This is a genomic window from Pseudoalteromonas sp. OANN1 (genome assembly GCF_024124685.1).
GTDB classification, from domain to species: Bacteria; Pseudomonadota; Gammaproteobacteria; order Enterobacterales; family Alteromonadaceae; genus Pseudoalteromonas; species Pseudoalteromonas piscicida.
Genome location: NZ_JAMXSE010000011.1, coordinates 57672 through 115342 on the forward strand (window position 1 = coordinate 57672; position 57671 = coordinate 115342).

Here is a 57671-nt window from a genome sequence, read left to right on the forward strand (position 1 = left end):
GGGGTGCTCCAGCAATTTACGACCGCAAAGATCGGTGCAATCAGTCAAAGCTTTATCAACAGCATGTCTGCCAACGAACGACTAGCAACGATAGAAAATTGGAAACGCTTAAACATCGTCGAACAGGGAAAGCAGGGGCAAATTGTTGCTCTGATTAATAATCGTAACGACCGTGTAGCGCGCTCGCAAGTATTTGCGAACATTCTGGCCAATGATCTGCATTTTGATGCCATTGTGGTGATCGGCACCAATATCGATGGCTTCTTTAAGTACTTTATGGTTGCACTGGAAAACCTCTTACACAGTATTTTCAGCAATAACGATCACAACGCACTGTGCGATTTACTCACGCGTTTTGGGCTCACATTATCGCAGGATACACTAGTCGCATCATTAAATACTACAGCAAACAAGCTGCCTGAGTCTGCGTTTTCAAGTCTCGACTCGCTGCAATCGCAACTTAATAGCGAAGACGAAACATATCAGCCCACTCTAAAGCGTTTTGAGGCGTGGACGATTGCCCAGTCGCTTTTGGAAGTTGAAGACCTGAGCACCAGGCTTTCGCAAACAGCAGCGCTTGCAGAGCAACTTGCCGCCCTCAAATGTACGTTAGTGCATGATAGTGACATCAAGCCTGATGCCTTAAACCAAATCATTGCCAAACAAGCACTGCCAAATGAACACCAAATTATCGTCGGCATGCAAAATATCAAAGGTGCGGGACTGGGCTATGTGTACATGTGGCAAAAGTGGCAGTTGTTTCATCAGCATTGCGAGCGCCTAAGCCGCCGCAGCGTGACACAAACTGAGTTTAGAAATGGCTTAAGTAGAATTTTACAGCAAGAGGAGCTCAGCGCGATTGAATGCCAATACTTAGCTGACAAGCTCGACTTGTTCAAAATGTTGCCCAATGCCCAAAGCGAATTTAGCCAAGCCGAATTAACGCAAATAAAGCGCAAACTCGAGCAACAAACGCAACGCTTAGAAAGTAAAGATAATACTCGGGCTCGCTCGCCGCTAACACGCTTTTTGAATAAATTGGTCGAGTCATTTTTAGACGCCGGCGCGGCGGTAAAAAGGAAAAAAATCGCAGTTCAGGTATACAAAGATATCGCCGACTTTAGGATCACAATAGAAAAGGCAACCCTTATTTTAAGTGAATTAAATCGCTCGCAAAAGCCTGGATGGTTGAAATTACAAAATGGTAAGCGCCGCAAAAAATAGCTCGGCGCTTGTTACCCGACCACTAAAACGTAGATAAGTTTAATGATCAGCGTCACCATTAATAAAGGCAGTACATATTTGGCATACTTTTGCATTTTATCTAGCCCTAAACGCTGCTGATACTTTTCCAACAGCGGTATCAAGACGACCAACGCGATGACTAAACTCACTAATAATATAACTACGTTCATCTTAGCTCCTCTTTCTAAACAGGTATCTTACAACCAGTATTCACTTCAAGCAAAATTCCAGCTATGCTCATAAACACATCTGACCAGTAGAATAACAATGATGAAAACTGCTATCACCGAATTATTTGGCATCGAAAAACCCATTATATTACCCGGCATGAGCTGGATTTCTGTCCCTGAGCTTGTTGCGGCAGTGAGCAATGCTGGTGGCTTAGGTATTTTAGCCACGGGCCCGCTCAGTCAAAACGAGACACGTCAAGCAATACGAAAAATTCGTGCACTCACCGATAAGCCTTTTGGTATTGGTGTGACGTTAATGATGCCAGGCGCCAAAGAAAATGCCAAAGTCGCATTAGAAGAGCAAGTGCCTGTTATCAATTTTTCTTTAGGAAAAGGCGATTGGCTAGTACAAGCAGCTAAAGCCTACGGCGGAAAAGTCATTGCTACTGTGGTGACGCAAAAGCATGCATTAGCAGCACAAAAATCTGGCGTTGATGCGCTATTAGTTACAGGTCATGAGGCCGCAGCCCATGGTGGTGAAGTAACTTCACTGTGTTTAGTGCCGAGTATAGTCGATATTGTCGATATACCTGTGATTGCCGCAGGGGGATTTGCCGATGGTCGAGGACTTATCGCCGCGCTAGCACTTGGCGCAGAGGGCGTTGCGATGGGCTCTCGTTTTGCAACATCTAGAGAAAGCCCTTTGCATCAACATGTCAAAGATACTGTAGTAGAAAAAGACGTTGAACAGACGATTTACTCCAAAAACTTCGATGGTCTTTATGCTCGAGTAATGAAAACCCCCATGGCTGAAAAGGCAACGCGCCGCCCGATGAACTTTTTCATGGCCACCATAAAATCATTCAAAGCCGCCAAAATGGTCGACATGCCCTTATGGAAGCTACTACTAGGACTGTTATCTCAATTCGATAAAATTAAGATGCTGTCGCTCTTTGGTGCCGCCACCGAAAAACTTGAAGCCGCCACAATCCACGGAAATTTAGACCATGGCGTGCAGTTTATTGGTCAATCTCAAGGCTTAATTCGAGAAATAGAATCCGTACAAACCTTAATGGATAACATGATGGCTCAAGCCACTGAGGTGCATTCACGTATCGGCAACAACACAGCCGAGTAACGGATGTTTGGTATTGATGCGGTAAAAGCGGTATTATCTTGCCTAATATCGCTCTGGCCCTAGTTGCGCCACTAAAGTACTGACCATAAACTCTGATTTTATAAGTGACTTTCAATGCCTAAACATTATCTTTTCTACATTGAGCAGCCATATAGCTTTGCCATTCTGAGACCCCTCCAAAACGCTATCCGCGCTAACGGTGACGTGGTGAAATGGTTTTTAAAAGGTAAAGATGTAAACTCAAGTTCACTTGCACCAGACGAAGCGGAGTTACTGAGCGTAGAGGACGTAAAAGCGTTTAATCCCAGAGCAGTATTTGTACCTGGAAACGTTGTTCCTGACTTTTTCCCAGGTGCCAAAGTGCAAGTATTCCACGGATTAGAATATAAAAAGAAAGGTCACTTTGGGATCCGCGGTTTCTTCGATTTGTATTGTACTCACGGCCCAATTACCACCGCGCCATTTAACCAACTCGCACAAAAACATGGTTATTTCTCGGTAATTGAAACTGGCTGGCCAAAACTCGACCCTTATTTTGATTACACCAAGCAAGAGAATGAAAAGCCAGTCATACTGTATGCTCCTACTTTTTCACCCAATCTCACATCGCTTGAAGCATTACATGCACAAATCAAACAGCTCGCAGAGTCAGGAAAATACAAAGTCCAACTTAAGTTTCATCCTAAGACGAAACAGCAGTGGCAACAGATGTACATGGAACTTGAAACTATCAGCGATTTTGAAATCGCTGGGAATGACAATCTCATTCCACTTATTCAGCAAGCAGATGTGGTGATTTCTGATACCTCTAGCGCCGTTGATGAGTCGCTACTAATTGGTAAACCGGTTATCACATTTAATAATCACCAGCCTCAAGATGCCTTAATCAATATTACCGACGCAGGCAAATTATCTGAAGCGGTTGAACAAGCACTTAATCTGTCTGAGGCACAAAGTGAACGTATTGAGCAATATATTCAGCAAGTGCACCCTTACCGCGATGGTAAAAGCGCCGAGCGCATACTCGCAGCAACAGAGACCGTAATTGCTGCTGGATTAAAGCGTAAACCACTTAATTTATTGAGGCGCTATAAAATACGCAAAGCACTGAATTACATGAAGATAAGGTGAAAGCCGGTAACTTTTCGGAAATAAAAAGCTCACTAAAATGTGAGCTTGTTCATGTTAATTTATCACTAATCTTAACAATCGCACTGCCAGTATTGGTTACCCGTTTCCGTCAAAGGCGGACGACACGGAATACGGCTATTTGCACCACCAGCGATGTTTGGTGTTTGCTCTTGAGGCAGGTTTTGTTTTTTATCTAATTGTTTTAATGCTGTTTTTTTAAATTTTAATTTCATCTTCTTATCCTTGAGTTAATCTTAATTTATAAATCATGTTGTTTAAGGTTGATAGTCCAACAAGTCGATCTCTATCCCATCAGGCCAACCTAAAACACTGCTCGACTATACTAACAACGGCACTGACCGTAATCCGTACCAGTCAACGTTTCCGTTAAACGGCATGGGATTCTAGTATTTGGCTCAGCACCGCCTGCTACTTGAGGGGTTTGCTGTAAAGGTAGGTTTTGGTTTTTATCTAGTTGCTTCAACGCTGATTTTTTTAATTTTAATTTCATTATCATTTCCTTGAAATAGTCGTTTAGTGATAAGAATTTATCACTAATTCTTAAGCTGCCATGAAAAAATTAAAAATTCAACATTATTAACAATAAAGTTAACTTTAAAATTCACCCCTTCATTAGAACAACAATTAACCATATGTTAAATAATGCTTTTTAACCACAAACCCCAAAAAACGCACCATTAAAAACAAACAAAAAATCAACAAACATGCAATCTACTGAGATAAGCTTACCTCAACTAGGCATCTTGTTGCTTATCCATAAAATCAGCCATACGCGCGAGCAACTCGGTTTCTGTGAGATCTTCTTTATGCGTGCCAATCGTCCAGACATGACCAAATGGGTCTCGTAGCGTTCCAGCCCTATCACCATAAAACTGATCACAAACGGGCGTAACTTGCTGTGCCCCCAATTCAATTGCCCCCGCAAACACAGTGTCCACATCGTCAACATACAACATCAAGCTAACGGGCGTACCACCAAGCTCATTGGGATCTTTAAAGTGCATATCAGGGCACATATCTGAAAGCATCACATAAGAGTTACCAATCAGCAGCTCCGCATGTGCTATTCCGCCATCTGGCATAGGTAACTGAAGTTTTACGCTAGCGCCAAAAGCAGCTCGGTAAAACTCGATGGCTTTTGCTGCACCAGCCACAATGAGGTAAGGCGTGAGTGAATGATAACCGGAAGGAATTGAAGAAGTCGCCATGATATGGATCCTATAAAGTCCGTTAAATTCCCTCTAAACCTAGCCGATTATTTGAAATATGCGAATTAAAATTGCGATGCTCATGTTATTGCAGCGATGAGATTTACTCATTACTCGAGTGTTGATTAACGAATTATTTACCTATATGCTAATTTGGTTTTGTTCATAAAACACACAACAACATGTAAGGGATCAGTATGAAACCAACTTCTATATTACGATTGGCTTGGACGAGCGGTGCTCTCATCCTCGCAGGCCAAGCAAACGCCTACGACTGTAGTAATTTAACCCTGTGGTCTGAACAACAAGTATACAGACAAGGGGATATTACAGAGTCCCAAAACCAAGCATATGAAGCTAAGTGGTACAGTCAAAACGACAATCCAGCAGGCCACTCCGGTCCTTATGATGTCTGGCGGTCACTTGGAGCTTGTGCAACGGGGTCAGGTCAAACGCCGAGTGTCGTACTCACCAGCCCAAATAATGGTGCTGTGCTGGGCGAAAATGACAGCGCTGTTTTTTCCGCTGATGCCAATGATGCCGATGGTGACCTAGCTTATGTCGAATTCTTAGTAAATGGCCAAGTTATCGCAACGGATACTAGCGCGCCATTTCAAACCACTTGGAGCGCAGTACTTGGCGAATACGATATCAGTGCAATTGCCACCGATTTACAAGGGCTAACCGGAAGTTCGCAATCAGCACGGATCACAGTAAAACCGGGCGGGGGAAATTTACCACCGAACGTATCCATTGTAGCACCAGCCAACGGCCAGCAATTCTATCAAGGCGATATGGTAGGGATCAGCATCACCGCTGAAGATAGCGACGGTACTATTGCGGGAGTAGAAATTAGCCTGAACAACCAGCTTGTCGCGAACCTAACAACCTCTCCTTTTGAGTTCCAATTCCAAGCGGAACAAGTTGGCGTAAACCAACTAAATGTAAAAGCGATAGACAATCAAGGCTTGGTGAGTGAGGCAAACCTTGCCATCGACGTGTTAACAAAAGTGGGAGGTGGCTGCCAAGGCCTTAGAGCATACAGCGCTGGACAAAATTACCAGACTGGTGAACTCGTCGCGCATAATAATCATAAATATCGCTGTGACATCGCAGGTTGGTGTAGCTCAAACGCGCAGTGGGCATACGAGCCAGGTACAGGCCAGTATTGGACCGATGCTTGGAGCGACTTAGGGATCTGCGCAATCGCGCCAACCGTAACGTTCGAAAGCCCGTCCAATAATGGTACTGTTTTGGTCAATGCGCCCACCACTATCTCTGTCAGTGCTCAAGATACTGACGGCAGTATTGCTACACTGTCACTCTATGCTGACAACACACTCCTCGCCACAGCCAATCAAGGAACACTTAGCCACAGCTGGACACCGACAACCCTCAATCCGGTAAGCTTAAACGCCATTGCCGTCGATAATGAAAGTAATCAAAGCGAGCAAACAATCACAGTGAATGTGACTGATAAACCGATTGCCGTTGATTTACTCGCCCCCACTAGCGGCAGCCAAATTACCTTGGGTAATTCCACTCAATTGATTGCACAAGCATCCTCTTTTGTTGGACAAATCACACAAGTACAATTTTATGCTGATGGCGTATTACTCAATACAGACGCAACGCCACCCTACGAATATAGTTATGCACCGGCCTCAATCGGCACAAAAACACTTTATGCCACGGCCACCAACGACAATAATGAACAGGTGTCCAGTAGCGGCGTGACAGTTCAAGTCATCGACAAACCCATCGGTAAAAAGCACAAACTGATTGGCTATTGGCATAACTTTGTCAATCCAGCTGGTTGCCCTATTCCACTTGATCAGATGTCTACTGCTTGGGACATCATCGATATTGCCTTTGCTGAAAATGATAGAAACTCGAATGGCACAGTGCACTTCACACCATTTGAAAAAGACATTCGCTCTAACTGCCCGCCTATCGACCCAGTAAAATTCAAATCCGACATGCAGGCACTACAAGCGCAAGGTAAAGTTTTTGTGCTAAGCCTTGGTGGTGCAGAAGGCACAATTACCCTCAATACGGATGCCGATGAAGCGGCATTTGTCAGCAGCCTCACCGGTATTATTCAACAATGGGGATTTGACGGGCTCGATATAGATTTAGAGAGTGGCTCGAACCTTGTGCATGGCTCTCAGATCCAAGCTCGGCTGCCAAGAGCATTAAAACAAATAGAACAAAATATTGGTGGCAATATGGTACTTACCATGGCCCCTGAGCATCCCTACGTACATGGTGGCATGATTGCCTATTCAGGTATTTGGGGCGCTTATATTCCACTTATAAATGAGCTACGCGACACATTAGATTTACTGCACGTACAGCTATACAACAATGGCGGCCTACCTAACCCATACGAACCAGGAAGTGCTCCTGAGGGCTCAGTGAACATGATGGTTGCTCATGCAAAAATGCTGATTGAAGGATTTGATCTTGCTGATGGCACCCGCTTTGCGCCACTTAGGGATGACCAAGTAGCCATTGGTCTACCTTCTGGCCCACAGTCGGCAAATTCAGGCCAAGCGCCCATCGGCAATATCATCAATGCCTTAGATTGTTTAACCAAAGGTACAGGATGTGGCACTATTCAACCCAACAGGGCTTATCCGAACTTTGGTGGCGTGATGACATGGTCGATTAACTGGGATAAGTACGATGGTTATAACTTCTCTCAACCCATTGGCGATAAATTAACGCAGATGAATCGAGGAAATTAAAGTTACATTGGCCTGGGCTTGGTATTTACGTCAAACGTTATGCTGAGCTCAGGTTGATGAATCAATAAAATACAAAGAATAAAGGCAGGTACTGCCCAGCTCCTGCTTACTTGATTGCTAACAATTTTCAGTCGTGTAGTTATCGCATCGAGCGCTTGTACAAAGTGCAGTGGTGATTAAATCACACTCTTTAGTCGTGGTTTCACAACCAATCGTGCCAGGCCTCGTTGTATAACCGCCTGCCACATTAGGCGTCGCTGCATAATCAAGTGATTGGCTGTTTTTAGATAAAGACTTTAATTTTTTAACCGTTAATTTCATTGGTAATCCTTTTTTGTTTTATTGATAAATTCAGGAACTAGCTCATAATAATTTAGTCCTGAACTTAAGTTGTATCACCTGAACAAAAAACACTCAACCCAATTAAAGCAACTATTCAATCATTCGCGTGTTATCACTGTATTTTTGCCAGAACCACACTGAATAACCCTATAACTTAGACTATGTAGCAATCAGCCAACGACACAAACAAACAAGGCTGATAAATGGTCAACAGCTTTTTGCTTGGAAATAAACTATTTCTCCCCTACTATTAGAGCGTTACACGCAAATTCATAATGAATCCCAAGGTCGATATGAAATCTTTTCCATCGCTTTATTTAACAAATCTATTCTTAGTCGGTGGGACAGGCCTGCTGACTACTTACTTAGCGCTTTATTTAGGCCAGCACGGCGTCAGCACGTTTTGGATCGGCTTGCTTACCTCGTTTTATTACTTGGGTTTGTTGCTCGGTGCCAAATTAGGCTACCACCTGATCAAATCAGTTGGGCATATTCGCGCGTTTGCGGCAAGCACAGCTGCAGTGACGGCCTGCGTAGCAATACATGGGGTGAGTGACAATATCTATCTTTGGCTTGGACTACGACTTGTGGTGGGTCTTGGCATGATGTGTAACTTTATGGTGCTCGAAAGCTGGCTGAATGAACAAGCAGCACCAGAGCAGCGAGGGCGGGTATTTTCTTTTTACATGCTCACTTCCTACCTCGGTATGGTAACTGGGCAGTTTGCGCTTTCTAACTTCCCCGAGCTTGGCTATGCGCCGCTATTTTTAATTGTTGTTGCTTTATCCTTTGGAATTATCCCTATTTCAACGACGAGGCGGATCCACCCTAAGCCACTTAAACCTATTCAAGTCAGTCTGTTTACCTACTTCAAAAAAGTGCCTCAATCTCTTACGGCGGTCTGTTTTGCCGGAGTGATTAATGGCAGCTTTTATGGCCTTGCCCCGACTTTTGCCAGCCAATCAGGATTTAATGCCGAAGAAATTGCTATGTATATGTCGGTAACAATTTTTGCAGGTTTGCTTGCACAGTGGCCAATGGGCATTATCTCTGACCGAGTTCGCAGAAGTATCTTACTGCGCAGTAACGCTGTTTTTATTGGGTTGATTTCTCTTTGTATATTTTTACTGCCACTGAGCCCAAGCTACAGTCTTTGGCTGACTTTTGGCTTTGGGTTATTTGCATTTACCATGTACCCACTTTCTTCGGCACTAGCAAACTCCCGTGTTGATGATGAAGACCGTGTTGGTGTTTCTTCCGCATTGCTGGTGGCGTTTGGGGGAGGTGCCTGCGTTGGCTCGGCCGCTATTGCACAGATCATGTCCCATTTTGGTCATCAAGCCTTATACGCTTCGTTAAGCGCACTAACCGTTGTTATGTTTTTACTCCTCCACTTTATCAACGCCAGACAAAAAGCTGAGCAGCCAGAGCCTAGCGACTATGTGGCTGCGACTTCTGATATTACCAGCTCACCGCTCGCAGCCACCATGGACCCGCGTATCGAAGAAAAAACAGCACACGAACAGCTACTTGTCGTTGACGAAGATGCGCCTCGCGATAACGACGATGAACTCGACGACAATGATCAAAATAGTGAGCCAACCGAGGAGCTGGACGAAACGACTAACAAACCTCAGCCATAGTCTGACTGATAAACGCTCGTAACCAACGAAGTGCAGGATATTGATGCTGCACTTCGTGCCACACCATAGCGACATCAAAAGCACAGTCAGGTATCGGATTTTCAACGAGGGTAAAATCAGCTCCGAGTTTTGACGCTTGACGAGCTGGAATAAGTGCAACCAATTCGGTATTTCTCACCAGTTCCGGCACCAATAAAAATGAGGGTACTGACGTCATCACCTGCCTCGATACACCATATTGCTGCAAGATTGAATCAACGAATGTCGAGGTGCTATTTCCTTCAAAAGACACCACAATATGCTCAAGCTTCACATAATCTGCGATTGTCATTTCTGGCGTTAGCTGTGGATGATGTTTTCTGCCAATCAAGACATACTTTTCTTGATATAAGGTTTTAAATCTTAACGAATCAGGCCCACATTCCGGCGACATTAATGCCAAATCGAGTTCTGACTGTTGTAGCTGGGCTGCAAGCGTTGCTATTTTTAAGTGGCAAAGCACGACCTTGATATTGGGCGCAGCGATTTTTAAACGCCGTATTACCTCTGTCATCACCACTAACTGTAAATAGTCGGTACATGCCACTTTAAAGGTTAAATTGGCCGTTTCTGGGAAAAAGTCTTGATGCTCGACTAACACGTTACTTACTAGCTTCATCACAGCGCGAAGTTCCGGCAGCAAAGCAAGCGCTTTAGCAGTTGGTAGCATGCCTTTATGAATTGGGACTAATAACTGATCATCAAATAGTCCGCGCAGCCGACTTAGCTGAGTGCTTACTGCAGGCTGGCTGAGGTTCAACCTATCTGACGCTTTGGTCACATTGCACTCTTCCAGTAACACCACCAAAGTCTGAAGCAGGTTTAAGTCCACCTTTTTGCTATCCATTTAATTTATACCTAGGGTAAAAATATTCAATTTCATTTATAGCAAGATTACAGAGATAGTAACAACTCCTTTTCGTTACAGAGCACTTATCATGACCAAATCCGCACTAGTGGTATCGGCACATCCAGAGCCGACTTCCTTAACCCAGACACTCGCCAAAACAAGTGTCGAAACCTTAACGCGCATGGGTTTGCAAGTTCAAACTTCAGATCTATACCAAATGAAATGGAAGGCTGTGGTTGATGAGACCGACTTCCCGCAAGATGACTCACAAGCACCACTTGCGATTATTGCAGCGTCTGGCAAAGCATATCACTCAAACACCCTAACCGAAGACGTTATTCAAGAGCAGCAAAAATTGCTGGCTGCCGATTTGGTTATTTTTCATTTTCCACTTTGGTGGTACAGCGTGCCTGCCATACTTAAAGGCTGGTTCGATAGAGTCTATGCCTATGGCTTTGCTTACGGTTATCAAAACAAAGGGAACCAATTGCGCTACGGCGAGGGAGTTTTACAGGGAAAGCGAGCGTTAATTTGTGTAACCACAGGTGGTGGATATGAGGATTACTCTACTTTAGGGATAAACGGCACAATGGACGAATTACTATTTCCGATCACGCACGGGACTTTGTTTTTCCCAGGTATGGACGTTCTACAAAACCATGTTATTTTCGACGCAAAAGGCGAACCGAATCAACGTATAGCTGATGAAATTGTCAATTGGTCAGAGCGCTTAACACAGGTATTTAGTGAACAGCCAATCCCCTACCGAAAACAAAATAGTGGCGATTACATCAACGGCCAAGTGCTAAAAGCCGAAGTCGCTATGGGAAAATCGGGTATTGCTGCACATATTGCTTAATCAAGGCCTTATCAGCTATGTTTATAGGATGTCGCTGATGATTGATGAGTATTGTGATTTGCAAAACACTTGGATTGCCTTTTGTGGCGTTATGCTGCTCACGGCTTGTACCATAGCCAATAGCTGTGAGCTTGCTGTACTTGATGGTAATGTCGTGCTCAGTTCCTCAAAGATACAGCCTAAATGTCGTTTTAAACAAGATCAAACCGGCCAGTTGTCTGCTGCGGCTAAGTTCACCTCCGTGCTAACTCATCAAACGCCAAACTCTAAAATTAAGCAACTATCACAGGAGCAAGCTCAGCAATCATGCAACATCGGCGCTACACAAGGCAGTTTGACTTGTACATTTAATGGCAAAAGCGAAAACTTCACGCTGACTAACACCATTAAACAGGGGAAAATCGCATCAACAAACTGGCAAAATGATGAATATGTTTATCTTGGCTGGATGACCAATACTGAGGTATTAATGGGCTATATTGCGTTTAGCGCACTTAACAAGCATACCGTTCCCTTTTTCGTTCCCGCCTCCCAGTTTTGCCAATATGGTCTAAGCTCGCATATTATCGACCTTGGTAAGGGTGACTTATTGTGCCAAAACCACGAGGGGCTTTGGTCTCATAGCCGTTTACTGCCTCTACCGCAGCCCTGCCAACAACCACAACAAATGATCCAAGATAAAGGTGGCATTTGGGCGCTAGAGTTTATCGAAAGTAGCTATCAATGGCGGATCTGCAGATACAACGATAACGCAGGTAGCCTGTTAGCTGCATACGAATACAGCATAGACTTAAAAGCAACGCTGGCTCGGTATGACTTACAGCCCAGTGATTACACCCAACTTACTTTTTTATCCAATGGCGATACTAACGCTATCGCGAATGCGGTGGAAATAGATAACGTCTTTCCGGTCAGTGATATTACGCCAGAGCTTGACCCACAGACGATAGAGCTACCTATTCAGCAGCTACAATACAAACTGACTAAGCTAGATTAATCGCCACTTACTCTTGTGCTTCACGTAGCACTTGCGTTTGGCTATTTTGCTTTCTAAATTGGTTTGGTGTGGTTCCCGTAGCGATTTTAAATGCTCTAGTAAATGGTCCAACCGACGCAAAACCACTTTCCAGGCCAACGACAAGTACTGGCCAATGCTGTTTAGCGGGGTCTTGTAACAGCACTTTGGCATGCTCAACCCTCAACTCATTGACCAATTGGCTGAAATTTCGCGCTTGCAGGTTTTGTCGTATCACTCGGCTTATTTTGTATTCAGGTTCATTAAATTGCTGAGCCAAGTCAGCGACTTTTAACCCTTCTTTGAGAAAGCCTTTTTGCTTGATAAGAAAGTGTTCCACCTGTCGCTGGAGCGCAATATCATCCTCGGTTTGTGTTGGCTCATTTGATTCAACGCACCTAACGGATGTAATTGTATGTTGAGATGAAAATCGCCAATACAGTAACACTTGCGCCGTCAATATAATGAGGATGGCTGCGCTTGTCACTGCCCATTCTTGAACCTCACGATTGTCAGCAAAGCGATTTTCGATTAGTTTAGTGCCTGCGACGCAAATAAAATAAGCAGATATAAATAGCACCCTTTGTGCTTTTTCTTGCCCTTGAGACTGTGAGAATCCTCGGCACCCTTCCCAAAATGCCAGCATGAGCACACTAGATGACAACAACAAGGTAAGCTCATACGCCGCAATGTTAAGCCACTCAACAAATCCGCGAGCGTTCATGTGTAATTGACTATCGATAAACAAATAACCTTGTCGCCATATGACCAAGGCAGCAATAGCAATTGCAAACACAACATGCCTTTTTAAAATGGCCTGTTTTTCTCTAAATAGTGCCCTAGCAAGCAACCAAAACCCATTACAGGTCACACAAGCGCCCATGCCAATTAAATACTGATATCCATTTAAGGAGTCCTGAGTCAGCTTTTTGGTCGTGGCCAATGCTATCGAGCCGCACACTAAAGCAAAGAGTAAATGTGCTGCTTTTTTCTCTTTTACAAAAAGCTGAGCAACAACCAAAGTGCAACATAGGCTAAGTAAAAGTAGGTAATAGTTTTCAATAGTCATGGTGATTGAAGGAATATTGGTAGACACAGAAACTCTAACAGCCACACCAATAGCATTCAAATTAACTTTGTAAGCAAACTTAACACCATCATTTTTTAAATTCGGCCTACTTTCTTTGCTTTGATTTTCAAAATCAAAGCGACGAGATAGCAAAATCTTGTCATTTTATATATCAAGTTCATTGATTTATAAGGATAAGTATTTTGTCTTCCCTCAATCTAACCAAAACAACTGGGCTTTTCTTTAGTCCCTTTAGCGTATTGAATGGTGCCGTAAAGAGCTGGATATGTATCGCACTGCTCGGGCAATGGATGTTTGCTGTTTATATCTTAGGCCTATATGCCATCCCGCTTATCGTGGGACTCACAGAGCAAAGTGCAGCGGTTTCACCGGCGAGTGGACACACAAAAGATGCCAAGGTGTTTTTTAGCCATGTTTTACCCGCTGTGATTTTGGCCACCAGCGGTTTATTACAGCTTATTCCTGCGGTGCGAAAACGCTTTCACCGCTACAACGGACGCGTATTTTTTATTCTCGGTATTTCGGGCGCACTCACAGGATTATATCTCACTTGGGTAACCGGTCTTAGGCTAAGCGATGTTGGTGCCATTGGGATAACACTCAACGGTATATTAATTCCCATTGCGATATTTTTTGCTTGGCACGCTGCCATACAAAAAAATATCGCCGCACATCAACGTTATGCCGCACATAGTTTTTTCTTGGTTAATGGGGTGTGGACATTTCGTCTTTATTTGTTTGGTTGGTACATGGTCAACCAAGGCTTCAATGGCAATACCGCAACCTTAGATGGCCCTGTCGATATATTTATTTCGTTTGCCTGCTATCTGCTACCAATGGCACTCGCAGAACTCTACTTTTGGGCAAAACGCCAAACCAAAGCCAGCGCACCGGTGTGGATAATCGCGGTGATGATGAGCTTAGGTTTTGTGATCACCGCGATTGGCGTTTGCGCGGCCGCTGTCATGATGTGGTGGCCACGCATTTCAGCCGTCTTTTTTAGTTAAATTACAGTTTAATCAGCTAGGAGTAGAAACATGCTTTCAGTCACAGCGAACAAAATCAACAAAGGCCTAATTACATCGGCAATCTTACTCGTGATATTAACGCTGATGTGGCAACATTTAAACGGCGGCATAGTCAGTCACCACTTACTTCACAGAGCAGATTTTCCGGCAGTATCTAACGCATGGGGCATTATCATAATTCCCGTATTAGCTTGGCTTACTGCACTGCGGCTCCATGAAGCAATTGGCACAGAGGGCATTAAAAAAACAGCACCCGTGGTTATTCCTACTGAGTTTTTGGTCGCATTCTTTATGATGTTACTCTTTAGCTTGTTGCAATCAGCCCTTTGGGAGTTCGGTTATCAAAGCCTCACCATGTATACAGCCTTAGGACTTTTGATAGCTGGATTATTTTATCCAATCTACCGCGCAGAATGCATATTGGGACACGTGGTCGGTGCTAGTTTTACCTTTGGTTATGCTATTCCACTGATCGGCATTTTAGTGATGGCAATCGTTTCAGTGTTTTCTCTTTTTTGCTTAAAACCTATCTTTTCTAAATTACTTAAGAAGACACAAACACCAATGAGAATGGAGTAATAGTGACCTTGCAAAGCTCAAGACAACACAAATAATTCCTAGGCGCTGCTATATAACCCGTTCCTTGTCGTTTTGACTCGTGTTAAATTAGCGATGATTTTTAAGCAGGGAACGAGCGGTTATGCAAACTAGGTTAGTTACTCACATTGTTATCGTGGCTATTTTTACATTGCTGTCAGTTGGTAGCGCAGTTGCTAATAACTCAGCAGATCCGAACTCGACACTGCAGCTTTCGTCCGCTTATTTTTCGCAAAAAAGAACGGTTCATATCGTCCTGCCACCAAGCTATGAGCAAGGCAATACAAGCTATCCAGTGTTATATCTGACTGATGGCCAGAGCAATCTTGAACATACCGCTTCGGCGGCTCGCTTCTTGGCACAACAACATAAAATACCTGAACTTATCATTGTTGCCATCGAAACCAACGAACACCGCACTCGAGAGCTGACCCCGTCTTATCACAAAGGCAGCCTTGCGGTACTGGGACATTTTGCAGGTCCAACACGACAGCAAAATCCGGGCGGTGCAGAAATGCTACTGCAATTTATCGACAAAGAACTCATCCCTTACGTAGACAAGCATTATCGCACATCAAGCTATCGCGCGTTAGCAGGACACTCATTCGGTGGGCTGTTTGCAACCTATGCGCTACTTGAAAAACCCGATTTATTTAATGGTGTGATGTTGGCAAGTCCAAGCCTTTGGTGGGATAAAGAGCGATTATTAAATGACTTACTGGCAAAAGCGTTAATCAACAAGTGTATCTACATCAGCATGGCAGACGAAAGCGCAATCATAACGCAGCCATTTCAACGTCTTAATGATGCTTGGCGAAAGCCAAATGGCATTGACTTCAAAGCGCAGCACTTTAGCGGCGAAACCCATATGAGTGTCGTCTACCCAAGCTATTATCATGGTCTGCAGCACCTCTTTAACCATTATCAGCCATCCTTGAAGGTAGCGGCCGCGGGTGTCACTCAGCTGGAAAATCATGTCGCCATCGCTAAGTCACTATATGGACTCAAGACTTACCCCTATAGTGCGCTGACTTCGCTCGGGTATGCCGCCCTATTCGAACGTAACTTCACTGCGGCCATCAACCTGTTTAGCTTTGTGAGCCAGCACAACTCAGAGTCTCTCAATGCACTGCAGCAATTGGCGATGGCTTATCAGCAAAAAGGAGATAAGCCATCGCTATTAAAGACCTACCAAGCCATGCTTAAGCTTGAAGGGCTAAGTGAAAGCGAACAAAAACATTTGCTCTCTGAAATCAAAGCATTGCAACACTTACATTAACTGATTTTTTCTAAAGTGATGATATTCACTCAACGCAAGTGGCACAGAAACCACTGGGTTTTGTGAATGCCCCGCGCCCTCGCTAATGCTGTGTCCCCAACGCACATTGACAGGCGCATGTTGTTCAAGTGCATCTAATAAACCGTGAAATGCCCCCGTAATGATGTCATTCTCAGCACCGCCGATGGAGAGGTAAATATACTTAGGTTTGCCTTGAACATTGGCTAGGCTTTTTGCGAATTCTTTTACGACAACCGAGTCGTCGTACCACGCAGCAGGACTAAAAGCAAAATAGCCATCAAAAAGCGCTGGTTTAGTCACCATGGTATAAAGTACAAAACTTCCACCAGCAGAGAACCCGCTTAATACACGGTTGTCGTTAATTGAGTAGTTAGCTTCTAAATAGGGTAACAGCTCGCTTTCAACAAATTGCAAAAAACGATCTGCACGACCAAAAATGGCAGGATCATTGTCACTCTCTGGACGGGCCTCAATCGCAACATCTTGTCGAGCATAAGGCGGCACTAAGTCGCGGTTGCGGGTCTCAGTCCAAAATTGATTGGGAATAGACACTAAAATTGCATCTTCTACCCTACCTTGTTCAGCAAGGCTGCTTAGTACCTCATCCCACCGCGCGAGATTAAAGTTGCCGTCGGTGCGAATAATGAGTGGATAACTATGTGCCTTGTCATATTCTTTTGGGAGGCGAATAAAGACCTTTCGATCTTCATTAAGCACTTGTGAAGACAACACTACATCAACATAATCTGAAGTGTAATGAGACTGATACTGGGTAAACTTCCAACCAACAGCTACGCTGGCGATTAAACCTAAGAAAGAAAATAGATATCGCTTCATAAAACTTCCTGTCATTGTTTTTATTATTTCGTACTTTTGAGTACTGTTTACTTCATCCTACTGTATATTTTTTAGAAACTAAATCGCAACTGCTATTATATCAGGAAGATAAGCATAACATCATGAAAACACTAAAGTTTATGCCAAATCTAAATGTAAGATTATGTTTTAAAAAATAAATTTTCGCTGTAATGAGGTGTAATGGATAAAATCAGAATCTACCCTACCCTTACGCTGCGCAACAAATTTGCAACCAATTAAGTTCATTTTTTTTACTCGCGCAAATCATGTATCTGCATCAGCAGTACAGCCAGATACTTCTTACACCATTTGAACAATATCTTGTCGCTGTTGTGAGATTTTCCGATTAGATAATGCAAATGGTATCTTTTGAGATGGAGTTCACGATGATGAAAATCTTAGTATCTGCCATTGTTTTGGCAACCACAATGTCGAGTTTCAATTCGCTCGCTGCGCCTGAATCTTATGGCGTACTTTTTTTAGACCGCAGTAGTTCAATGAACACGTTACGCCCAGATGGACAAAGCCGATGTTCGTTCTCAAAGCAACAAGCAGTGCAAAAAGTATCAAAGTTCTTTTTAGATGCCACAATTAATGGCCAACAGCTAAATGTGAAAACGTTTGCTAGTGGCGGTCAAATTCAATCCCTAACTAACGGGTTTGTCGGTTTCAATGCGGCAATGATGGCACTCTATCAACTAGATCCAGAAGGGTGCTCAGGGTTAACTGCACTTGCACAAGCTATGTGTGATGGCGCTGATGAGTTAAGAGCAAACTACTCAACAGAAGCCGCTAATGGCGCACTGTTAAGAGTGTATGGTTCTACTGATGGCGGTGAAAATGACAGCCCAGCCTCTAGCTGTGGCGGCTCAAATTGGCAAACGAGCGTAACCTCTAAATACCTGTTTGAGCTACCACCTGTGCAATTCAATGCCACAATCTATACAGGCACAGTGCAAAATATTCTAGCTAATAAAGATAAGATGTATGTATTAGATGTTTCATCTGCATCTCAGTCGGTATCTAGTACCCCTACATTTCAGTTTCTTAAACAGCTGAGTATTGACACTGGCGGTACTTACGAGGAGATCAGCGACTCAGATGGCGGCGACCCAGGCGACTGGTAACTCACCAAATACCAAAACATATATAAAGGCCGATAAGGCCTTTTTCTATTTATCGTAGAGAAAAGACAGAATGTTGTTTTTACACATTATTTAAAATAAAAAAACAATTAAATTACACAAAGCGCAAATATCTAAGGATCTTCAACTACACTCTTCGTGGGCATTTACCCTGTGCAAGTTAAAAGGAGATTGTAATGAAGATTAATGGCAAACAACCGAATTTTCTAATCATTACCACCGATGAAGAGCGTTTTCCTCCGCCCTACGAAAATTCACAAGCAAAAGAGTATCGACTCAAGCACAGTGCGTGCATGGCAGAAATGCGCCGCTGTGGCATGGAATTTATGAACCATAATGCAGCAGCAACGGCATGCGCACCGAGTAGAACATCCATTTACACGGGACAATATCCATCCCTACACGGCGTCAGCCAAACACCTGGAATTGGCAAGTCGTCATTTGATCAAAATATGTTCTGGCTGGCTCCCAATACCGTGCCAACCATGGGCTCTTGGTTTCGCGAAGCGGGTTATCAAACCTATTATCGTGGTAAGTGGCACCTCTCCGATGAGGATATTATCGTGCCGGGGAGTCAGCAAGCGCTGTATAGTAACTCCGAAACCGGAGAGCCTTACCCAGCAAAACAAGCTCTCTATGAGCGCGCAGAGCGCCTAGATAAGTTTGGCTTTAGTCAATGGATAGGTCCTGAACCTCATGGCGCTGCAGAGAACAATTCAGGTACATCTCGAGATCCGGGATTTGCCAATCAAGTTTGTGAAACCCTTAAACAACTTGAAGAAAAGGCACAAAACGGCGACCAAACGCCATTTTTACTGGTTTCTTCATTCGTAAACCCACACGACATTGTATTAATGGGACAAAAAGATTGGTTTTCCAACTTTTATGCCGAAAAAGAAGCCGGTAACCTTCCAAGTGTTGCACCAGCCCCAAGCCAAAATGAAAGCTTAATGGACAAGCCTAGATGCCAAAAAGACTATCAACTTATGTACCCGCATATGTATCTACCACAGCCACCAGATGAAACCTATCGACAGTTTTATTACTACCTTATCGCAGAAGTGAACAAGCATATAGAACAGGTATTTAACGCTTTAAAGCAGTCATCTTTTTATGAAAATACGATTGTCGTTTTTACCTCAGATCATGGTGAGCTACTAGGTGCTCACGGCGGTCTACATCAAAAATGGTACACCGCGTATCAAGAAGTATTAAACGTGCCGTTTATTATTTCTAACCCAGTGCTTTTCAATCAACCTAAACAGCTTGATATCACCACATCACATATCGACTTACTGCCTACCCTGCTTGGTCTAGCGGATATAGATATTGAGCAAACTCGTACTCAGCTTGCTAAAGATCACAGTGAAGCACAGCCACTCGTTGGCCGAAACCTAGCCAACGTCATTTTAGGTGAAGCGTCGCCCCGAGAAGAAGCTATTTACTTTATGACCGATGACAACATCGAAGTTGGCAGTGATATGACGAATATGCTTACCGGTAAAGCCTACAATAGTATTATCCAACCGAACCATATTGAAGCTGTGGTAACACAACTACCAGATATCAGCGGTGACACGAAATGGAAGTTTGTACGTTATTTTGATAACGCTAGATTCTATGAGCAAGACCCGAACTTAGTTGATCTTGGTGGTAACGATGAGGCTACCACGCAATCGTCTGTGAGTAATGTCGTTGGCGTTGGCAACCCCGACGGAATAACAACCTCTCAGTTCATTCCCAGTGAATACGAGTGTTATAACTTGAGTGAAGATCCGACGGAAGAGAACAACCTGTTAAGCCCGTTTTGCGAAACGCCATTGGAGGCGCGGATTTTAAAAGCGCTTCAATTTACGCTACGGGAGCAGCGTAAAGCCAAACGTTTATTACCACAAAACCTCAATGAAGCACCGCAAAAGCCAGTCAACCAGCAAGTGCCGATTAGAAGGTAATCGAAAGGCTCTGCAAGTAGCCCTGAAATATACGGGCTACTTGCGATTATTTATGCTTTTTTAAACACTGCCAACAACTGACTTAGCACCGCCGCAATAATGACACCAATCACCGCCCCCAAGCCAAGCTTGGCGATAATATTCAAAAGCCAGCTTATTGCAGGGATCAGCTTTTCAATAGCGTGAACAATTTCTTCGAGTAAGTGGAACTGGTGAGCCAAAATATCAACGCCAACTAAAAGCATTGCCAGCACACCGGCGACCGACAAAAACTTCATCAGACCGTTGGCAAAATAAAGCAGCCCCTTACCCACCCCACGTTTTATCGCCGCAAGTGTAGTCTTACTTGCGTCCTTAATCATGGCTAAACCAATATCATCAAGCTTAACAATCAAGGCCACAATCCCGTAGACCCCGACTGTCAGTGCAAGCCCAATTAACGAAAGGACTATTGCTTGCTTTTCAAAAGGCTGATCAGCAATCGCACCCAGCGCAATAATGATAATTTCCGCCGACAGAACAAAGTCGGTAACAATAGCGCCCTTGATTTTGTCTTTTTCAAACTCGACCAAGTCAACACGCTCATCCTCAAGCGCTTTGACAAACTCATCGGTTTCTTGCTGTTGCTCCTGACGGTGAAAAATAGCGTGGAGAATTTTTTCGCCGCCCTCGAACAGCAAATACAGCGCCCCTAAAATTAGCATAATGGGGATCATAAACGACGCAAAGTAACTGCAAGCCAAAGCAACGGGCACCAAAATAAACTTGTTCAGCAAGGAGCCTTTAAACACCTTCCATACCACTGCAAGCTCCCGATCTGGTTTGATCCCGCCCGATAGTTGCTCTGCGTTGACGGCAAGATCGTCTCCTAACACCGGAGCGGTTTTCGTTGCGGCTAATTTTGTTAGCGCAGCGACATCATCGAGCAAGGCAAGTAAGTTTGCGGATGGCATAGCACACTCCTTTCGTTTAAGTTATTCATCAGGTGCGGTTGTCAAATTACTGTTTATGTTAACCTGAGCTTCGGATAATTAATGCCTTTCTAGCAGCCAGTTTTAGCGCTAACTGCGTTGAGTTCACTTCCAATAGCCAGCTATTGGTGCATAAATTCGCCTTGTTATCCCTAAAACGGTCTGGCTAGATAAGGGGATAATTTAATGTGATATTAAAAACAATGAGTTAGCTCATTCCTTATCCAAACCTCAGGTTATGTTAGCAACAGACCCTAATACACAATATTTTTATCATAGGCCAAACATGATATTGCAGGCATGACCGCTTCAAGACAACTTAAATGTTGCTTTAATTCTCTCGGCTCGGTAATTTTTTTATACCGGATCCAAGGGATCAAAGGCATAGTGTCGTCCAGCTCAGCTGTTAGGTAGGCCTCATACCCTTTAATCCACTCATTCAACAAACCAAATGCATACGCATAAGGTAACAATGCTTCGTACTCTGCTTTTTCGACCCCTTCAGCGAAGCAGTGCTGACTCTTAAGTTTAATGTATTGATAAAATTGCTGAGACTGCAATACCCAAGCTTTAAATTGCTTGGAGGGCCCGATAAATGAAAAGAAAGCCGCAATAAAACCCAGGTAAAAGAAGTGAAAAACCACACTGGTACCATTCACCAGCTCATCATCACCATCAACACACATCCATAATAAGAATAAATGGGTAGGAATATAAATTAACGCGCGTACAAGCCACATTTCTCGGCTCTTTTTATCTTCGCTGCGATGTTCTATAAACATCTCTACAATAAGCACCGCAATTAATAATATTGAAGTGCACAATAAAACTACAATTAAACTCCCCGCAAACACTTGCCACCCATTGCCAGCACCAACTCCAATCACAACAAAAGAAGCACTTAACCAAAGTAAAATAGGCACAATAAAAGCAAGAAAGTTTACATTATGCTGAGCTTTCCCCACTTCGGCATTATTCACATAATGACATATTATTTCTGTGAAAGACGTTCTCCCCTCGTTTCCTTTATTAATAACAAAGCGGTTTTTTATTACTCGTTTTCGCTTGCGTTTTCCACTCGAGCTTTGAACGTCTTGCTGTTGATAAAAGTAACGTTGCAGTTTACCGCTTAACCCAACCGCCTCTGGCTGGCTCGGCGCTTCAGGATTTATCTGAATTTGATCCAGCTTTTTTGGCTCAACATTACTAAATTCATCATTGTTTTTACCCCGTTCGCTAATGGTTAACTGTTTCGCCACTGCAAGCTTTAGCACCTCAGCTAACACATCTTTTGCTGTTAGCATGCGCTCGATATTTGCAGCAACCAGCTCTCTCACCAAGCAAATCGGTAAGTCTGGTGGTTGAGTTGAACAAGGATGCGCATCGGCAAGTTTTGGCAATGCGTGGAGGCGCTTACGCGTTTGCCACACAGCCAATGCAAATAACATTAAAAACGGCAAAGCAATAAATAACACTCTAAACGGATACCAAATTTTGCGGTAAAGAAAATTATCCTTAAACACACCTTTTTCAAACGCGAGGGCGATTTCTCCCTGCGCTTTATCTGCTATCTCAGATTGGCTCTCGAATAGGAGCTGATTGCGTCCATCAACCACCCCATCGCGTATCAAAAACGCATCATTTTTTAGGTGATCGACAAACAATTGGTGCTCCTTCAGCGTCGCAGTTTGAGGATAGAGAATGGAGACGGTAAGCTTTTTTATTTTAAGATTAACATTCGGAAAGAGTGCATAAGTCAATTCATCCAATGCCGGATAAAATCGCATACGGTTTTTTGATTGATATCGCACTTCAAATTGCTGAGCTTGTCCTTGCTTTGGAAGCTGCTCTTTGCTTATTACAAGCGTGACTGCACTTCTATCGTAGTTATACTTCAGTGCATAACGCACTTCTTGCTCGTCGATTTTTACTGAGTCAATGCTGATATCGCTCAGATAGTGTGTACCATCTGGATACCTCACATCCAGCTCAATTGTTTGCGCGAGCCCCTGCCAATCGAAGTTTCCCCCTTGCAATATGCCTTGCTGAGTAACTTGAAGTGCACCAGTTTTATTAATATCGAGCTTAACTTGTAGCTGAGAGAAGTGAGGATCTGCTACCGACGCATCTTTAAATCTCAAATAAGCCTGAGAAGGAACGCTCACAACCAATAAAATGATTGCCAGCAATACACCATAAAGCATGGTAAACCAACAGCGTTTAGTCATCGTTCAAATCCTTTGAATGCAAAGCGCTAAGTCTATGTAACTCAGCTCAATTTGCGCAGCAGACTAAAGCAAATAAGGTCTAATTTCAACACTAAAGTTACCGTTGAAGACGCCGCCTTTGCCGATTAGACCTTGATAATATTTGCACATCACCGGTTGAATTTTTGGTTATATACGCTCCCTTTGCTGTAACGAACAACCGTCTTAACGCATGCTAATTGACACCGAAATAGCGCAATGATCGCTGAGCATTTTCTCTTCAGACATATCCGCAAAAAAGTGTACGCTGGGGTCGAATTTCACCGTGTTTGCAAGTTTGTTGCTCAGCAATATATGGTCAATCGGCACAGGGTAACGTGGGTGACAACCTGTCAGTGTTTTAGTTGCGTTTACCAAAGGTACAGAAGCATTATTTTGATGCTTGGTTAATTGCTGCCAAAATTGATTGTCGCCATGGCTTAAACGATGATTAAAGTCGCCCAACACAATGGTGTTGCTATTTGCGTGTTTCTCCAACCAAGATTTAAGTACTGGTAACTGATCTGCCAGCAATCGACAGGCCTTTTTATCCGAAGTCGAGTAGTTATCAACAAAACAGCCGCTTTTAAGATGAACATTAAACACTGAAAGCTCACCAAACTGAGTATCTAAGGTCACAACTAGACCATGTCTTAATCCTTCAACATCCACGCTAAGTTCGCTCACGTTATCCACTTTGCTTGGGACTAGGTTATTTCTAATCGCAAACGCGGTTTTCTGCTGTGTAGACAGATTGCCACTTCCTCTACAGTCGTACGCCGTGCTATTAGCTCGACTTGAAATCAGTAATTGCCATTCACTACTTGGAAAGACCTGCTCTAATGCCTTAACCGATGCGACTTCCTGCAGCGCAATAACGTCTGCATTAAGCCCTTTTGCATAATCGCGCAGCGCGCTTATCTCCTGCTCGTCACGAGGTCTACATCCTGCACTCGATGGATATGCTAAATGCTCCATGTTCCAAGTCGCAATTTTAAGCGGAGCGACGGGTGCTTGGCCGCTTACCGCGGAGGAACCGATATTTGAAGGCTCCGACTGGCATCCCAATAGCGAGAGGCTAAAAATAGCGCTAAATGCAAATGCAGTTAATTTTGTTGTCATAATGAATCCAATCTAGGCGATAAAATCTAACGTCAGTAGCAATCGTTTTTCTCCTATTACTACCGCTGGTGAGCGATGCACTAAGCCACGGCCTTCATTACCATCCCAACGCTCACCTTTTAATAATGCCACATCCCCACAGGCAAGCTGTATTGCGTCTGCTTCCGAGGCCAGAGTCAGTTTGTTGTCATCCCTTGATACATGCTGGTTTCTAAGCCACTCACTGCCCGCGCCTGCGAGTGTTGTCACCAGTCGTACAGGTACTTTATCAACATGAAATTTCGGGCACATTGCAGTCTTGAGCATTTTTAACCGAAAACCAACGACGCGAAGTTCAAATAAGCAGCTAAACATATCTACTATTTCAATAATATGCGCCACCATCGCATCGCTAAAATTCAGCCGCTTTAACGGCTCACTAACTTCACAGGTGATATTGCTAGTCGCAATTTGTAGCGCTAATTCTAGCTCTTTTGCTGCTTCTAAGTAGCGACCAAACTCTGCTTTCAAAGCAGGAGATAATGCATGTTGCCAAATCACAATATTGATTTTGGGCTCATAAATCTTGGTTAACACGGTAGCATGTTCTGACTGCTGATGATGCACTGAGTCCACGTCAAGCAAGGGCTCTATAGGCATAAGGCTATTCATAGTAACTCCAAATAGGGTTTTATTTAGTGAAAGTTGCGACGCAGCGCATAGTTTCGAAGATGAGCGTAGGAGATGAGCATAGAGCCAAGTACTGTAAACAAGGTTTCTCCGCGTTGTTCACCTAAAATAGTTGCTAGCACCAAGAATGTGCAGCCCATTAACCCCAAGCCCACGACAAGACCTGACTTATGCCGCACATAGCCAAATCCAAGGGCCAATACGCTAATGGGTAGCACGGCTATGAGTAACCATTCGTGAAAAGCTTCATCAGAGAGCGCGAGTAACCCCGCAAAGGGAGGAAGTACAATTAATAAAAAAGGTAATATTAAACAATGGACTAAGCATAACATAGATAACCCAATTGCTGCTTTGTCTCCAAACGACTGTACTTTTGCGTTCACGCTTTCTCCTTCGTCATGCCTGCATTAATTTGATACAATATAACATAACCATAAAAAAGAGTAAAACGTTAAAAGCCATACGACAAAAAGAGTGTTCGATACAAAGCCCAACATAAAAAAGTGGCGTGTATTTAAAGCACCTAGAGAGTCAATCTCTGCTTGTCGTGATTTTTACGGTGTTGTAGCAAATAAACGCAAAGGTACTTTGGAAGGTGTTTGATCAAATAGGAATGTAATGAATTACAATTCACAGGTTTGAGATCCAGAAGAAACCTATGAATTGATGAGTAATCGCTGACTACGGAAAAAGGTTACGCGTTACACCCCATCGTTTCGCACTCTGGGTACGCAGATGGACAATGTGTTGTTCCACAAAAATAAAAGTCTGTATAACCTCGATTGTAACCACCGGCAATTTGCGCGGTGGCATTTTTAACAACTTGGCTATTGTCTTTATTGAGTACTTTCATGTTTCTTTTCTTAAGGCTCAGTTTCATTTTATTTCCTTAATGATCATTGTTTAAAGTTTCCAAAATGGAAACTAGCTAACGACTATACTGGCAGCGGAGAAACAAAAAATCAACATATAAAAACTTACGCATAACTTCCTAACCAATGCCTTGCTCAAAGGCACACTTTTAACCATGATGCCTTCGTATACGCTTAATTAAACCGGATTTATCGAATTCCAATGAGACAATGTTGGTTTTATTGTATTCAATGATTTTGTCTAGATGCGCTGGCTTTACCTTACCAGACTCCGTCATTTTGATAAAAATGACATTTGAGCCAGTCATAACCTCATTGATAGTAATACTACTGTTAATGACTTCATCTTTAAGCTTTCCGATCATATCTTGCCGGAGTTTTGATTTATCGGTATAAGTGAAATTGTATTTAACGTGTTCGTCAATAAAGCTGTCTGACAACAAAGATAAATAATTTTCAATATCCTCAATCTTACTACTCGGTTGCTGGCGCGCATTTTTAGCTTGGACAAACGCCTTACCCTTTTCAATTAATTGTTCAGGTGTAAATTCGTTCCCAGCTACACTTGAAAACGATACAGCTATCAACATTAACGCAAAGCTTAGTTTTTGCATATCTCTCTCTTTTGTATGCCTAACGCGTTAAGCTGCGGCAGCGAAGCAGTCCGGCAGCCTTGACTTATTATGTGCGATGTAAGTAATTGTTAAGCTCCTCGACTAACTCAAGTGCTTCATTTTTTGTTAGATAAGGGACCTTTATAGTTCTAGCCCAAAAGAAACTTTTACCTGTTTTTGAGCTAACTTCTGAAAAAGGCATAGCCAACAGTTTGTTATCTTTCCGGTTCGGAATAGGAGTCAAAAACTCTACATCTCGATACAAAGTTTCACTGTCTGGAGCTTTAACCTCTCCTTTTACTTTTGCTGCAGCTATTAAGCCACACCATTTGTGCGAGAAGAAAACAATATCTCCTACATGAACATGGTGAACAAACCTCTTCGCATCACCATATGCCTCAAGACGGCTATTATCCATCATCGACCAAATAGAATTCTCATCCCAACTACGATTTGTATCAAATAATACACCTTTTACATCACTTGGATTCTTGTGCTTATCATATGGAAGCGCAAAGAATTCAAAGTACTTTTCTCCAGCAAGTTCATAAACTCGATATGGTAGGAAATCAATAGATATACCATTTTTCTTCCAGTAATCGATGGAAGATACTAATGATTCATCGGCTGCACTACCGATAACTAATAGGTGTTGTTTATTATTTATTTCTTTTGGATCTAATTCATGCTCAAGACTAAAAGCCTCTCTGTGAGCTTCAACTAGCGACATTTCGCTTTTGCTATATTCTTTGAACTTTTGTTCTAACTTTTGGTAGCTCCATTGACCAGCGTCTTGCGCATATCTTAGTGCTTGATGGACGGCATCTTTCCCAACTGATGCACGCTTTAATTCAAATATAACTAATTCACCATTTTCATTAAGTGCATATATATCAGCTTCCGCTTGCCATTGTCTTTCCTGAAACACAGGCATCAATCTAGCATCTTCAAACAACACATCTAAGATGCTATTTGCAATTAAGTTTTCTAGATCTTTCTCAAGTTTTCCAAAACTAGAAAAGTCTTTGAACTCTACAGGCTCTAACTTTTCAAAAGCTTCGGCTTGTTCTTCTATTTTGTAGAGCATCTCTGCATTCCTTTGAGTACCTAATAGCTCATTAGCGTGAATTTTTGAATATCTCACTTATCAACAAGTAAAAAACAACAACATTCAAGCTAACTTTATTTATTATTTTTAGTAACCTACCAATCAAACATTGTCATTTCAACATGCAAATCGCCTGCAACAGGCTAGCTGTGAATTATCCAAGCCATTGATTGGCTCGCTAAGAACAAATCGCACCTAGCTAACGTATTAAAAGCGCTCAATTTTAAATGGCACATACGAGATATTCGAGAGTTTTTACATCTCGTTATTTATTTTGCGCTTCTAGACTTTGGCGCAACCTGTATGGTTAGTAGTATCAAAGGAAGCGATTATAAAAACTTACTAAGAGCGGCGATGGAGCAAAGCTATACCGCCATTAAACAAGTCGCGTGCAGCATGAGCTATTTCGACACCTATATGACACCAGAGTGTTAGGGCGCGGTTATTTAACTGTTTTTACTTACAATGACTCTTTGTCGATTACAACATGCTTTTTAGCACGCCATCTTTTCTTATAAAGTGATGGTAAAGCGCCGCCCCGATATGAACTGCAAGTACTGCAATCAGTAGCAATACCGCTAAACCATGCCCTTCGCGAAACACGGCGAAGTACTCGATGTGAGGCACCATCGCGGCTGGAATGGTGAATAAGTCGAGCACCACAATTGGTCGCGCAGCATAATACTGCATCAACAGGCCGCTAGTCGGTATAATTAACATCAATACGTAAAGCAGCCAGTGGCTGAGTTTGGCCAGTTTGACCTGTATTGTCGACATCCCAGATGGCAAGCTGGGTGTAGGTGACTTTATTCTAATAAGAAAGCGCAATAAAAGTAGCAAAAGTGCCAGCATACCAAATGCTTTATGTAACCCCAGTAAAGTAAGCTGCCAAGGTTCAAGCGCACGTACCATCGTAAGGCCAGCAAAAATCATAGCAAAGATAAGTAATGCCATAGACCAGTGAAGCACTCTCATCGCAAGATTAAATCGTGTTGTTTGATCAGTCATTCACTGTCTCCTCAAGTGCGCCCATCAATTGCTCCTTAGCCCTACGGCGATAGGACTCTGCATAGGCAGCAGAGCGCGCTCTTAGAATTGGATCTTCGGTTGCAATAACACCGCTAGGTAATATCAAGGGATCAAAATTGAGCGCATGGCAGTTACCCGATAGTTGCGGTTGCCAATGCGTTATGAAGATCTCTCCAGCATCTACCTTTGCGCGGTTACTGGGCCAAAGTTTGGCTGGATTATTTTCATCATCTTCTTGCTTGGCAAATATAAACTGCCAATTGAAGCGTACAGCTCCTTTCTCTAATCGAGTTGCAAATTCTTGCTGTAGCGCGTCTTTGCCAGTGTAAGGATTTTTACTTTCTTCATCTAATGGCAGCATTTTCCAGCGAATAGCCTGACGCTGCGCTTTTTCATCAACCAAATAAAATGCATTAATACTATGATAAGTCTCAAGGGCAAAGCTCGGGCTTGGCGTGTAACTCGCTTTCCATGCCAAAAAATCCGCACTCTCTGGATGCTTAGCAAAAAAGTCTTTTACTGCCTCTTTGCCCTGCTTCAGAGCAACAATTTGCTGATAAAAATCATGCGGATTTGTTACCGCCATCACTGGAGGCGTATTCATCGCAATATTCCAACGCTCAGCACCGGTTACGAAGCTCAGCGCGAAACTCCTTACCGGTGCAGTTAATTCAGCGGCGTGCGGGTTATTTCCGGCAATGGACAATCGACCAACAAATGGATGCGTACCGGCTTTAAAAACGGTTGCGTTTGAATACTGAGATAGCCGTCCATTCGATTTAAATTCTCCTGACACACAAATCCCTTTTGCGTGTGCCCGGCGAAACCCAGGGAAGTGGTTTTGCCCTTGTTGCAAATCAACAAATTGCTGGGCGGTGACTTGCTCGGTTTGCGCTTGTGTTAATGGTGAAAGTAACAACGCAACTACAAGGCTCGCAACATAAAACCCCTTTTCTAACAAGGATACAGATGTGTATTTCACAAAACGGCTCCTAAAGTTAAGCCAGTTTGCCGAATTAGTGACTTATATACAGCGCAAACTGGTCGTGAATAACTAATGCCATCAATAGACCTGCAGTACGAACGTTTCCTTTCATTTATTTTGATTGTAACCCTGATGTTTACGCTATGCTTTGTTATCTACCCGCCTATCGTTATTTAACTTGAGGCAATTTAACAACACGGCGAAATTGCTTAAGCGGAGTAAATACTGTACTCTTGCCCGCCGCCCAATACAGAGTACAAAATCATGAGCTTTAGCCACCTAGGTTTAGCCCCAGAAATAAATCAAGCCGTTGTCGAACAAGGTTACGACAAACCGACTCCGATTCAAGAGCAAGCCATTCCTGCTATTTTAGAAGGCAGAGACGTGATGGCTGCGGCGCAAACGGGAACAGGTAAAACAGCGGGCTTTACATTACCTTTGTTGCAAAAGCTGATTGCTGGTACTAAGCCTCGTGCGAACAATGTACGCGCGTTAATTCTAACGCCGACCAGAGAGCTTGCTGACCAAGTATGGCAAAGTGTTGCGCTTTACAGTAAACACCTGCCTATCAGCTCTGAAGTTGTTTACGGCGGTGTGAAGATCAATCCGCAAATGATGAAGCTGCGTAAAGGCATTGATGTTTTAGTGGCAACACCTGGGCGATTACTCGACCTTTACCAGCAGAATGCTGTCAAATTTGATGACCTTGAAGTATTGGTATTGGATGAAGCCGACCGTATGCTAGACATGGGCTTTATTCACGATATCAAGCGCATCATCAAAGTATTGCCAAGCTGCAGACAAAACTTGATGTTCTCTGCCACTTTCTCTGAAGAGATTAGAGCATTGGCAAAAGGGCTAATTCATGATCCAGTAGAGATTTCTGTGGCACCAGCAAACAGCACAGCAAAAAGCGTGACTCAATGGGTATACCCGGTAGACAAAAGTAAACGTACGAGCTTACTCAAGCATTTAGTGCAAACGCATGATTGGCAACAAGTGTTGGTATTCACCCGCACAAAACACGGTGCCAACCGCTTGGTTAAGGATCTAGAAAAAGACAAGATCAATGCCGCAGCAATCCATGGTAATAAAAGCCAAAGCGCTCGCATGAAAGCCCTTGCTGGCTTTAAAAATGGTGAAGTACGTGTACTTGTTGCTACTGATATTGTGGCAAGGGGCTTGGATATTCAAGAGCTGCCTCATGTCGTGAACTTTGACCTGCCAAATGTTTACGAAGATTATGTTCACCGTATCGGCAGAACAGGCCGTGCTGGTGCGACAGGTGAAGCTATCTCGTTTGTTACCCAAGAGACCGCAAGCGACTTATTTGGCATTGAGCGATTAATTCAACAGTTGGTGCCACGTAAAGTGGAGCCTGGGTTTGAACCGCAACTTGCCGTACCTGAGTCAAAGTTAGATACGCGCCCAATCAAACCGAAAAAACCAAAGAAACCGAAAAAGCCAAAGGCGGCAGACGCTGAACAAGCACCTTCTGCTCAGCCGAAAAACAAACCTAAGCAAAATTCAGGTCCTCGCAACAATAGGCCAAGTGGCAACGGCAAGCCTGCTGGTAACAACAATAGCAACCGCAGACGTCGCCCATCATCACCTGCAAACAAGCCAAAGAGCCAACACTCTGGAGAAAAACGTACACCACGTCAGAAGCCCACTTCTGGCAATTAATGGTGTAAGCAGGTGTAATAGCATTTGCAACACCTTCTCCTAAGCTAAAAAGGCTGTTAATCGTAACAGCCTTTTTTCGTCAAAGGAGCTAGACAATGAATATCTTGAAATTGATACTGTTCACATTGTTTGGTAGTACATTTTTAGCGCACGCTGGTACGCAATATGTGACCCAAGCTGCGAGCAATATCACAGAAACCTCCGCTCAATTAAACGGCTATTCCACCTCTACTATTGGTTTAAGTGGAGAAACGTTTGATTATGGCCCAACCACTAACTACGGCTACAGCGTACTCGCAACACCGGCTGGTGTGAATGGCCCGGTTAGCGCACAAATAGCGAACCTAGAGTGCGGCAGCGAATATCATTTCCGTTTTCGAGGAGATCCAAAGCCACCTCGCACCACCATTCAAGGGGAAGACCTAACCTTCACTACAGCCCCATGTGGCCCGACGATTTTTACTAATGTATCGTTTGAAACGGGCGGACAATATTACTTCGTTGCAGAAAACAATGGCGGTAATACAGTAAACGCCAATCGTATTGCGATTGGCCCTTGGGAACGGTTTAATCTTATCGATGTCAACGGCGGTAACCTGTTTGATGGCGACACCATTCACATTCAAACAGCCACTGGCTATTACTTTGTTGCAGAGCAAGGTGGGGGCGCTGAGTTAAATGCTAATCGAACAGTGGCTTCTATTTGGGAAACCTTCACGATTGAGCTGCCGAATAACCCTGGCGCATTGATCCAAAATGGCGATAAAGTGGCGCTTAAGTCAATCAATGGTCACTATATCCAAGCCGCAGGTAATGGTGGCGCGGGAGCCAATGTGCATCCTACCGTCATTGGCTGTAATGCCACTTATCCCTGTTCATGGGAAATGTTTAAGATTATTTTTTAACGCACTTGGCCGTGATAAAAAATTTTATCACGGCCTTACACGCGCTATCCGTTCGAGCCATGTTATAATTGCTGTTTTAGAACTACAGAGACAGCGACTTTGACTCAGCCACTTTTTTCAAGTACCTCACTTTCCAGCGCCTTACTCGATAACCTCGCGTCATTGGGGTATCACACCATGACTGACATTCAAGCACAAACCTTACCGCTTATCTTGGCGGGTAAAGATGTCATTGGCCAAGGTAAAACAGGCTCAGGTAAAACCGCCGCTTTCTCTTTAGGACTATTGCATAATTTAAATGTAAAACGCTTTCGTGTGCAGGCGCTTGTGGTATGCCCAACTCGAGAGCTTGCCGATCAGGTGGCGGTTGAAATTCGCAAGCTTGCCCGTGCTGTTCATAACATCAAAGTGTTAGCGCTGTGCGGTGGCGCGCCTATGGGTCCACAAATTGGCTCTCTTGAACACGGTGCGCACATCATTGTGGGCACGCCAGGGCGTATTGAAGAGCACCTGCGCAAAGGCCGTTTGTCGCTAGATGAAGTGAATACCTTTGTACTGGATGAAGCGGATCGCATGTTGGAGATGGGTTTTGAAGAGTCACTACAGTGCATCATAGATCACTGCCCTACAGCACGCCAAAATCTGCTATTTAGTGCAACTTACCCACCAAAAATAGAGCAGCTCGCGCAGCACATCATGAAAGATGCAACCAAAGTCACGGTTGAAGCAACCCATGACGATAGCTCAATTGAACAGTACTTTTACGAAGTCGACAATAACGACGCGAGATTGCCTGCGGTACAAAAGCTGTTAATGCAATTTCAACCAAACTCAGCGGTTATCTTCTGCAACACCAAGGCAGAATGCCAGAACGTATGCGACAGCCTATATAGCCTAGGTTTTGATGCGGCTGCACTTCACGGTGACTTAGAACAAAAAGACCGTGACCGCACATTGGTTCGTTTTGCGAATAAGAGCGTCACCATTTTATTGGCAACGGATGTCGCCGCCCGGGGTATCGACGTCGATCACGTAGATATGGTGATCAACTATCATATCGCCCATGACCCAGAAGTGCATGTTCACCGCGTTGGCAGAACCGGACGTGCAGGTAATAAAGGCGTGGCATGCTCTTTAATGAGTTATAAAGAATCGCATAAAGTAAATGCCCTCGAAGACTATTTAGGCAAGACAATTGAGCCCAATGCCCTGCCAAGCGACCAAGTGTTAAATAACAAAATTAACCGTGCGCCGATGGTAACCATTCAAATCGACGGCGGTAAGAAAGCGAAATTAAGACCGGGTGATATCTTAGGAGCACTGACCTCAAATCAAGCGTTAAAAGGTGACCAAATCGGCAAAATAAAGGTCACCGCGATGTCATCATACGTTGCGGTTGAGCGCAGTATTGCCAACGTGGCGCTTAAAACAATCTCAGAAGGGAAAATGAAAGGCCGTAACTTTAGAGCCCGCAAAGTAACAAAGTAACAGGTCACTCTCCCCTCTCTATGGTGGTCGACTTTTCCCTGACCACCATGACTTTAGATTATCCCAGCAATTACTCGCCTATTTATAACTTATTTCACACCACAGGGGTTTAAATCTACACCATGACCCCAAGGTCTTAATTAAGCAAACACTTTAAAGGAGTTTATCTATGAAGACCTTAATTATTGGTGCCAGTGGTCAAATTGGAAAAATGACGACAAAGAAAATGCTGAAACAAGGCCATGATGTCGTGGCGTTAGTGCGCAATAAAAGCAAACTAGTAGATCTTCAGTCTGAGCAACTTACTATCATTGAGCAAGACCTTGAAGGCGATTTTAGCTCAGCCTTTAACAACGTCGAGCAGGTAATATTTAGTGCAGGTTCTGGTGGAGAGACTGGTGCGGATAAAACCCTACTTATTGATTTGTGGGCCGCCATTAAAGCCATTAACTATGCTGTGAAAGCAAACGTTAAGCATTTTATTATGGTCAGCTCTATTGGCGCCGATGATCCTGATAACATTGAAAGTGGAATTAAACCGTACTTGGTAGCCAAACACATGGCCGATCAACACCTACAGAAAAGTATTGTAAACTACACCATCGTCCGACCGGGTGCGTTACAAAATGAGCCTGCAACCGGCGGGTTCTCCACTTCACGCCCTGCAAATAGAGAAGATGCCGTAATAAGTCGAGAGAATGTCGCAGACGCGCTAGCTTACCTTGCCACTCAACATCCTCAGAACCTAACATTTGAGCTATTTAACGGCAAGCAGTCAGTCGAACAAACGCTGTGCTAATAGAGTAACTATGTCTCGGGGTTTAACGCCTCGGGGCAAACTTAGGTGCTTTATTTGGCTAAGTGTTGAGAATATTTACCGCTACATCGACATAAAAAGCTTGCTTTAAAAAATGCAATTCTATATTATCCCTCTCTTGCTTTAACTTCCTCTCAAAATAAAGCAAACCTCAAGTAATGCCTCCTTGCCTTGATCCAGTAAGTCCGCATAAAAAATACAAGTAGAGCTTAATATAGTCAGGCGAAATCAAGCCAATTACGAAAATTGGTATAAGCTGTCATACCCGTCTCGGGTCGTTGCGAGGACAGTGTCTTCTGTTCGCTAAACTGTAATGAAGCTCATCTACTATCAAAAGCATCAGCTAATTTGCTGTGCATTATAAAAGTGAGTTTTATTATGTCATATACATATAACGGAACAGAGATCCGTGTTGAGCAACCAATTCGCTCAATTTCGGTGAACAAATCTAAAGTGATCTTTGCTGACGGCACAGGCCGTAAGATCACACAATTCGCCAATGGCGGCGAAGCACGTCAATTTCTGAGCTGGTTAACTTCAGCACATTAATTGAGTGGTAATATAATTGATGTAAAAAATGCCGGATAAAGTCCGGCATTTTTGTATCTTTGTTTGTTAAGCCTAGCAGTAGTAAGCTTCAACAGTCCCTTTTGACTTCAGTAGCAAAGGCTGACCACGACGGTCTAATGCCTTTGGTGATGCTACCTTAATCCAGCCTTCGCTGATGCAGTACTCTTCAACATCCGTGCGCTCTTTTCCGTTAAAACGGATGCCAATATGGTGTTCTAGCACTTCTTTAGCATAATGTGGGCTGCGAGGGTTGATTGAAAGTCTATCTGGTAGTGCTGGTTTTTCAGTTGAATCTGTCATCGTTTTTCTTCAATTATTTAAGCATGCTGTATTGTAGGTAATCCCGTGCGTGCGCTCAATAGCTGAGCGTCCTATATTCGCAATTGAATTAAAAACTGTCCCCCCTAGGCCTAGTGGGATTCTGAAGTTTAGCTAACATTATTACTTAAAAATGCCTTGGCACATTCACCCACGTATCGGCGGCCGAGATTATCTCCACTCAACCACTCTCTCCACAGAAAACTTGTTATAACACCTTTACCATAAAATACTTACAGCCATCTTTAGGGTAATGCTCTTGGATCCATTGAGTCTCGTAGCCATGCTTTTCATAAAACGGCATTGCCTGAAAATTTAAGGTATCGAGTAAGCATTTCACGCACCCTCTTTGTTTGGCTGCCGCTTCTAGGCTTTCTAGTATCTGTGAGCCGATATTTTGACCTCTAAGTGTCTCAGAAACCCACAAAGTATCTAGCAACAACCAGTTACCAAAAGTACGCGCGGCTGCACCTGCAACAACCTCTCCAGACTCATCCTTTACTTCAACCGCCAATGGAAGGCGCTCTGTGACCTCCCAATTCGCCCAGTTAAACTCGCTAATTTTACTACTTAAAAAATCGACAAATTGTTGCTCAGGATTTTCTACTACGGATATTTTCACAGCTACGCTCCGGTTGACTTCGTTGAACTACGGTAATTGTTATTTACTGTGGTATTTTGCCATTTCATAATAAAGAAAAAGTATCAAAAAAGAATCAAACATAACGCACGATAACAATAGCGAGAAGGCCAGTTGTTACTTTCAACCTGGGTTATTGAGTAAACTCTTTTTCTGTTGCATTTACCAGCTGTTGAAATGCGCGAGTACTGCCGAGGAGCTCTCGCTTTACCTTATTCCACTGTGCATTGTGGTGACCAAACCTTAATTGCCATTCGCGCTTTTCGTCCACACTTAAAGGGTGCAGCTTTGCGCCCAAGGCCATGAGCTCGCGCTCACAGTGTTTTTGCAGTTGCTCTATCTGCGCAATATGAGTATGAAATGTTTGCTTACCCGCGTCCTCGATTTCCCCTTTTAAGCGCAGCGGTAAACCATCTAACCAATGCTGATTTGCAACGGTCACCCAAGCATCGGGAACACTTTCGAGTAAAGCTATCTGCCCTATCTCGTTTTTTAGCAGATCAGGACCTGAAAACAAGCCAACAACGCTAGGGTCAATAACCTCTATATGTTCTGTTCTTGCCATTTTGGCCACTTGTGCCCAAGGCACATCAATAACATTTGCCGACGTCATACTGTAAAAATGACTCAAAACCTTAGAAGCAGGTACTCTTAGCACTACTCCTTTAAGTTTTTCAGGCAAATTAATCAAGCGGTTGAACTGCTTTGTGCTTGTTAGGGTGCGACCTCCAACGAGATGATGCATTAAGATATTCAGTTTTCCTTGTTCACTAATAGGCTTAATAACAAGTGACTGCCATTGTGGCGAACAAATTAGATTGAGAAACGCGCGATTTGAGCTCGCCCAAAATGGGATATTAAGGATATCTAGCACAGGTAACGCCCGAGACAGATTTGACACAGAGATAAGTGCGGCCTCCACATGTCCCCGAGTCACTGCCGCCATTAACTCGCGGCCACTTCCAAGCGCGCCACTATGGTGAACATCAACATAGATTTTACCGCGAGTCATAGACTCAACATTCTCCTTAAGCACTTGATGCATGTGCGGGATAAAGTCACTTTGATCCGCAGGGTATGGGGAAGCTAATCTTAAAATATGGAGGGCAGCACTGCGCTTAGCCATTTCTTGTTCTCGTTCATCTTCTGAGAATAAATTTAGTGCAAGTACTTGGCTTACCGGAAATGAAGCACTCAAACATGCCGCTAGTGAAGCTTCAAGAAATTGACGTCTACTCTTAGACATGGGAGTACAACCTAAATTCCATACCTCAATTAAAGATAGCTGAGTCGATCACTATTTCAATAAGCTTAGATGTAAACCCAAATCAAAAACACAAAAAGCTCACTTGTATTTAACAAAATTTATACTAGTCTATCTTGGATTCACCACAAGGAGTGTACTGCTAGTTTATTCATCAAAAGCGATAGCTTTACTATCATTACTTTTGTCTCGCTGGGTGTTTTCTTAAAACAAAGCAAATTTAACGCAGTAATCACGTTCATATCGATTAATAAAAGGAGATTAACGATGAACAGAAGAAATGCACTAATCTGTGTTGCCTTGGGATTTTGTGCCCACTTATCCGCCAAGACACCTCAACCAACCCTTTCGATCAACACTAACCTTGATTATGACGGCCTCATTACAACACCGAATGGAAAGGCTTATTTTGGTCAGCAATGGTTTGAAAATACCAGTGAAGTCACTTTGTACCCAAAAAATGGCAACAGCGCGCTTTGGACATTAACATTAACCTATTCTGATGGCAGACCGGCCGTTGGTAAAACCATTACTATAAATTCAACTTATAACACGCTCACCACATCAAGTTGGCGAGATAAAAATACCATGGCAAACCGCTTTCCGAGTGGTTCAAGAGCAACGGTAATTCAAAGAATAGACCAAGGGCTGTTCCGATTACGTGCTCCTTACGAAGCTTCAAGCCTAGTGACCGATGCTAATGGCCAAGTGAAAGTTACCGTAAATAACTTCCATAGCTGCGGTAATGAACAACAGCCAGGTTCTGATAAGTTAACAGCCTCAACTGGTAACTTGCAGGCTCAGCTAATTGTAAAATGCGCAGTAACAGGCTTAGTCAACATTCCAGACCGCGCAAGTGAGGGGCTTACTACAGCAGGTTTAGTTGGCCGCCACTTACACCCAGACTTGCTAAGTGCTTTACAAAATTTAGGACAAGCTTGGAAAAACGTACAAAACAAACCTATCGGGATGCCAAATTATCTCACAATAACGGGAGCAACCATGCGCTGGGGTGGAATAAATCCTCCTCATTTTACGCACAAGTTTGGTGGTACAGTAGATATTCGTCCGATAGGAACATCATCAGGCCCGGTTAGCGTTGGTGACGCACACTACCATCGCCAAGCCACACAGACTATAGTTGACGCTTTGGTACAATTAGGCGCAACTAAAATTATCTTTGCCGATAATTTGAAAGGCGTTACAGATGTTAAATCAAATCATAAGAATCACCTACATGTCAGCTTCTTAACTGAACCTTTAGAACCTTGGCTTGCTCCTAATGATAACGAGCTTGATAGTGAAGGTGAAGCTTGGCATGACTACAGCAATATCTACGATACTAGCTATTTCGTGCCTCAAGTTAAATCGTTACAGGTTACCGACTTTCATTTTGAATTAGGAAAGTAATGACGAATATCGCTTGGCTAATTTATCTCGCTATCTTTAGCATTTCGGCAAGCTTTGATTTATTAAGCTGCGAGCTCGCTATGTCTAGCGATAAAGTAGCCTTAGCACCCTCTACTGAGCGGCCAGAGTGCCGCTTTGAACAATCAGACAATAATGAGTTAAAGCCAACATCGTTGCCGCACACGCGTTTTATTCCACCAAACTATCCAGATGCTGCAATACCTCTCAATTTCGATAGGGTTCAGTCAGCCTGTAAACTTAAGAGTGACACCATCCATTGCCAGTTTGCTGACCGACAAGGCGCTTTGCCTTTAGCTACTAAATATCAACGAGGTCGGTTAAGCTATGATCAGTGGCGCGTAGACAATGATTATTTTATTGGATGGACCTCGCACGACCCAGAAAGACCTGTCGGATTTATGGTACTTTCCACCACCAAACCCGCCTATTGGTTACCTGTGGAAGATGCTTGTAAAGCAAGACTCAGCACACGAGTCGTGACGCTTAATAGCAAAGAGAATCTCTGTTTGAATCACCAGGGTACTTGGCAACGCAGTAACACACAGTCACTACCTGCGCCTTGTGAAAACCCATACACTGTTGCTACCGATAAAAATGGGGTGTGGGCTTTACAGCTAAACAATGAAAATCAAAGTTGGAATATTTGCCACTTTGATCACGCATTACAACTGGTGAAAGCATATCAATATCAACTTGATTTACCGCGTTCGCTAGCGCCATACAAGCTTGTACCTACATCTTTTTCTCAGGTTACCGCCTTATTCGGCGAATATGACAATGCACCAGCATACGCATTTGATATTAGCGCTGTTGAACCGATGTTTCTATCAGCCTTCCCGAGTTCTATAAGGCGCTTCACAGTACCTCTTGCATCAGCGAAATATCGTTTAAAAGAAATGACTCACGTTAATTCTTCGTTAGCAGCTAAGTAGTCAATATCAACTAATTCGATGATGTACCAATTACCAGAGTAGGAATAAAACTCTTTATTCCTACTCTAAGGGTCAAATTGAACTATATTGGCATGCCGATCTAAAAGCTGAGTTGATTTAGAATTGAGATTGTCATACCAAAGCCATACTGCTCAGGTCCATCCAACCGAACCTTCATTGTTTTACAACTCCCGCCAGTGCTGATCCGCTTCGTAATATAGTACCTAGTACCAAAATCACTCCCTGAAAAACTGCCGCAAGATACGCTAAGCTTAGCGTCTTTACTCGCATACCCTGAAACATCAAAAATTAGCTCCTGACCAAAATCACCATCAACCGGTATCGTCATTTCATAACCCACAATATACTTCACTAACCTATATTTACCCTCACTTCCATATTTTTCGTATCGAGTCGCATGGATTGGCTCGAAGAAGTAATTAAGCAATTCATACCTTGCTCCACCCACATAGATAGGCTCTATATTCGTTATATTGTTTTGATTTGATTGTTCGGGTAGATACAAATTATTAGGCTTGGCACAAGTTTGGAACCCTGCCAAAACCAGTAACGTTCCAAAAATAAATCTCGAAAATTTTGCTTTCATTAAATGATTCCTTTTAGTTATTAAATTTCTACTTCTTTGTTATGCCTAATACTGGCAATAGACTTTTAAATAATTTTTATATGACAGGAAAATTTGATAACAGCTAAATAGAGAACAATAGCGTTCAGCTCTAGCCCCAAAAAAAAGAACGTTCCAAACAAAGGTAAATGTTAACATTTTCATTACCTCTGTCAACTAGGAAGTAATTGGTAGTCACCAAAACTCAAAATATAAAAAATTCAATTTTCACATTCTCTGCACTTTTGCCTGCCAATTTTAAAACTCGAATCACAATAAGGTTTGGAATAACGATGAACAACGCGAACTTTCTACGTGCAATAGCACTTGTTACCGCGGTGGCAAGTTTACCAATAGCTGCACAACATAAACCTCTACCACCTCCGCCTCCAGGCCAGCCACAACCGAACTCGGCACTGGATGATGAACTCTCAGAAATTATTACTGCTCGCGGTATTACTGGCAGAGTTGCGGGTGCGCAACAACTGCCGAGGATCTCAGATCCCATTGCTCAGCTCGGCATGCAGTTATTTTTTAGCAAAGCCCTTGGGGGAGAAAAATCAGTCGCCTGTGCGAGCTGTCACGATCCAAGGCTCGGTGGTGCCGATGACCTTTCGTTGCCAATAGGTACAAACGCAGTAGAAAGTGATGTGATAGGCCCAGGTCGTCAAGCAGTTAACGATGACATCAATATTCCACGTAATTCTCCCACCATTTTTAATACCGGATTTGCCAACAACGCTTTATTTTGGGACGGCCGTGTTCAACGTGTGACTATCACTGACGACCAAGGCAATGAAAGCAGTTTTATCAGTACGCCTGATTCAGGGTTTAACCAACCAGATGTAAACGCGGCAGATTCACTAGTTGCAACCCTGTCTCGCTTTCCTGTCACCTCTAGTGAAGAAATGCGTGGAGAGGCTTTCGAAAGTGCCGAAACCAATGAACAAGTTCGCTCACACTTAGCCCAGCGTATTGGCGATTACGGTGAAGAGGCAGGAGGCTTGGCCACTAATGATTGGCTTCAAGCCTTTAGAGAAGCATTCAACTCACAAGCTGACGCGCAAACCTTAATTACCTTTGATAGTATTGCCTTTGCGCTCGGCCAGTATCAAGCGTCATTTGTGATGGTGGATACCGATTGGCATCGCTATGCCCGTGGTGACCGTGGCGCACTTAACGATCAACAAAAACGTGGTGCTAAACTCTTTTTTACTCCAGTAGCTGAAGGCGGTGCAGGATGTGTTGGGTGCCACAGTGGTGAACGTTTCACTAACGATGGTTTCTTTAACCTCGCCTTTCCACAGTATGGTATTGGTACACAAGATAATCAGGCCGATATCGGACGCGCTGCAATTGACCCCTCGCCTCGCAACCAATTTGCGTTTAGAGTCCCAAGCTTAATCAATGTTGCTCTGACTGCGCCATATGGTCACGCAGGAGCCTACGAGTCGTTAGAACAGGTGGTCAATCATTACTCAAACCCTGAGCAAACCGTCGAGCAATTTTTTCAACGTGGTGGTGCTTGTGGATTAAAGCAGTTTTCCTTAACCGCTCAGTGTGACACACTAAACCTACAAGCGAGAGAAAATAGTGAAGCGGCGTTAACGTTACTGCGCCAATCTCCCTTTGTTGCCGCCAATTTAGCGCCACAACAAAAGCAGGATCTCGTTGCGTTTTTACATGCCTTGACAGACAAGTGTGCAAAAGACCAACAGTGCGTAAGAAGATGGGTGCCAAACCGTCGCACACCAGACCCTGATAATTTACGCTTGCATGCACAACGTTAACCGGTGGAATAACAACAACCATGAAAATGACCATTCGCGTCAAACTATTGCTGATAATTTTGATAGCCAACACCACATTGGTGCTGGCTATCTATATCGCCAATAAATTAGCGTTTGAAAAGAGCTTTACGGCCTATCTTGAAAATACCTCTCGGGCACAGCTCAAAAATGTGGTAACGCAAGTTGCTGAGACTTACGCACGCCATGGTTCTTTGGACTGGGTGTATCGAGGTTCAGAGGATTGGGACAGCATAGTACGTAGCTTCTATGGTCTTTCTGAGGATGAGCGCCCACGAGACAGGCAACATTCTCGTCCACCACCAAGGCATCGTGAAAGAGGCGACGGAGGGCCAAGAAGACGTGACGGCCCCCCACCGCGTTTTGACAATAAAAAACGCCTGCTGATCAAAGACGCACAAGGCAATATTATTATGGGCACACCGAAAAGTAAGCAGACTTCGCTGTGGTTCCCAGTCTATCAAAGCGACCATTTGGCGCAGCCTAAACGCGAACAGATTATCGCCTACTTAGGTGTCGAGCAAAGTGGCTTGATACGCAATGACTTCGACCAACTGTTTGCAAAGCAACAACGTAAACAGTTCATGATCATTGCGCTTGTTGCACTGTTGGTTACTTTAGTGATTGCCGTGCCTTTTAGTAAATATATGGTCAACCCAATCGTGTTGTTGCGCCGCAATGCAAAAACACTGACACAAGGAAATTACGATGCTCGCGTCGATATCGCGAGTAAAGACGAACTCGGTTTGCTTGCCAGAGATATGAACCGTTTGGCAGACACATTAGCGCAGAACCAAATAGCTAGGCAGCAATGGATAGCGGATATTTCGCACGAGCTACGCACGCCGATTGCCGTGATCCGCGCGGAACTTGAGGGAATGATTGATGGCATTATCGCAAGCGATCCTGAACAACTTATGTCCCTTAATGAAGAGATCCAACGATTGACTCGGCTGGTGGACGATTTACATCAACTATCGCTATCAGACCGCGGTGCACTTACTTACAACATGGATAAAGAAAACCTTTACGACCTGCTCTCACGCACGTTTGCGAAAAGTAGTCACCAAATTGAAAAGCACCATCTTGCTTATTCCTTGCAATGCGACGAGCATATTACCTTAGAATGTGACGAACAGCGCCTTGGGCAGTTATTCGACAACTTGTTGCAAAACACCTTGCGTTACACAGACTCCTCAGCTGAACAACCGGGAAATCTCGATGTAAAAGTCATACAACGACAAGATAAAACGATAATTTACTGGCAGGACAGCGCACCTTCAGTACCACAAGAGCAGCTAAACAAGCTATTTGATAGGCTCTATCGAGTAGAGGAAGCGCGGAGTAGAAAAACGGGTGGCTCTGGCCTTGGTTTAGCCATTTGCCAGAGTATTGTTGCTGCCCACAACGGAAAAATCACTGCGGACTTGAGCGAACTGGGTGGTCTCGCTATTATTATTGAACTGAAAAGATAATGAGTTTCCCCCGTGCCAAACAAACATATTTTAATCGTCGAAGATGAACCAAAACTTGCCGATATTTTAAGTAAGTATTTGGCTCAAGCCGAGTATACCAGCCATTGTGTTCATGATGGCGCTTTGGCTGAAGAGGCTTTTAAACAACAGCAACCCGCCCTTATCCTACTCGACCTCATGCTGCCTAATCTTGACGGTATCGAAATTTGCAAGCGGATCAGAGCTTATTCAAACGTGCCAATTGTCATGATCACCGCCAAAGTAGAAGAAATCGACCGTCTCCTTGGTCTTGAAGTGGGTGCTGATGATTATGTGTGTAAACCCTATAGTCCAAAAGAAGTCGTCGCAAGGGTGAAGGCGATTTTAAGACGCGTGACGCTAAACGAGCGTGGCACAGTGTCAGAAACAGAGAGCAAACTTAAATTGGACGAAGAGAGCTTGTTTGTCTCCTTCCTTGACGCGAGAGCGACACTCACTTATGTCGAGTTTATGCTCTTAAAGGCGATGTACGGACACCCATGCCGAATTTATAGCCGCGACTTATTGATGGATCACATCTACGATGACAGCCACATTGTTAGCGACAGAACCATAGATAGCCATATCAAAAATATTCGTAAAAAGCTGCAAAGCATCGCGCCTAAATACGACTTTATCCACTCCATTTACGGAGCGGGATATAAGTTTGAAGCCCAGGAACGTAATGCCTAGTCCTTAGCCCATAAGGGAAGTTGGGTTATGCGTTAATCCAACTTCCCTTTAGACATATCTCACCGCTACACCCCACCCCCTTTTATTGGTAAACTCCAAAAAATAACTAATAATTATAAAAAGGAATGGGCATGAAAAGGCTTGCTTTGGCAGTCATAATCACATTAACAGGCTGCAGTAATAGTAATGTTGTAGAGCGAATAAAATCTGAGTCTTCCGTGGTAAAACATAGCTCTGTAGAAGGGTATGAAGATAGATATTCCAACATCTACAATAAGTTTAAAGATTATCCCGTGACTTGCGAAGAAAACTGCTATCCAGTCACCCAACAAATTCAATGTCAGTCCGAAATGCAAGATTGCACTTACGTTGGCAACAACCCCACTCTCTCGCTCAATACTGGTTTTGCTATCCAATGGCTCGGACATGCGAGTTTTAAAGTCAACACCAAAGATGGACAACAGTTTTTGTTTGACCCTGTCACGGCTCAATTTGACTGGCCTGTAAACTGGGCATTTCGCCTCTCAGAAGGGTTTAATCGCAATCAACCTGCACAGCTCAGTCAAACCGAGTTACAGCAAACCAATGCAGTAATGTACTCCCACATTCATTACGATCATTTTAACAAGAGCGATATCGAAGCGATTGGTACTGGACCAAATTACCTCACCCCGCTTGGATTTGCAGAGCACTTTCCTGAAGATGGATACAAAGTTTCTGAAATGGAGTGGTATTCAAGTAAACAACTTGGTGAAGTAACCGCACACTTTGTGCCTGCAAATCACTTTAGCAGCCGTATTTGGGTGCCGTTTTTATACGAAGATCATGGCGCTGCACTATGGGGTGGCTGGATATTAGAACACCAAGGTAACACCCTGTTTTTTGCAGGAGATACGGGATATTCACCGCACTTTAAAGATATTCAAGAAAAATACGGTGATATTGATGTGTGCCTACTTCCAATTGCCTCATACTACAGCGAAGAACATCCTGATTGGTATCGTAAAGTACACACCACACCAGAAGATGCACTGACTGCCGCAAAAGAGCTGGGCTGCAAGGTTATGGTGCCGTGGGGCTACGGTAATGCTAGTTGGAAAATGGGAGATAAAACCTCACATTCAGCGCTTTTCCGCTTACTGCATATGCAACAAGTGCTAAAAGCCCAAACGCCACTGTATATTTTAAATGAAGGCGATTCAGTGCACCTATAACCTTATTCTAGCGCACCAAGTCTCTAATTGATTTGGTGCGTTATAAAGCCTCCTATTTTCTAGCTTTTCTCAGTGATGGTTAATTAACCTGAGCTGCGGATAATTAATGCCTTTCTAGCAGCCAGTTTTAGCGCTAACTGTGTTGAATTCACTTCCAATAGCCAGCTATTGGTGCGTAAATTCGCCTTGCCTACAGGATGTAGGTACCTTAGCGAGAGCTGGACGCGGAAGCGGTGTTTTCCCTAAAACTCTCTGGCTAGACAAGGAGAAAACTAAGTTGTGCTTTAGCAACAATGAGTTGGAACATTCCTTATCCAAACCTCAGGTTAATTATGCTTTTTATTGGCTAAAAAGTGGTATAGATGACAACAAAAAACAATTAATAAAAACAGATACAACAAGTAGTTATAAGGCCTATTCCGGTTTTGTTCAGGTTAATGTGTTATAATTACAAAGTGTTAATCAAGGAGGCACCATACCCGAGTGAGCAGAGCCAAACTAAGTCAAGACGAAAGCTTATCTTTTAAAATCAACTATCAACTCCTTCCCAAAGAGACAAACCAACTCGACCTGTATTTTTCAATCCCAACCGATATGGGGATTAATACCAACACGTTGAACGAAGTAGACTACTTTAATGCCAATATAAAAAGCCACAGTGCATACTACTCGGAGCAGCTTCATCTCCCCTTGGTACGTAGCCGCTTTATCAGCCAAAGCAAAGGTCAAAAAACGGATTACCGCGTTAATCTAAATCTATTTTGCTACCAGATCCGCATTGCGCTAGATGCCGATGTAAAGCAGACATTGAAGCTAAAAGAGGCTGATGAGTTTTATCCAGCCGCACAATTATTGGTGGAAGAAACCGAACGCCTATTGAAGAAGCTCAGGCGTTACACGCCGCCAGATAATAAGCTTAAGCCTTACTATCAAAACGCAGATAACTACCTCAGCTGGCATACTGAGCAAGCGTTTTTGAAACTCCTCTCCAGCGGGCCGAAGTCAAGCGATTTTAGTCATGAGCGAAGCTGTATTGTTAGTTTCTGTCAACGAGAAAGCCAATACCGCGAGGAGCAGAGCTACAACTCGCAAGTCACGTTGGACGACCCAAACCGCATTACCAATAAAATGAAATTGCTTGAAAGACTCATCGAATATGGCGTTGTTTTTAACAAACAAACCATCGACTTAAGTACCAATCTAAAGCGTTTAGTTCGCGGTGTGGTTACTGGTATTATCATGGCCTTCGTGATGTTTATTGTGCTCAACGCCCGCTCTAACTTTCAAGAAGTCACCGTCGCCCTTATCGCTTTGCTTGGGGTAATTTATGGCCTTAGAGAAACATTCAAAGAAGACTTAACCCAGTGGGCATGGCGTCATATTCAACGCGGCCGGCCAAAGTGGCGCAACAAGTTTAAAAACTCAGTGACGGACGCTATCGTTTGTACACAAACGATATGGCTGGAACATATTCGTAAAAAAGACCTACCAGAAGACGTTGATAAGCTACTAAAGAAGCGTCGACAGCAAAATAAACAAGCTGCGCATCTACTGCATTTTTGCTGTAAAAACCAAGTGCATATCGACGAGTTTTTACCCGGTTACGAAGAAGTGCAACAACGTATCACCTTTAACATGAGTTCGTTTGTACGCTATCTAAAAAAAGGTGCAGGAAAGCTTTATAGCCTTGAAGGGAAAAAGGTTTCGAAAAAGTCAGTTGAACGTCGCTATCAAATCAACTTGGTAATGCGGTTTAAATCTTCTCAGGGAATCCAGTTAGAAAGATATAAGCTCACCATGAACCGCTCTGAAATCGTCGCCATAGAGCTTATGGCAAGCGATTCCGTGTATATTGAAAACAACGCTTAAGCACAGATGCAGTTTCATATAACCACCGACAAAACGGATTGGAAGCAGGTTTATCCTGCACTCCAATCCCAAATCCAGTGATGCGGCTACTCAAAAGATATTAATGTGCTTTCTTTGGTCCATAACGAACCATGTCTTTGCCGTTTTCATACACGTCTTGAGATACCCAACGACCCAACAACAATTGGTGCTTATCATCCAAAATCGCAATAAATGGTCTGCCATCGCTGTTGTTCGTTGCCAGCGCCACACCAGCCACGTTTTGTAACCCTAAGCCACCGTTATCAATTAGCAACAAAAAAGCTTCCAGCTCGTCCAAGGTTTCAATGATATCTTTATCGTTGATCATCTCTTTACTCTCACTTACTCAGTATGCCGCGTAGAATAACAGTTATATTGAAGTGATTGAACCTGACGCCACAATTACATCCTATTCAAACTATGGCTTAATGCTTCCCATACACACTGTACGGCTTTACTGCGGCCTTGTTTACCTAAACACACTAAATGAATTGGTTGGCTGTCAGGATGTGCGTATTCGGTTAAAATAGGCACCAACTGACCTTGGTTTAATTCCTGTTGAACGTAGTAAGGGTCTCCCATCACAATCCCCTGTCCAAACACCGCCAGTTGCACCATTGCACGGGCATCATCACAATACGCTACGGCATGGGGCTTGATGTTGAACACCTGACCGTTTTGATGGACAAATGGCCATTTGTCCATGGTGGTGCCTTTATTTTTAAATACCAAGCAACGATGACTCAATAAAGCATCGGGAGAGTCAGGCGTGCCGGCTACAGCCAAATACTCCGGACTGGCAAACCAAGCAAAAGATTTTTCACCGATTTTCTTAGCAAGTAATGAAGAATCAGGTAAATGCCCTATTCGGATAGCAATATCTATCTGATTATCGATTAAATCAACAATATCGTCCGTCAAGTTCAGCTCGAAGCGTATATCAGGAAACTGTTTAGAAATATCATGTAGTTTAGCCAGCAAATAACGCTCAGCCATCAAGGTCGAGCAGCTGATCTTTACCTTACCGCTTGGTGTTAAACGTTGCTGCTCACTTAACTGCTCAGTCTGGCTTAATACTTCCTGTAACTTTTCGGTACTTTTGAGTAATTGGCTGCCGCTTTGGGTCAGTGCCAATTTACGCGTACTGCGCTCTAATAAACGCACATTGAGCTGCTGCTCTAGCTGCGATATGCGCTTACTGACTGACGAGCGTGGTAACTGCACTTTATCGGCAGCGCCCTGAAAACTACCTATAGAGGCCACTAGCCTAAATAAATACAAATTTTCTAATTGCTTGTGTAATTCCATTTCATTGTTTCTCTAAGAGAACTTATCAATTCGTTTTTTATCATCTTATCAGCACGAATTGCAATCACTACAATGTCATTTATACCATCGTATAACGCATAAGGATTTACCATGTCATTACCAACCATCTTGATCACTGGCGCAACCGCTGGAATTGGATTTGCAGCTGCCAAGCATTACCTCACCCAAGGCTGGAAAGTCATTTTTACGGGAAGAAACAAAGACAAAATTGCAACGGTCGAAAACCAACTGCTAGCATGCGCAAGCCATCCCTCACAAGTGCTAGGGCTGCTCTGTGACAGCAGCGTTCCAGCCCACTTTGAAAGCTTACCAGAGGAGCTAAAAGCACAAGGTATTAAGCTTGACGCGGTGATTTTAAATGCAGGTGTATTCTATCCAAAACCTTTTGCTGACAATGAGCTAAGCGATTTAAATACGACCATGCTTATTAACTTCACAGGCCCTGCAATGCTATTACAACGCTTGTTACCTGTAATGAATAATCCATGTAGTGTTGTTTATGTATCAAGTATTGCGGTACAGCGTGCTTTTGCAGGAGCGGCAAGTTATGCCGCTAGCAAAGCCGCATTTGAGGCGCTTGCAGCGACGCTCAATTTAGAATGGAGTGACCGTGGAGTACGTATTAACCACCTGCGTCCAGGGGTGACTCATACTGAAATCCAAAATAAAGCAGGAATGAGCGAGCAACAAATAGCCGAGCTAAATGCAGGGTTGTCGTCGATTCCATTAGGGCGCATGTTACAAGCAACAGAAATGCTAGCAAGCTTAGACTTTTTAACTGGCGAAGGGTCAACAGCAATGCGCGGTGCGCACATCACTGTTGACGGTGGTTACTGCTTGTAAAAATGTGGGGTCAGTCCGCCGTTGGTTTTACCTCTCTGGGCTGATCCTGCATTTTTTGAAACAGCCAACCAATTCCCACTAGGCATAAGCCTAAACCGATAAAAGACAAGGCGCGCAGCAAGCCTTCAAGATTTGCCATATCGACCACAAAGGCTTTTAAAATAACAATGGCTAGCCCTGCAAAACCGGCGTTAATCAGCACTTTATGCTCTATCCGCTTGGCAACAAAAATCAATACGGTTGAAATCAATAGCCAAACAATTGAATAGGTATATAACTCGGGTTGTTCCATCGGCATCGACAGCACAAGGAAACCCTCATGAAATAAGGCCCGAATTTCACCGTTGATAAACAAGACCCCTAGCAAGGCTATCAGTCCGTATACCAAACGCTTAAATTGCGGTGGTATTAACTTAAACTGGAGCATGACAGCAAATACGCATGCTGGTATCAACCACTGCAAAAGTAGCCAATTAATCACACCGCCTCCAATATATTGCCTATCCAAAAACGGATTATTGGCAAACGAAATATCGGCGTGGAGCAACGCGCTTCCAAGTAATAGCAAGCTCGCGGCAAGCGGATAAAGTCTGTTGCCCTTGTCGCTGAGCTGCCCTCGCCACAGATATACAGCGCCAAGCACCAGCCAATTCAAAGCAAGCAACACGGATTCTTGGAAACCGAGATTAGTAAAATCAGGGTAGTCACCAATCAAGAGATAACTTGTTTCGGTCGTAACCAGAAGCGCCACAATATGCATTGCGACGCCCATAAACCAAGTGTTCAGGGCCTTTGAAGGGTTGTATTTGGTAGCAAACCAAATGATGCCCAGCACCAGCGGATAGACCACAAGTGTCCAATGTATAGTTAAAATCGTTTCGTGCTTGTAATCTGCAAGCCAAGGCGCAAAAGTAAGACGGGTAACAACGGCAATAAGTGCAGCCTTATACAACCAATCAGGTATACTCACTTTGTACTTCCAGCTCAAATAACTCATAGACGCTACCTGTGCCGCAATCGCTAAAGTCAACGAGCTTGCCGAGAGTAACATCGTAAAACACAAACTCAGCATGGCATTCGCCAAAATAAGGTAAGTGACCTGCTGAATATTAGTATCCGTTTTCATCGCACAATACGAAGCGAAAAGCCCGATGACCAACATTTCAATCGCCCATACAGGATACAAAATTGCTTCTGTGACTTTAGGAGAAATAGCGTAGCTTACACCGTAAAGCGCAAGTGGAGCCACGTTCAACAGCATCAAATAAGCGAGTCTTGATGGATATCGCTTAATCATCATCATACTAAATAACATCGTGATGACCACTGCTACTTGGATAAACAAATACTTACCGATGAAAGGAAAAAGTACGTCGTCGTAAGTGCCCACTTTGGGCATCAAGTAGAATGAGAGAAGTACAAAAAATAGCAAATAAAATGGCCAACTATCCAATGCACTATGTCTATAAGCCGCACACAAAACAACGCTAGCAAATAAGACATTAGCCCAAATAAGCGTATCGATTTGGGTTTTTATTATTAGCGCACATGCGATAAATAACAGTGGGAGTATAATCCCCAATTGCTCTTTTCTTGGCATTAATAGATCTTTGATAGGCAAAGGACTTATCATTGAATTCGTCAGTCGCCAACCCAGTACGTCTACCAACACATATAAGTACATAGAGATAAGCGCAAAAATCAGCAGCACCCAAAAGTCGCCGCTTCCACCAACCGCAACCGCGGTGCAAAACCATAAGAAATGACCAACAAAACTTTGCCACCACAACCATTTGCGCTTCACATAATCCGCAACCCATATCGCAGAGAGTGAAACAAAGCTGATATACAGCAGTAACGCACCGATATTATTAGAATCCGTCGATACCAAGGCAGGCACGACATACGCACCAACGATGCCAATACCTGCGAGCACTGGGCCAAATCTCAGTGCCAAAGAGGTCGCAGCCAATGAAATAATGGCGAGTAAAACAAAGGCCATATTAGCCGGTATAAAATGATAGAAATCAAAAGCAACCAATGTCATGGCAAAGCATGTGATCACGCCACCACTGGCAAGCGCTGCAGAAATGTATGGAGTATTAATTTTTAGCTTTTCTTTGTAGCGATTTACGACTTCAGCGGCAGTAACCAAACTGATTCCAAAAAGGGCCCCCAGTATCACTCGCACACTTGGGGGAAGAAGTCCGGCTTCAATAGAGTACTTAGCTAGAAAAACGCCGCCAAGAGCTAGTACTACGGCACCTATCCAAAAAAGTCCATTTCCTTTTAATAAAGAATCTAAAGTAAAGTCAAATTCAAAGGCAGGTTTACTCTTACTAGGCTTAGCTCTTGCGATAGTGACCGTACTTTCAGGCTGCTGAGGTTGTGTATGATTGGCTGTTGCCGTGGACTCGCCCAATACAGTCTGTGCTGTTAATGATGTGCTATCAGCTGTTTCGCCATTCTTTTGTCCACACTCAGAAAGCATATTCTCTGAATGTGTTTGATCTGAGCATTCACGACCTTCAAGTGTCGAGATCCGGCGACTTTGCTGCTCTATCGTATTTTGTAACTGATGTACTTTTTTGACAAGTTGCTTGAGCCTTTGTCTATCTTGTAGAGCGAAAACAGCGCCAATAAATACAAAAAGATAAAAAATAAAAGAGATAAACTCCGTTTCCATACGATTCCTTATTTGTTTGCTAGGCCCTAGCTAACCTGTATTAGAAACAGTATGAGATCAACCACACCAATAAATCAATCTCTCATCATGGGAGCCATAACTTTAGCAAGCCGCATAGAAGTATGATGACTTGAAATTTTCTAACATTGGCCAAAAATGCACATGAGCCCCGTTGCCATATTACCTCCTTGTAAATACACTAAAAAATTATATTTTAGGGACGTTGTTCTAAGGTTTTTTCTATGCGTTTTTTATCACTTTTACTCGTTGTTGCGGTTTCTGGCTGTAGCTATACTCAGCCAAACTTAAACCCAAAACAATGGCGTTTTGCGACCGATCCGCATGGCAGCCAAGCAATTCTGAACGGCCCGCTTGTTAACGAAGAGCAAGTTGCAATTCAGTTTAAACGCGTACCTCGAGTCGACAAACAAAACAACTCTTGGGTAGAACTTATTTACGACTTGCCCACAAAACAGCTCCCCTCTCAATTCAACATCGCACTGACGTATAAAAGTGATAACGCTTTAATCGTTAAGTTATCGCAACAGGAGTATGGCGGTTCAGGTGATAAAAGCTATGCTCACTACCAAACTAAATTACCTGCATCAAACACTTGGCATACAGTCAACGTATCTTTGAGTGATTTTGCCAGGCCTAATTGGACACCTGCTTGGTCAAAAGACAAAGGGGTCATACTCAAGCATGTTTCAGCACTTTACTTCGTACCAGATTTAACGGATGTGGAAGGTGGTGAAGCAAGCCTTGCAATAAAAAGTCTTCGAATTGAGTAATCCATTGGTTAGAAATGATGTACACGAGATGTGAGATATTGCAGCTTTTCGCTAGGGGATAATTTGGCCAGCGCATATAACGGTTAAATTATTAGCGCTGGCGAATCCGAGGCAATTAAGCTTTTGATAGCTAAATTACGCACCTAATGCCGTTAGCTTTTCTTTTAATTCTTCTTTATTGATTAGACCCATTTCGTGCTGCTTTTTGGTTTTACGAATTTCATCGAAATTGTCTAGTTTCAAACGCGCTTTAGCCAGCTTAGTATCAAATTCGTCTTGTGAGATAACATCAAGCTTTAGCGCTTTTTCTAGCTTCTCCTTTTCACCATCAAATTCTTTTTGGAAAACCGCTTTTTCCTGAATAACAATCTGATCTTTTAGTTGCTTCTCAATAGCAATAACTTCTGCTTCTAAATCATCTTTACGCTTAATTAATGGGTCGATACGCTCGATAGTGTCTTGCAATACAGCTTCAAGGTTTGCACCATCGTTTTTGATTAGGTTTTCAATGTATTTGCGGCCAATATCTTGGTATGCAATATTAAGTTGACCATCGATTGATGCGATATCTGATTTCAAACCAGCAAGCTTTGCATTGTCTTTTGTTGAAGACACAATATCACCGCTTAGTTTACTGGTAGATTCGCCAATACTACTACCAATAGATTGCGCTTGAGTTTTGAATTTATTTAATAGACTCATGGTTATTTTTCCTTAAATAGATTGAGATTTTCAATTTATGTAATATCTAATACGGCAGACAAACCGACAAAATATATTTCAGATTAATTAAGTAATAATTATTAAGCCCAGAGTATCTTGACTTAACTTTAAGAGACTCGTTTCTTGCGCTTCGACATGATGCGTTTAGTGCCACTCCACGCCATCCAGCAGCCGAATAACACAGCTCCCACGACCAAAGAGTAAATAGCAAAAGAGGCAACTTTAATAATAAAAATGACGAGTAAGGTGATAAATAGAACAACAAACAACAAAAGCTTTGGTGATTTAGCCAGTTGCTTGGCAATAAAAGAAGGCAAAAACGCACTTAATATGCGCTCCAATCTTTGAGCATTCATAACACTATAATCCTTGTGTTTAAGTGAGATTATTTTAAGACGGACGGTAGGTTATCAGTTTTATTTCTACCTGCCAAATTAATTATAGGTTAATTATCAAACTGAACAATCCCAACCTCCAAACCAGTTATTAAGTGTAATTTACAGCAGAAATGAAAATTAAAACCATTACTTACAAAAAGTTATCACTTAAAAAAATGTTGCACTTTGAAATTTTAATACCTTTTTTATCAACAATTGAAACTAGCCAATTGTTAGTACCCGAAACAATACTGTTTTATTTGAGTAAATTTCGATAGTGCCTTCCAGATTTAGGTCAACACTTATCCAAGATTTTGCATGGCTTCACCCAAACGCTAGATCGAAACCAACGTCTCCACTAGGGATACTTTCACACCAGCTGTTAATCATAAAATATTCTGCAGGTATCCCTGAAGCCGTAAGCCTTGGGGAGTGGTTAAACCCAAAGCGTGAGTAATACGCAGGCTCACCAATCAGCACATAAAAGAAATCTTTTAGCAAAGAATTACTGTCGAACCTGTAAGTTAGACACATCACTGCTAATAAGTAGATACAGCGACTATGTATAGGGGGGAGTATGGATATTAATCATAAATAACCTGAGCTGCGGTTGAATAAATAATGTTGAAATGTGATACAAGCTCAAATTCGTATCACACCTCACTATGGTTGCTCGTCCAACTTTTTTAATAAAAATATCGCCTCCATACATCCTTGGGTTAGATTATTCGGTCGTCAATTTTATGTAAGGCGTAAGTGCACCGACTTGATCCAAACAGCGGATTTGGGCAACAGGTTGCTTTGCTCTATCTGCAAAATTAACAACGCCACCGCGCTGACATTTTGCTTTGAAAGCTTGATAAGCCGATCCCCCATTTTTAAGCAGATCCACTCCATCTACAAACTGTATCTCCATGTCATGGTCAAATACTTTGCAGTTCTCTATCGGGTAGGTTTTGATATAGTCATCGTAATAGCTGAGGCTAATCCTGCTGCAATGAGTACGCATTAGTTCTATTATAATCTCTTTACCCCAATGTTGATGGTAAAAACTAGGGTAGTCCGTTGACACAGCCCCCTTTAGCACAGTGCCTTCAAACCAAGTCTCTATTTCGCTGAGGTTATCTTCCACTCTTTGATCGCTAAAACGTCCCAGCACCTTAGCAAGCCTATCATTACCGATTAAGCCATTTAGTACATTAAAGTAATCGCTTTGATTGTATGAGTAGGCCTTACTTTGTGCGAATAGATGTCGCCAGATATCAAAAAGTGACAACGAGGGGTTTGTAGCTTGAACCTGATAATGACTAGCAAGCGCCATTACCGCGCCACAAGAATAATAGTTTTTGTATCGTTGCAACTTCGCTGATTCGTTAAGCGCCGTTTGCGCTTTGTTCAATAAACATTGATTGGCTGACTCTTCAAATTTTTGTAACCACTGTTTAGCGTCAATAAAACCAAACTCAAGCATCGCAAAGTTAGCAAAAGCATCGGCTCCCCCTTCGTGAAGCCAAGCATGTCCATGGTCTTCAACCGCATACATTTGACCATTCCAAAAATGAGCGGATTCATGGGCAAGAAAGTGGAAGAGCTGATTAAAACGCTCACTGTCTTTGCTTTGCCAACGTTTACCATTCACACTTAACTGCACCAGTCCAGCTAACGTTCCCCCTTCATAATTGGCAAAATCGTCAGCTAAGTGTGCATAATTAAAAAATACGACAGGCTTGAAGTTAAGTGGTTGATCAAGTTTTTTGCCGTAATAGTCAAATAGTTTGGGGAAATACGTTTGTGTGTTTTGCCACACCCACTTAGGTAGCGCTGGATCTACTACCGCTATCATGTTGTCATTCTCAATGGGAGTGATCGTGCCAAAGTAAATATAAGTTCCATCTCCGGCTAAATCCCAGCTTGCCTTATGCTTGTATCGCTTGCCCGAGAAAACAATATCGGTCTTAGGGCTATAAAAATAAAACCGGGTCCCATCAAATATAGGCTCAGATTGCGCAGTTAACTTTTCACTAAGGCTAAGATGATTGGTATAAAACAAAACGCTGCCATCACTGTATTGCACATTTTGGCTGTAGTCTTTTAGGATAAAACCATAAAACGAATCAAATGTAAGCGAGAAAGACGTAAACTTTTTACCATTCGCTGCGGTGATTGATAGTACTCCATCTTCTTGCTGCCACTTTAAGTCCGGTTGAGTTATTTGGTAGTGCTGCGTGCGGTCGAAGTTACTTTGTCTTGCAAAGCTTACCCGCTCAACTGCTTTAGGCAATTTGTACTGTATCAACCATGAATCCGAGGCTTGCTGATAATGGACATGGATCTGTAGCTTATTTTCACTCTCAGATGCCAAAGTCGGCGTTGATAGCATTAGTAGCAACGAGAATAGCAAAGTAATTGTTAATGTTATTGTATTTTTCATGCAACTCGGATTGTATCTTTTCTAGGTGCAATAAAATTAACCTATTTATTGACTAAATACTAGTCGAGTACGGCTTTGCTCTACCCTGAGCTAATTTGCTCATCAAGTTGACTGTTTTTGTCCTAGCTATTGAATTTTCTTCATTCCTATACTGAAGAACATAATAATAACGACGAAAGGTTACTCAGCATGATTGCAGCAACTCAATCGCACAGAGTCAGTTCAACCAAAGGAATACCACGGCATACCTTGTCACTTCTGATAGCGACAGTATTATCAGGCCATAGTTATGCCGAAGCGGAATCCACGCTTAGCTCTGAGCAAAGCAAAAAAATTGAGCGGATCAGCGTTACCGCAACGCGGCAAACCGAAAATCTACAAGATGTCGCGCTTGCGGTGACCGCCCTCTCCGCCTCAGAGCTTGAGAAGATGAACGTACAAGATCTCGGTGACTTGGCGTCTCACGTTCCGAACCTCAACCTGCACTCAGGTGATGCTTCCAACGCGGTCATTTATATTCGCGGAATTGGCCAAATTGACTCTATCTCATTTAACGATCCCGGCGTTGGTGTGTATCTCGATGACGTATATCTTGGGCGCGTCCAAGGTGCCTTTTTAGATGTTGTCGACCCTGAGCAAATCGAGGTATTACGTGGTCCACAAGGCACCCTTTACGGTCGCAATACCATAGGTGGCGCGGTGCGTTTCAGTAGTGCCAAA

General features: G+C 43.2%; 56 protein-coding genes (2 of these 56 cut by a window edge). 28 read left to right on the plus strand and 28 right to left on the minus strand.

Annotation, left to right across the window (positions count from 1 at the left end; all coding sequences use genetic code 11):
* Positions 1 to 1224, plus strand: partial view of a poly-gamma-glutamate synthase PgsB gene (gene pgsB, locus NH462_RS11140; protein WP_253105720.1) — the final stretch only. 2844 nt of this gene lie to the left of the window's left edge; only the last 1224 of its 4068 coding nucleotides appear in the window; its start codon lies beyond the left edge, outside the window; it ends in the stop codon at positions 1222 to 1224.
* A gap of 11 nt (positions 1225 to 1235) precedes the next feature.
* On the opposite strand, the gene NH462_RS11145 is transcribed toward pgsB, so the two are convergent.
* Entirely contained in the window at positions 1236 to 1415 is a 180-nt protein-coding gene (locus NH462_RS11145; RefSeq protein ID WP_010370747.1) for a hypothetical protein, read from the minus strand.
* A 91-nt stretch (positions 1416 to 1506) separates the two neighbouring features.
* On the opposite strand from NH462_RS11145, the gene NH462_RS11150 reads away from it, so the two are divergent.
* Together NH462_RS11150 and NH462_RS11155 are read left to right on the plus strand one after the other, a co-directional pair.
* On the plus strand, positions 1507 to 2553 hold the full coding sequence (locus tag NH462_RS11150) for a nitronate monooxygenase (RefSeq protein WP_366033723.1): 1047 nt from the start codon (positions 1507 to 1509) through the stop codon (positions 2551 to 2553).
* A 114-nt stretch (positions 2554 to 2667) separates the two neighbouring features.
* A complete protein-coding gene (locus NH462_RS11155; RefSeq protein WP_010370739.1) occupies positions 2668 to 3684 on the plus strand; it encodes a CDP-glycerol--glycerophosphate glycerophosphotransferase in 1017 nt (338 codons plus the stop codon).
* 71 nt (positions 3685 to 3755) lie between these two features.
* Here NH462_RS11155 and NH462_RS11160 read toward each other — a convergent pair whose 3' ends face one another.
* The 3 genes from NH462_RS11160 to NH462_RS11170 all read right to left on the minus strand — a co-directional run bounded on the left by NH462_RS11160 (position 3756) and on the right by NH462_RS11170 (position 4913).
* Positions 3756 to 3917 carry a hypothetical protein gene (locus NH462_RS11160; protein ID WP_253105721.1) on the minus strand — a complete coding sequence of 54 codons (162 nt, stop codon included), beginning with the start codon at positions 3915 to 3917 and terminating at the stop codon, positions 3756 to 3758.
* 110 nt (positions 3918 to 4027) lie between these two features.
* A complete protein-coding gene (locus NH462_RS11165) occupies positions 4028 to 4195 on the minus strand; it encodes a hypothetical protein (protein ID WP_017217813.1) in 168 nt (55 codons plus the stop codon).
* Between the two features lie 244 nt (positions 4196 to 4439).
* The gene (locus NH462_RS11170) at positions 4440 to 4913 is read right to left on the minus strand and encodes a VOC family protein (protein WP_010370736.1); all 474 of its coding nucleotides are present in this window, start codon (positions 4911 to 4913) and stop codon (positions 4440 to 4442) included.
* Between the two features lie 197 nt (positions 4914 to 5110).
* Between NH462_RS11170 and NH462_RS11175 the strand changes: the two genes are divergently transcribed.
* Positions 5111 to 7663: an Ig-like domain-containing protein gene (locus NH462_RS11175; protein ID WP_253105722.1), complete on the plus strand. Its 2553-nt coding sequence runs from the start codon at positions 5111 to 5113 to the stop codon at positions 7661 to 7663.
* Between the two features lie 117 nt (positions 7664 to 7780).
* Here NH462_RS11175 and NH462_RS11180 read toward each other — a convergent pair whose 3' ends face one another.
* Positions 7781 to 7984 carry a hypothetical protein gene (locus NH462_RS11180; protein ID WP_010370730.1) on the minus strand — a complete coding sequence of 68 codons (204 nt, stop codon included), beginning with the start codon at positions 7982 to 7984 and terminating at the stop codon, positions 7781 to 7783.
* 314 nt (positions 7985 to 8298) lie between these two features.
* Between NH462_RS11180 and NH462_RS11185 the strand changes: the two genes are divergently transcribed.
* Entirely contained in the window at positions 8299 to 9648 is a 1350-nt protein-coding gene (locus NH462_RS11185) for an MFS transporter (RefSeq protein WP_010370728.1), read from the plus strand.
* On the opposite strand, the gene NH462_RS11190 is transcribed toward NH462_RS11185, so the two are convergent.
* Positions 9629 to 10534, minus strand: coding sequence for a LysR family transcriptional regulator (locus NH462_RS11190; protein WP_253105723.1), 906 nt, complete (start codon positions 10532 to 10534; stop codon positions 9629 to 9631). The two genes, NH462_RS11185 and NH462_RS11190, sit on opposite strands and share 20 nt — an antisense overlap.
* A gap of 91 nt (positions 10535 to 10625) precedes the next feature.
* Between NH462_RS11190 and NH462_RS11195 the strand changes: the two genes are divergently transcribed.
* Complete coding sequence (locus NH462_RS11195; RefSeq protein ID WP_253105724.1) at positions 10626 to 11396, plus strand: NAD(P)H-dependent oxidoreductase; 771 nt, start codon at positions 10626 to 10628, stop codon at positions 11394 to 11396.
* Between the two features lie 37 nt (positions 11397 to 11433).
* A complete protein-coding gene (locus NH462_RS11200) occupies positions 11434 to 12393 on the plus strand; it encodes a hypothetical protein (RefSeq protein ID WP_253105725.1) in 960 nt (319 codons plus the stop codon).
* Positions 12394 to 12400: 7 nt separating this feature from the next.
* Here the strand turns inward: NH462_RS11200 and NH462_RS11205 are convergent, their stop codons facing one another.
* On the minus strand, positions 12401 to 13507 hold the full coding sequence (locus tag NH462_RS11205; RefSeq protein ID WP_253105726.1) for an AraC family transcriptional regulator: 1107 nt from the start codon (positions 13505 to 13507) through the stop codon (positions 12401 to 12403).
* A gap of 176 nt (positions 13508 to 13683) precedes the next feature.
* Between NH462_RS11205 and NH462_RS11210 the strand changes: the two genes are divergently transcribed.
* From NH462_RS11210 to NH462_RS11220, 3 genes are all read left to right on the plus strand, one after another.
* Positions 13684 to 14508, plus strand: a complete 825-nt coding sequence (locus tag NH462_RS11210) for a DUF2306 domain-containing protein (protein ID WP_253105727.1) — start codon at positions 13684 to 13686, stop codon at positions 14506 to 14508.
* A 30-nt stretch (positions 14509 to 14538) separates the two neighbouring features.
* Positions 14539 to 15108 carry a hypothetical protein gene (locus tag NH462_RS11215; RefSeq protein ID WP_253105728.1) on the plus strand — a complete coding sequence of 190 codons (570 nt, stop codon included), beginning with the start codon at positions 14539 to 14541 and terminating at the stop codon, positions 15106 to 15108.
* Between the two features lie 121 nt (positions 15109 to 15229).
* A complete protein-coding gene (locus NH462_RS11220) occupies positions 15230 to 16405 on the plus strand; it encodes an alpha/beta hydrolase-fold protein (protein ID WP_253105729.1) in 1176 nt (391 codons plus the stop codon).
* Here NH462_RS11220 and NH462_RS11225 read toward each other — a convergent pair.
* On the minus strand, positions 16397 to 17263 hold the full coding sequence (locus tag NH462_RS11225) for an alpha/beta hydrolase-fold protein (RefSeq protein ID WP_010370711.1): 867 nt from the start codon (positions 17261 to 17263) through the stop codon (positions 16397 to 16399). The genes NH462_RS11220 and NH462_RS11225 overlap by 9 nt on opposite strands.
* A 407-nt stretch (positions 17264 to 17670) precedes the next feature.
* Between NH462_RS11225 and NH462_RS11230 the strand changes: the two genes are divergently transcribed.
* Positions 17671 to 18411, plus strand: a complete 741-nt coding sequence (locus NH462_RS11230) for a hypothetical protein (protein WP_017217829.1) — start codon at positions 17671 to 17673, stop codon at positions 18409 to 18411.
* Between the two features lie 194 nt (positions 18412 to 18605).
* The gene (locus NH462_RS11235; protein WP_253105730.1) at positions 18606 to 20381 is read left to right on the plus strand and encodes a sulfatase-like hydrolase/transferase; all 1776 of its coding nucleotides are present in this window, start codon (positions 18606 to 18608) and stop codon (positions 20379 to 20381) included.
* A 50-nt stretch (positions 20382 to 20431) separates the two neighbouring features.
* Here NH462_RS11235 and NH462_RS11240 read toward each other — a convergent pair whose 3' ends face one another.
* The 8 genes from NH462_RS11240 to NH462_RS11275 all read right to left on the minus strand — a co-directional run bounded on the left by NH462_RS11240 (position 20432) and on the right by NH462_RS11275 (position 27962).
* Positions 20432 to 21334 carry a DUF808 family protein gene (locus NH462_RS11240; RefSeq protein WP_010370701.1) on the minus strand — a complete coding sequence of 301 codons (903 nt, stop codon included), beginning with the start codon at positions 21332 to 21334 and terminating at the stop codon, positions 20432 to 20434.
* 272 nt (positions 21335 to 21606) lie between these two features.
* Positions 21607 to 23580 carry a DUF2207 domain-containing protein gene (locus NH462_RS11245; protein WP_253105731.1) on the minus strand — a complete coding sequence of 658 codons (1974 nt, stop codon included), beginning with the start codon at positions 23578 to 23580 and terminating at the stop codon, positions 21607 to 21609.
* A 204-nt stretch (positions 23581 to 23784) separates the two neighbouring features.
* A complete protein-coding gene (locus NH462_RS11250) occupies positions 23785 to 24720 on the minus strand; it encodes an endonuclease/exonuclease/phosphatase family protein (RefSeq protein WP_253105732.1) in 936 nt (311 codons plus the stop codon).
* Between the two features lie 12 nt (positions 24721 to 24732).
* Entirely contained in the window at positions 24733 to 25371 is a 639-nt protein-coding gene (locus NH462_RS11255; RefSeq protein WP_253105733.1) for a DUF1826 domain-containing protein, read from the minus strand.
* A gap of 23 nt (positions 25372 to 25394) precedes the next feature.
* Positions 25395 to 25772: a MerC domain-containing protein gene (locus NH462_RS11260; RefSeq protein ID WP_222242678.1), complete on the minus strand. Its 378-nt coding sequence runs from the start codon at positions 25770 to 25772 to the stop codon at positions 25395 to 25397.
* Between the two features lie 311 nt (positions 25773 to 26083).
* Complete coding sequence (locus tag NH462_RS11265) at positions 26084 to 26269, minus strand: hypothetical protein (protein ID WP_069020990.1); 186 nt, start codon at positions 26267 to 26269, stop codon at positions 26084 to 26086.
* A 141-nt stretch (positions 26270 to 26410) separates the two neighbouring features.
* Positions 26411 to 26875 carry a hypothetical protein gene (locus tag NH462_RS11270; RefSeq protein ID WP_010370688.1) on the minus strand — a complete coding sequence of 155 codons (465 nt, stop codon included), beginning with the start codon at positions 26873 to 26875 and terminating at the stop codon, positions 26411 to 26413.
* Between the two features lie 67 nt (positions 26876 to 26942).
* Positions 26943 to 27962 (minus strand): hypothetical protein, encoded by a 1020-nt coding sequence (locus NH462_RS11275; RefSeq protein WP_010370686.1) that lies wholly within the window; start codon positions 27960 to 27962, stop codon positions 26943 to 26945.
* A 324-nt stretch (positions 27963 to 28286) separates the two neighbouring features.
* On the opposite strand from NH462_RS11275, the gene NH462_RS22910 reads away from it, so the two are divergent.
* On the plus strand, positions 28287 to 28418 hold the full coding sequence (locus NH462_RS22910; RefSeq protein ID WP_019647404.1) for a hypothetical protein: 132 nt from the start codon (positions 28287 to 28289) through the stop codon (positions 28416 to 28418).
* Positions 28419 to 28463: 45 nt separating this feature from the next.
* On the opposite strand, the gene NH462_RS11280 is transcribed toward NH462_RS22910, so the two are convergent.
* Both NH462_RS11280 and NH462_RS11285 read right to left on the minus strand, forming a co-directional pair.
* A complete protein-coding gene (locus NH462_RS11280) occupies positions 28464 to 28991 on the minus strand; it encodes a cytochrome b (protein WP_010370685.1) in 528 nt (175 codons plus the stop codon).
* Positions 28984 to 29994 (minus strand): catalase family peroxidase, encoded by a 1011-nt coding sequence (locus NH462_RS11285; protein ID WP_253105734.1) that lies wholly within the window; start codon positions 29992 to 29994, stop codon positions 28984 to 28986. The genes NH462_RS11280 and NH462_RS11285 overlap by 8 nt, the downstream gene beginning before the upstream one ends.
* A gap of 267 nt (positions 29995 to 30261) precedes the next feature.
* On the opposite strand from NH462_RS11285, the gene NH462_RS11290 reads away from it, so the two are divergent.
* The 5 genes from NH462_RS11290 (at position 30262) to NH462_RS11310 (ending at position 35442) form a co-directional block, all read left to right on the plus strand.
* The gene (locus NH462_RS11290) at positions 30262 to 31683 is read left to right on the plus strand and encodes a DEAD/DEAH box helicase (RefSeq protein WP_010370683.1); all 1422 of its coding nucleotides are present in this window, start codon (positions 30262 to 30264) and stop codon (positions 31681 to 31683) included.
* A gap of 95 nt (positions 31684 to 31778) precedes the next feature.
* Positions 31779 to 32588 carry a peptidase S8 gene (locus NH462_RS11295; protein ID WP_222242664.1) on the plus strand — a complete coding sequence of 270 codons (810 nt, stop codon included), beginning with the start codon at positions 31779 to 31781 and terminating at the stop codon, positions 32586 to 32588.
* 99 nt (positions 32589 to 32687) lie between these two features.
* Positions 32688 to 34076 carry an ATP-dependent RNA helicase DbpA gene (gene dbpA / locus NH462_RS11300; RefSeq protein ID WP_253105735.1) on the plus strand — a complete coding sequence of 463 codons (1389 nt, stop codon included), beginning with the start codon at positions 32688 to 32690 and terminating at the stop codon, positions 34074 to 34076.
* A 169-nt stretch (positions 34077 to 34245) separates the two neighbouring features.
* Positions 34246 to 34875, plus strand: a complete 630-nt coding sequence (locus tag NH462_RS11305) for an SDR family oxidoreductase (RefSeq protein WP_253105736.1) — start codon at positions 34246 to 34248, stop codon at positions 34873 to 34875.
* 396 nt (positions 34876 to 35271) lie between these two features.
* The gene (locus tag NH462_RS11310) at positions 35272 to 35442 is read left to right on the plus strand and encodes a hypothetical protein (protein ID WP_010370673.1); all 171 of its coding nucleotides are present in this window, start codon (positions 35272 to 35274) and stop codon (positions 35440 to 35442) included.
* Between the two features lie 72 nt (positions 35443 to 35514).
* Here NH462_RS11310 and NH462_RS11315 read toward each other — a convergent pair whose 3' ends face one another.
* The 3 genes from NH462_RS11315 to dctP form a co-directional block, all read right to left on the minus strand.
* Complete coding sequence (locus tag NH462_RS11315) at positions 35515 to 35763, minus strand: DUF3297 family protein (protein ID WP_010370670.1); 249 nt, start codon at positions 35761 to 35763, stop codon at positions 35515 to 35517.
* 226 nt (positions 35764 to 35989) lie between these two features.
* The gene (locus NH462_RS11320) at positions 35990 to 36403 is read right to left on the minus strand and encodes a GNAT family N-acetyltransferase (RefSeq protein ID WP_253105737.1); all 414 of its coding nucleotides are present in this window, start codon (positions 36401 to 36403) and stop codon (positions 35990 to 35992) included.
* 151 nt (positions 36404 to 36554) lie between these two features.
* On the minus strand, positions 36555 to 37667 hold the full coding sequence (gene dctP, locus NH462_RS11325; RefSeq protein ID WP_253105738.1) for a TRAP transporter substrate-binding protein DctP: 1113 nt from the start codon (positions 37665 to 37667) through the stop codon (positions 36555 to 36557).
* A gap of 285 nt (positions 37668 to 37952) precedes the next feature.
* Between dctP and NH462_RS11330 the strand changes: the two genes are divergently transcribed.
* Positions 37953 to 39095 (plus strand): hypothetical protein, encoded by a 1143-nt coding sequence (locus tag NH462_RS11330; RefSeq protein ID WP_253105739.1) that lies wholly within the window; start codon positions 37953 to 37955, stop codon positions 39093 to 39095.
* Positions 39095 to 40048, plus strand: coding sequence for a hypothetical protein (locus NH462_RS11335; protein WP_253105740.1), 954 nt, complete (start codon positions 39095 to 39097; stop codon positions 40046 to 40048). Before NH462_RS11330 ends, NH462_RS11335 begins: the two co-directional genes overlap by 1 nt.
* A gap of 100 nt (positions 40049 to 40148) precedes the next feature.
* Here NH462_RS11335 and NH462_RS11340 read toward each other — a convergent pair whose 3' ends face one another.
* Entirely contained in the window at positions 40149 to 40655 is a 507-nt protein-coding gene (locus tag NH462_RS11340; protein WP_253105741.1) for a hypothetical protein, read from the minus strand.
* Between the two features lie 311 nt (positions 40656 to 40966).
* On the opposite strand from NH462_RS11340, the gene NH462_RS11345 reads away from it, so the two are divergent.
* The 5 genes from NH462_RS11345 (at position 40967) to NH462_RS11365 (ending at position 47750) form a co-directional block, all read left to right on the plus strand.
* Positions 40967 to 42463: a cytochrome c peroxidase gene (locus NH462_RS11345; protein WP_253105742.1), complete on the plus strand. Its 1497-nt coding sequence runs from the start codon at positions 40967 to 40969 to the stop codon at positions 42461 to 42463.
* Positions 42464 to 42483: 20 nt separating this feature from the next.
* Positions 42484 to 43956 (plus strand): ATP-binding protein, encoded by a 1473-nt coding sequence (locus NH462_RS11350; RefSeq protein WP_253105743.1) that lies wholly within the window; start codon positions 42484 to 42486, stop codon positions 43954 to 43956.
* 12 nt (positions 43957 to 43968) lie between these two features.
* A complete protein-coding gene (locus tag NH462_RS11355; RefSeq protein ID WP_017217860.1) occupies positions 43969 to 44667 on the plus strand; it encodes a response regulator in 699 nt (232 codons plus the stop codon).
* Between the two features lie 131 nt (positions 44668 to 44798).
* Positions 44799 to 45881 (plus strand): MBL fold metallo-hydrolase, encoded by a 1083-nt coding sequence (locus NH462_RS11360; RefSeq protein ID WP_253105744.1) that lies wholly within the window; start codon positions 44799 to 44801, stop codon positions 45879 to 45881.
* 483 nt (positions 45882 to 46364) lie between these two features.
* A complete protein-coding gene (locus tag NH462_RS11365; protein ID WP_010370648.1) occupies positions 46365 to 47750 on the plus strand; it encodes a hypothetical protein in 1386 nt (461 codons plus the stop codon).
* A 100-nt stretch (positions 47751 to 47850) separates the two neighbouring features.
* On the opposite strand, the gene NH462_RS11370 is transcribed toward NH462_RS11365, so the two are convergent.
* A complete protein-coding gene (locus NH462_RS11370) occupies positions 47851 to 48099 on the minus strand; it encodes a hypothetical protein (RefSeq protein ID WP_010370646.1) in 249 nt (82 codons plus the stop codon).
* A 74-nt stretch (positions 48100 to 48173) separates the two neighbouring features.
* On the minus strand, positions 48174 to 49079 hold the full coding sequence (locus tag NH462_RS11375) for a LysR family transcriptional regulator (RefSeq protein ID WP_253105745.1): 906 nt from the start codon (positions 49077 to 49079) through the stop codon (positions 48174 to 48176).
* A 111-nt stretch (positions 49080 to 49190) separates the two neighbouring features.
* On the opposite strand from NH462_RS11375, the gene NH462_RS11380 reads away from it, so the two are divergent.
* Positions 49191 to 49943 (plus strand): SDR family oxidoreductase, encoded by a 753-nt coding sequence (locus tag NH462_RS11380; RefSeq protein ID WP_253105746.1) that lies wholly within the window; start codon positions 49191 to 49193, stop codon positions 49941 to 49943.
* Between the two features lie 10 nt (positions 49944 to 49953).
* Here NH462_RS11380 and NH462_RS11385 read toward each other — a convergent pair whose 3' ends face one another.
* Complete coding sequence (locus NH462_RS11385) at positions 49954 to 52629, minus strand: DUF2339 domain-containing protein (protein WP_253105747.1); 2676 nt, start codon at positions 52627 to 52629, stop codon at positions 49954 to 49956.
* A gap of 242 nt (positions 52630 to 52871) precedes the next feature.
* Here NH462_RS11385 and NH462_RS11390 point away from each other — a divergent pair, with 242 nt between their 5' ends.
* Positions 52872 to 53420 carry a carbohydrate binding domain-containing protein gene (locus tag NH462_RS11390; RefSeq protein WP_010370633.1) on the plus strand — a complete coding sequence of 183 codons (549 nt, stop codon included), beginning with the start codon at positions 52872 to 52874 and terminating at the stop codon, positions 53418 to 53420.
* Between the two features lie 135 nt (positions 53421 to 53555).
* On the opposite strand, the gene NH462_RS11395 is transcribed toward NH462_RS11390, so the two are convergent.
* The 3 genes from NH462_RS11395 to NH462_RS11405 all read right to left on the minus strand — a co-directional run bounded on the left by NH462_RS11395 (position 53556) and on the right by NH462_RS11405 (position 56951).
* Entirely contained in the window at positions 53556 to 54122 is a 567-nt protein-coding gene (locus tag NH462_RS11395) for a hypothetical protein (protein ID WP_017217868.1), read from the minus strand.
* A 128-nt stretch (positions 54123 to 54250) separates the two neighbouring features.
* On the minus strand, positions 54251 to 54499 hold the full coding sequence (locus NH462_RS11400; RefSeq protein WP_010370628.1) for a hypothetical protein: 249 nt from the start codon (positions 54497 to 54499) through the stop codon (positions 54251 to 54253).
* A gap of 745 nt (positions 54500 to 55244) precedes the next feature.
* Positions 55245 to 56951 (minus strand): hypothetical protein, encoded by a 1707-nt coding sequence (locus tag NH462_RS11405; protein ID WP_253105748.1) that lies wholly within the window; start codon positions 56949 to 56951, stop codon positions 55245 to 55247.
* 189 nt (positions 56952 to 57140) lie between these two features.
* Between NH462_RS11405 and NH462_RS11410 the strand changes: the two genes are divergently transcribed.
* A protein-coding gene (locus tag NH462_RS11410) for a TonB-dependent receptor (protein WP_253105749.1) crosses the window boundary here: on the plus strand, positions 57141 to 57671 show its beginning. The gene runs 1740 nt beyond the window's last position; the window shows 531 of its 2271 coding nt (coding positions 1-531); its start codon is at positions 57141 to 57143; the stop codon falls past the right edge of the window.

What these genes read in the sequence shown, in the direction of transcription:
- NH462_RS11145 (WP_010370747.1), bottom strand. Translation starts at nt 1,415, where the DNA reads ATGAACGTAGTTATATTATTAGTGAGTTTAGTCATCGCGTTGGTCGTC.
- NH462_RS11155 (WP_010370739.1), top strand. Translation starts at nt 2,668, where the DNA reads ATGCCTAAACATTATCTTTTCTACATTGAGCAGCCATATAGCTTTGCC.
- NH462_RS11160 (WP_253105721.1), bottom strand. Translation starts at nt 3,917, where the DNA reads ATGAAATTAAAATTTAAAAAAACAGCATTAAAACAATTAGATAAAAAA.
- NH462_RS11165 (WP_017217813.1), bottom strand. Translation starts at nt 4,195, where the DNA reads ATGAAATTAAAATTAAAAAAATCAGCGTTGAAGCAACTAGATAAAAAC.
- NH462_RS11170 (WP_010370736.1), bottom strand. Translation starts at nt 4,913, where the DNA reads ATGGCGACTTCTTCAATTCCTTCCGGTTATCATTCACTCACGCCTTAC.
- NH462_RS11175 (WP_253105722.1), top strand. Translation starts at nt 5,111, where the DNA reads ATGAAACCAACTTCTATATTACGATTGGCTTGGACGAGCGGTGCTCTC.
- NH462_RS11180 (WP_010370730.1), bottom strand. Translation starts at nt 7,984, where the DNA reads ATGAAATTAACGGTTAAAAAATTAAAGTCTTTATCTAAAAACAGCCAA.
- NH462_RS11185 (WP_010370728.1), top strand. Translation starts at nt 8,299, where the DNA reads ATGAAATCTTTTCCATCGCTTTATTTAACAAATCTATTCTTAGTCGGT.
- NH462_RS11190 (WP_253105723.1), bottom strand. Translation starts at nt 10,534, where the DNA reads ATGGATAGCAAAAAGGTGGACTTAAACCTGCTTCAGACTTTGGTGGTG.
- NH462_RS11195 (WP_253105724.1), top strand. Translation starts at nt 10,626, where the DNA reads ATGACCAAATCCGCACTAGTGGTATCGGCACATCCAGAGCCGACTTCC.
- NH462_RS11200 (WP_253105725.1), top strand. Translation starts at nt 11,434, where the DNA reads ATGATTGATGAGTATTGTGATTTGCAAAACACTTGGATTGCCTTTTGT.
- NH462_RS11215 (WP_253105728.1), top strand. Translation starts at nt 14,539, where the DNA reads ATGCTTTCAGTCACAGCGAACAAAATCAACAAAGGCCTAATTACATCG.
- NH462_RS11220 (WP_253105729.1), top strand. Translation starts at nt 15,230, where the DNA reads ATGCAAACTAGGTTAGTTACTCACATTGTTATCGTGGCTATTTTTACA.
- NH462_RS11225 (WP_010370711.1), bottom strand. Translation starts at nt 17,263, where the DNA reads ATGAAGCGATATCTATTTTCTTTCTTAGGTTTAATCGCCAGCGTAGCT.
- NH462_RS11230 (WP_017217829.1), top strand. Translation starts at nt 17,671, where the DNA reads ATGATGAAAATCTTAGTATCTGCCATTGTTTTGGCAACCACAATGTCG.
- NH462_RS11235 (WP_253105730.1), top strand. Translation starts at nt 18,606, where the DNA reads ATGAAGATTAATGGCAAACAACCGAATTTTCTAATCATTACCACCGAT.
- NH462_RS11240 (WP_010370701.1), bottom strand. Translation starts at nt 21,334, where the DNA reads ATGCCATCCGCAAACTTACTTGCCTTGCTCGATGATGTCGCTGCGCTA.
- NH462_RS11245 (WP_253105731.1), bottom strand. Translation starts at nt 23,580, where the DNA reads ATGACTAAACGCTGTTGGTTTACCATGCTTTATGGTGTATTGCTGGCA.
- NH462_RS11250 (WP_253105732.1), bottom strand. Translation starts at nt 24,720, where the DNA reads ATGACAACAAAATTAACTGCATTTGCATTTAGCGCTATTTTTAGCCTC.
- NH462_RS11255 (WP_253105733.1), bottom strand. Translation starts at nt 25,371, where the DNA reads ATGAATAGCCTTATGCCTATAGAGCCCTTGCTTGACGTGGACTCAGTG.
- NH462_RS11265 (WP_069020990.1), bottom strand. Translation starts at nt 26,269, where the DNA reads ATGAAACTGAGCCTTAAGAAAAGAAACATGAAAGTACTCAATAAAGAC.
- NH462_RS11270 (WP_010370688.1), bottom strand. Translation starts at nt 26,875, where the DNA reads ATGCAAAAACTAAGCTTTGCGTTAATGTTGATAGCTGTATCGTTTTCA.
- NH462_RS11275 (WP_010370686.1), bottom strand. Translation starts at nt 27,962, where the DNA reads ATGCTCTACAAAATAGAAGAACAAGCCGAAGCTTTTGAAAAGTTAGAG.
- NH462_RS22910 (WP_019647404.1), top strand. Translation starts at nt 28,287, where the DNA reads ATGGTTAGTAGTATCAAAGGAAGCGATTATAAAAACTTACTAAGAGCG.
- NH462_RS11280 (WP_010370685.1), bottom strand. Translation starts at nt 28,991, where the DNA reads ATGACTGATCAAACAACACGATTTAATCTTGCGATGAGAGTGCTTCAC.
- NH462_RS11290 (WP_010370683.1), top strand. Translation starts at nt 30,262, where the DNA reads ATGAGCTTTAGCCACCTAGGTTTAGCCCCAGAAATAAATCAAGCCGTT.
- NH462_RS11295 (WP_222242664.1), top strand. Translation starts at nt 31,779, where the DNA reads ATGAATATCTTGAAATTGATACTGTTCACATTGTTTGGTAGTACATTT.
- NH462_RS11305 (WP_253105736.1), top strand. Translation starts at nt 34,246, where the DNA reads ATGAAGACCTTAATTATTGGTGCCAGTGGTCAAATTGGAAAAATGACG.
- NH462_RS11310 (WP_010370673.1), top strand. Translation starts at nt 35,272, where the DNA reads ATGTCATATACATATAACGGAACAGAGATCCGTGTTGAGCAACCAATT.
- NH462_RS11315 (WP_010370670.1), bottom strand. Translation starts at nt 35,763, where the DNA reads ATGACAGATTCAACTGAAAAACCAGCACTACCAGATAGACTTTCAATC.
- dctP (WP_253105738.1), bottom strand. Translation starts at nt 37,667, where the DNA reads ATGTCTAAGAGTAGACGTCAATTTCTTGAAGCTTCACTAGCGGCATGT.
- NH462_RS11330 (WP_253105739.1), top strand. Translation starts at nt 37,953, where the DNA reads ATGAACAGAAGAAATGCACTAATCTGTGTTGCCTTGGGATTTTGTGCC.
- NH462_RS11335 (WP_253105740.1), top strand. Translation starts at nt 39,095, where the DNA reads ATGACGAATATCGCTTGGCTAATTTATCTCGCTATCTTTAGCATTTCG.
- NH462_RS11340 (WP_253105741.1), bottom strand. Translation starts at nt 40,655, where the DNA reads ATGAAAGCAAAATTTTCGAGATTTATTTTTGGAACGTTACTGGTTTTG.
- NH462_RS11345 (WP_253105742.1), top strand. Translation starts at nt 40,967, where the DNA reads ATGAACAACGCGAACTTTCTACGTGCAATAGCACTTGTTACCGCGGTG.
- NH462_RS11350 (WP_253105743.1), top strand. Translation starts at nt 42,484, where the DNA reads ATGAAAATGACCATTCGCGTCAAACTATTGCTGATAATTTTGATAGCC.
- NH462_RS11360 (WP_253105744.1), top strand. Translation starts at nt 44,799, where the DNA reads ATGAAAAGGCTTGCTTTGGCAGTCATAATCACATTAACAGGCTGCAGT.
- NH462_RS11370 (WP_010370646.1), bottom strand. Translation starts at nt 48,099, where the DNA reads ATGATCAACGATAAAGATATCATTGAAACCTTGGACGAGCTGGAAGCT.
- NH462_RS11375 (WP_253105745.1), bottom strand. Translation starts at nt 49,079, where the DNA reads ATGGAATTACACAAGCAATTAGAAAATTTGTATTTATTTAGGCTAGTG.
- NH462_RS11380 (WP_253105746.1), top strand. Translation starts at nt 49,191, where the DNA reads ATGTCATTACCAACCATCTTGATCACTGGCGCAACCGCTGGAATTGGA.
- NH462_RS11385 (WP_253105747.1), bottom strand. Translation starts at nt 52,629, where the DNA reads ATGGAAACGGAGTTTATCTCTTTTATTTTTTATCTTTTTGTATTTATT.
- NH462_RS11390 (WP_010370633.1), top strand. Translation starts at nt 52,872, where the DNA reads ATGCGTTTTTTATCACTTTTACTCGTTGTTGCGGTTTCTGGCTGTAGC.
- NH462_RS11395 (WP_017217868.1), bottom strand. Translation starts at nt 54,122, where the DNA reads ATGAGTCTATTAAATAAATTCAAAACTCAAGCGCAATCTATTGGTAGT.
- NH462_RS11400 (WP_010370628.1), bottom strand. Translation starts at nt 54,499, where the DNA reads ATGAATGCTCAAAGATTGGAGCGCATATTAAGTGCGTTTTTGCCTTCT.
- NH462_RS11405 (WP_253105748.1), bottom strand. Translation starts at nt 56,951, where the DNA reads ATGAAAAATACAATAACATTAACAATTACTTTGCTATTCTCGTTGCTA.